The organism is Roseateles sp. AC306 (assembly GCF_979253795.1).
In genome coordinates this window covers 227289-282892 of record NZ_CEEDEB010000003.1, presented here as the reverse complement: position 1 = coordinate 282892, position 55604 = coordinate 227289, and the positions used below count along the sequence as shown (strand labels likewise).

At 67.4% G+C, this 55604-nt stretch carries 53 protein-coding genes and 1 other RNA gene (2 of these 54 cut by a window edge); 31 read left to right on the top strand and 23 right to left on the bottom strand.

Annotated features, from left to right (window positions below; all coding sequences use genetic code 11):
• From AC0IZJ_RS09415 to AC0IZJ_RS09405, 3 genes are all read left to right on the top strand, one after another.
• On the top strand, positions 1–384 hold the end of the coding sequence (locus AC0IZJ_RS09415; protein WP_471848926.1) for a glycoside hydrolase family 5 protein. Its footprint begins 789 nt before the window's first position; only the last 384 of its 1173 coding nucleotides appear in the window; its start codon lies off the left edge, out of view; its stop codon occupies positions 382–384.
• 95 nt (positions 385–479) lie between these two features.
• Complete coding sequence (locus AC0IZJ_RS09410; RefSeq protein WP_471848924.1) at positions 480–1970, top strand: MORN repeat-containing protein; 1491 nt, start codon at positions 480–482, stop codon at positions 1968–1970.
• Between the two features lie 89 nt (positions 1971–2059).
• Positions 2060–4603, top strand: coding sequence for a response regulator (locus AC0IZJ_RS09405; protein ID WP_471848922.1), 2544 nt, complete (start codon positions 2060–2062; stop codon positions 4601–4603).
• Here the strand turns inward: AC0IZJ_RS09405 and AC0IZJ_RS09400 are convergent.
• Positions 4600–5070: an Lrp/AsnC family transcriptional regulator gene (locus tag AC0IZJ_RS09400; RefSeq protein ID WP_471848920.1), complete on the bottom strand. Its 471-nt coding sequence runs from the start codon at positions 5068–5070 to the stop codon at positions 4600–4602. The genes AC0IZJ_RS09405 and AC0IZJ_RS09400 overlap by 4 nt on opposite strands.
• Before the next feature lie 109 nt (positions 5071–5179).
• On the opposite strand from AC0IZJ_RS09400, the gene AC0IZJ_RS09395 reads away from it, so the two are divergent.
• Positions 5180–5554 (top strand): VOC family protein, encoded by a 375-nt coding sequence (locus tag AC0IZJ_RS09395; protein ID WP_471849313.1) that lies wholly within the window; start codon positions 5180–5182, stop codon positions 5552–5554.
• Positions 5555–5559: 5 nt separating this feature from the next.
• On the opposite strand, the gene AC0IZJ_RS09390 is transcribed toward AC0IZJ_RS09395, so the two are convergent.
• A complete protein-coding gene (locus AC0IZJ_RS09390; RefSeq protein WP_471848918.1) occupies positions 5560–5913 on the bottom strand; it encodes an H-NS histone family protein in 354 nt (117 codons plus the stop codon).
• Between the two features lie 271 nt (positions 5914–6184).
• Here AC0IZJ_RS09390 and AC0IZJ_RS09385 point away from each other — a divergent pair, with 271 nt between their 5' ends.
• The 5 genes from AC0IZJ_RS09385 to AC0IZJ_RS09365 all read left to right on the top strand — a co-directional run bounded on the left by AC0IZJ_RS09385 (position 6185) and on the right by AC0IZJ_RS09365 (position 12238).
• Entirely contained in the window at positions 6185–6526 is a 342-nt protein-coding gene (locus tag AC0IZJ_RS09385; protein ID WP_471848916.1) for a PRC-barrel domain-containing protein, read from the top strand.
• A gap of 156 nt (positions 6527–6682) precedes the next feature.
• Positions 6683–7603 carry a non-homologous end joining protein Ku gene (gene ku, locus AC0IZJ_RS09380; RefSeq protein ID WP_471848914.1) on the top strand — a complete coding sequence of 307 codons (921 nt, stop codon included), beginning with the start codon at positions 6683–6685 and terminating at the stop codon, positions 7601–7603.
• 3 nt (positions 7604–7606) lie between these two features.
• Positions 7607–8410, top strand: coding sequence for a tetratricopeptide repeat protein (locus tag AC0IZJ_RS09375; protein WP_471848912.1), 804 nt, complete (start codon positions 7607–7609; stop codon positions 8408–8410).
• Between the two features lie 622 nt (positions 8411–9032).
• Positions 9033–11552 (top strand): DNA ligase D, encoded by a 2520-nt coding sequence (gene ligD, locus AC0IZJ_RS09370; RefSeq protein ID WP_471848910.1) that lies wholly within the window; start codon positions 9033–9035, stop codon positions 11550–11552.
• Between the two features lie 140 nt (positions 11553–11692).
• Positions 11693–12238 carry a hypothetical protein gene (locus tag AC0IZJ_RS09365; RefSeq protein ID WP_471848908.1) on the top strand — a complete coding sequence of 182 codons (546 nt, stop codon included), beginning with the start codon at positions 11693–11695 and terminating at the stop codon, positions 12236–12238.
• Positions 12239–12284: 46 nt separating this feature from the next.
• Here the strand turns inward: AC0IZJ_RS09365 and AC0IZJ_RS09360 are convergent, their stop codons facing one another.
• Complete coding sequence (locus tag AC0IZJ_RS09360) at positions 12285–12518, bottom strand: hypothetical protein (protein WP_471848906.1); 234 nt, start codon at positions 12516–12518, stop codon at positions 12285–12287.
• A 225-nt stretch (positions 12519–12743) separates the two neighbouring features.
• On the opposite strand from AC0IZJ_RS09360, the gene AC0IZJ_RS09355 reads away from it, so the two are divergent.
• From AC0IZJ_RS09355 to AC0IZJ_RS09320, 8 genes are all read left to right on the top strand, one after another.
• Positions 12744–13112 carry a response regulator gene (locus AC0IZJ_RS09355; protein ID WP_471848904.1) on the top strand — a complete coding sequence of 123 codons (369 nt, stop codon included), beginning with the start codon at positions 12744–12746 and terminating at the stop codon, positions 13110–13112.
• Between the two features lie 99 nt (positions 13113–13211).
• A complete protein-coding gene (locus tag AC0IZJ_RS09350; protein WP_471848902.1) occupies positions 13212–16688 on the top strand; it encodes a response regulator in 3477 nt (1158 codons plus the stop codon).
• A 3-nt stretch (positions 16689–16691) separates the two neighbouring features.
• Complete coding sequence (locus AC0IZJ_RS09345) at positions 16692–17510, top strand: CheR family methyltransferase (protein WP_471848900.1); 819 nt, start codon at positions 16692–16694, stop codon at positions 17508–17510.
• Positions 17507–18097: a chemotaxis protein CheB gene (locus AC0IZJ_RS09340; protein WP_471848898.1), complete on the top strand. Its 591-nt coding sequence runs from the start codon at positions 17507–17509 to the stop codon at positions 18095–18097. The genes AC0IZJ_RS09345 and AC0IZJ_RS09340 overlap by 4 nt, the downstream gene beginning before the upstream one ends.
• 5 nt (positions 18098–18102) lie before the next feature.
• Positions 18103–19308, top strand: coding sequence for a hybrid sensor histidine kinase/response regulator (locus AC0IZJ_RS09335; protein ID WP_471849311.1), 1206 nt, complete (start codon positions 18103–18105; stop codon positions 19306–19308).
• A 135-nt stretch (positions 19309–19443) separates the two neighbouring features.
• Positions 19444–21000, top strand: a complete 1557-nt coding sequence (locus tag AC0IZJ_RS09330; RefSeq protein WP_471848896.1) for a methyl-accepting chemotaxis protein — start codon at positions 19444–19446, stop codon at positions 20998–21000.
• 31 nt (positions 21001–21031) lie between these two features.
• Positions 21032–21622 (top strand): chalcone isomerase family protein, encoded by a 591-nt coding sequence (locus AC0IZJ_RS09325; RefSeq protein ID WP_471848894.1) that lies wholly within the window; start codon positions 21032–21034, stop codon positions 21620–21622.
• A gap of 151 nt (positions 21623–21773) precedes the next feature.
• Positions 21774–24113, top strand: coding sequence for an ATP-binding protein (locus tag AC0IZJ_RS09320; protein ID WP_471848892.1), 2340 nt, complete (start codon positions 21774–21776; stop codon positions 24111–24113).
• A 9-nt stretch (positions 24114–24122) separates the two neighbouring features.
• Here the strand turns inward: AC0IZJ_RS09320 and AC0IZJ_RS09315 are convergent, their stop codons facing one another.
• Complete coding sequence (locus AC0IZJ_RS09315; protein ID WP_471848890.1) at positions 24123–24998, bottom strand: carbonic anhydrase; 876 nt, start codon at positions 24996–24998, stop codon at positions 24123–24125.
• A 239-nt stretch (positions 24999–25237) separates the two neighbouring features.
• Between AC0IZJ_RS09315 and AC0IZJ_RS09310 the strand changes: the two genes are divergently transcribed.
• Both AC0IZJ_RS09310 and AC0IZJ_RS09305 read left to right on the top strand, forming a co-directional pair.
• Positions 25238–27646 (top strand): endo-1,4-beta-xylanase, encoded by a 2409-nt coding sequence (locus AC0IZJ_RS09310; RefSeq protein ID WP_471848888.1) that lies wholly within the window; start codon positions 25238–25240, stop codon positions 27644–27646.
• A gap of 24 nt (positions 27647–27670) precedes the next feature.
• Positions 27671–28240: a PEP-CTERM sorting domain-containing protein gene (locus tag AC0IZJ_RS09305; protein WP_471848886.1), complete on the top strand. Its 570-nt coding sequence runs from the start codon at positions 27671–27673 to the stop codon at positions 28238–28240.
• Here the strand turns inward: AC0IZJ_RS09305 and AC0IZJ_RS09300 are convergent.
• The 3 genes from AC0IZJ_RS09300 to rnpB all read right to left on the bottom strand — a co-directional run bounded on the left by AC0IZJ_RS09300 (position 28215) and on the right by rnpB (position 31788).
• Positions 28215–29426, bottom strand: a complete 1212-nt coding sequence (locus tag AC0IZJ_RS09300) for a multidrug effflux MFS transporter (protein WP_471848884.1) — start codon at positions 29424–29426, stop codon at positions 28215–28217. The genes AC0IZJ_RS09305 and AC0IZJ_RS09300 overlap by 26 nt on opposite strands.
• 82 nt (positions 29427–29508) lie before the next feature.
• Positions 29509–31092: a methyl-accepting chemotaxis protein gene (locus AC0IZJ_RS09295; RefSeq protein ID WP_471848882.1), complete on the bottom strand. Its 1584-nt coding sequence runs from the start codon at positions 31090–31092 to the stop codon at positions 29509–29511.
• A 323-nt stretch (positions 31093–31415) separates the two neighbouring features.
• An RNA gene (gene rnpB, locus AC0IZJ_RS09290) (RNase P RNA component class A) lies at positions 31416–31788 on the bottom strand.
• A gap of 62 nt (positions 31789–31850) precedes the next feature.
• Between rnpB and AC0IZJ_RS09285 the strand changes: the two genes are divergently transcribed.
• Both AC0IZJ_RS09285 and cysK read left to right on the top strand, forming a co-directional pair.
• Complete coding sequence (locus tag AC0IZJ_RS09285; RefSeq protein WP_471848880.1) at positions 31851–32921, top strand: flavodoxin family protein; 1071 nt, start codon at positions 31851–31853, stop codon at positions 32919–32921.
• A 35-nt stretch (positions 32922–32956) separates the two neighbouring features.
• The gene (gene cysK, locus AC0IZJ_RS09280; protein WP_471848878.1) at positions 32957–33877 is read left to right on the top strand and encodes a cysteine synthase A; all 921 of its coding nucleotides are present in this window, start codon (positions 32957–32959) and stop codon (positions 33875–33877) included.
• A 12-nt stretch (positions 33878–33889) separates the two neighbouring features.
• On the opposite strand, the gene AC0IZJ_RS09275 is transcribed toward cysK, so the two are convergent.
• From AC0IZJ_RS09275 to pyrC, 4 genes are all read right to left on the bottom strand, one after another.
• Entirely contained in the window at positions 33890–34909 is a 1020-nt protein-coding gene (locus AC0IZJ_RS09275; RefSeq protein WP_471848876.1) for an FHA domain-containing protein, read from the bottom strand.
• Positions 34882–36255 (bottom strand): S1 family peptidase, encoded by a 1374-nt coding sequence (locus tag AC0IZJ_RS09270; RefSeq protein WP_471848874.1) that lies wholly within the window; start codon positions 36253–36255, stop codon positions 34882–34884. The genes AC0IZJ_RS09275 and AC0IZJ_RS09270 overlap by 28 nt, the downstream gene beginning before the upstream one ends.
• Before the next feature lie 125 nt (positions 36256–36380).
• A complete protein-coding gene (locus tag AC0IZJ_RS09265; RefSeq protein WP_471848872.1) occupies positions 36381–37265 on the bottom strand; it encodes an NYN domain-containing protein in 885 nt (294 codons plus the stop codon).
• Positions 37265–38296: a dihydroorotase gene (pyrC, locus tag AC0IZJ_RS09260; RefSeq protein WP_471848870.1), complete on the bottom strand. Its 1032-nt coding sequence runs from the start codon at positions 38294–38296 to the stop codon at positions 37265–37267. Before pyrC ends, AC0IZJ_RS09265 begins: the two co-directional genes overlap by 1 nt.
• Positions 38297–38396: 100 nt before the next feature.
• Here pyrC and AC0IZJ_RS09255 point away from each other — a divergent pair, with 100 nt between their 5' ends.
• Complete coding sequence (locus AC0IZJ_RS09255) at positions 38397–39278, top strand: DUF4394 domain-containing protein (protein ID WP_471848868.1); 882 nt, start codon at positions 38397–38399, stop codon at positions 39276–39278.
• A gap of 60 nt (positions 39279–39338) precedes the next feature.
• Here AC0IZJ_RS09255 and AC0IZJ_RS09250 read toward each other — a convergent pair whose 3' ends face one another.
• The 5 genes from AC0IZJ_RS09250 to AC0IZJ_RS09230 all read right to left on the bottom strand — a co-directional run bounded on the left by AC0IZJ_RS09250 (position 39339) and on the right by AC0IZJ_RS09230 (position 43510).
• A complete protein-coding gene (locus AC0IZJ_RS09250) occupies positions 39339–40073 on the bottom strand; it encodes an amino acid ABC transporter ATP-binding protein (protein WP_471848866.1) in 735 nt (244 codons plus the stop codon).
• 18 nt (positions 40074–40091) lie between these two features.
• Complete coding sequence (locus AC0IZJ_RS09245; RefSeq protein WP_471848864.1) at positions 40092–40757, bottom strand: amino acid ABC transporter permease; 666 nt, start codon at positions 40755–40757, stop codon at positions 40092–40094.
• Entirely contained in the window at positions 40757–41500 is a 744-nt protein-coding gene (locus AC0IZJ_RS09240) for an amino acid ABC transporter permease (protein ID WP_471848862.1), read from the bottom strand. The genes AC0IZJ_RS09245 and AC0IZJ_RS09240 overlap by 1 nt, the downstream gene beginning before the upstream one ends.
• Before the next feature lie 94 nt (positions 41501–41594).
• Positions 41595–42485 (bottom strand): amino acid ABC transporter substrate-binding protein, encoded by an 891-nt coding sequence (locus AC0IZJ_RS09235; RefSeq protein WP_471848860.1) that lies wholly within the window; start codon positions 42483–42485, stop codon positions 41595–41597.
• Positions 42486–42592: 107 nt separating this feature from the next.
• Positions 42593–43510, bottom strand: coding sequence for a LysR substrate-binding domain-containing protein (locus AC0IZJ_RS09230; protein ID WP_471849309.1), 918 nt, complete (start codon positions 43508–43510; stop codon positions 42593–42595).
• Positions 43511–43666: 156 nt separating this feature from the next.
• On the opposite strand from AC0IZJ_RS09230, the gene AC0IZJ_RS09225 reads away from it, so the two are divergent.
• Positions 43667–44311 (top strand): hypothetical protein, encoded by a 645-nt coding sequence (locus AC0IZJ_RS09225; protein WP_471848858.1) that lies wholly within the window; start codon positions 43667–43669, stop codon positions 44309–44311.
• Between the two features lie 62 nt (positions 44312–44373).
• Here the strand turns inward: AC0IZJ_RS09225 and AC0IZJ_RS09220 are convergent, their stop codons facing one another.
• Complete coding sequence (locus AC0IZJ_RS09220) at positions 44374–44973, bottom strand: YdeI/OmpD-associated family protein (protein WP_471848856.1); 600 nt, start codon at positions 44971–44973, stop codon at positions 44374–44376.
• Positions 44974–45073: 100 nt separating this feature from the next.
• Here AC0IZJ_RS09220 and AC0IZJ_RS09215 point away from each other — a divergent pair, with 100 nt between their 5' ends.
• From AC0IZJ_RS09215 to AC0IZJ_RS09205, 3 genes are all read left to right on the top strand, one after another.
• Positions 45074–46384 carry an MFS transporter gene (locus AC0IZJ_RS09215; protein ID WP_471848854.1) on the top strand — a complete coding sequence of 437 codons (1311 nt, stop codon included), beginning with the start codon at positions 45074–45076 and terminating at the stop codon, positions 46382–46384.
• A gap of 144 nt (positions 46385–46528) precedes the next feature.
• Positions 46529–47737 carry a hypothetical protein gene (locus AC0IZJ_RS09210; RefSeq protein ID WP_471848852.1) on the top strand — a complete coding sequence of 403 codons (1209 nt, stop codon included), beginning with the start codon at positions 46529–46531 and terminating at the stop codon, positions 47735–47737.
• Between the two features lie 70 nt (positions 47738–47807).
• On the top strand, positions 47808–48206 hold the full coding sequence (locus tag AC0IZJ_RS09205; RefSeq protein ID WP_471848850.1) for a hypothetical protein: 399 nt from the start codon (positions 47808–47810) through the stop codon (positions 48204–48206).
• A 37-nt stretch (positions 48207–48243) separates the two neighbouring features.
• On the opposite strand, the gene AC0IZJ_RS09200 is transcribed toward AC0IZJ_RS09205, so the two are convergent.
• A complete protein-coding gene (locus AC0IZJ_RS09200; RefSeq protein ID WP_471848848.1) occupies positions 48244–48804 on the bottom strand; it encodes a hypothetical protein in 561 nt (186 codons plus the stop codon).
• 43 nt (positions 48805–48847) lie between these two features.
• Positions 48848–49639: an SDR family NAD(P)-dependent oxidoreductase gene (locus tag AC0IZJ_RS09195; protein WP_471848846.1), complete on the bottom strand. Its 792-nt coding sequence runs from the start codon at positions 49637–49639 to the stop codon at positions 48848–48850.
• 91 nt (positions 49640–49730) lie between these two features.
• On the opposite strand from AC0IZJ_RS09195, the gene AC0IZJ_RS09190 reads away from it, so the two are divergent.
• The 3 genes from AC0IZJ_RS09190 to xth all read left to right on the top strand — a co-directional run bounded on the left by AC0IZJ_RS09190 (position 49731) and on the right by xth (position 51706).
• Positions 49731–50309 (top strand): cysteine hydrolase family protein, encoded by a 579-nt coding sequence (locus AC0IZJ_RS09190; RefSeq protein WP_471848844.1) that lies wholly within the window; start codon positions 49731–49733, stop codon positions 50307–50309.
• Positions 50310–50311: 2 nt separating this feature from the next.
• A complete protein-coding gene (locus AC0IZJ_RS09185) occupies positions 50312–50839 on the top strand; it encodes a DUF421 domain-containing protein (protein WP_471848842.1) in 528 nt (175 codons plus the stop codon).
• 96 nt (positions 50840–50935) lie between these two features.
• Entirely contained in the window at positions 50936–51706 is a 771-nt protein-coding gene (gene xth, locus AC0IZJ_RS09180; RefSeq protein ID WP_471848840.1) for an exodeoxyribonuclease III, read from the top strand.
• An 11-nt stretch (positions 51707–51717) separates the two neighbouring features.
• Here xth and AC0IZJ_RS09175 read toward each other — a convergent pair whose 3' ends face one another.
• The 3 genes from AC0IZJ_RS09175 to AC0IZJ_RS09165 all read right to left on the bottom strand — a co-directional run bounded on the left by AC0IZJ_RS09175 (position 51718) and on the right by AC0IZJ_RS09165 (position 53155).
• On the bottom strand, positions 51718–51903 hold the full coding sequence (locus AC0IZJ_RS09175; RefSeq protein WP_471848838.1) for a DUF3606 domain-containing protein: 186 nt from the start codon (positions 51901–51903) through the stop codon (positions 51718–51720).
• A gap of 81 nt (positions 51904–51984) precedes the next feature.
• Entirely contained in the window at positions 51985–52536 is a 552-nt protein-coding gene (locus AC0IZJ_RS09170; RefSeq protein WP_471848836.1) for a hemerythrin domain-containing protein, read from the bottom strand.
• A 109-nt stretch (positions 52537–52645) separates the two neighbouring features.
• A complete protein-coding gene (locus AC0IZJ_RS09165) occupies positions 52646–53155 on the bottom strand; it encodes a DUF4142 domain-containing protein (protein WP_471848834.1) in 510 nt (169 codons plus the stop codon).
• 257 nt (positions 53156–53412) lie between these two features.
• Between AC0IZJ_RS09165 and AC0IZJ_RS09160 the strand changes: the two genes are divergently transcribed.
• The gene (locus AC0IZJ_RS09160) at positions 53413–53655 is read left to right on the top strand and encodes a hypothetical protein (protein ID WP_471848832.1); all 243 of its coding nucleotides are present in this window, start codon (positions 53413–53415) and stop codon (positions 53653–53655) included.
• Between the two features lie 45 nt (positions 53656–53700).
• On the top strand, positions 53701–55542 hold the full coding sequence (locus tag AC0IZJ_RS09155; protein ID WP_471848830.1) for a YbhB/YbcL family Raf kinase inhibitor-like protein: 1842 nt from the start codon (positions 53701–53703) through the stop codon (positions 55540–55542).
• 27 nt (positions 55543–55569) lie between these two features.
• Here AC0IZJ_RS09155 and AC0IZJ_RS09150 read toward each other — a convergent pair whose 3' ends face one another.
• A protein-coding gene (locus AC0IZJ_RS09150; protein ID WP_471848828.1) for a hypothetical protein crosses the window boundary here: on the bottom strand, positions 55570–55604 show its 3' end. It continues 211 nt past the right edge of the window; 35 of the gene's 246 nt are visible here — the last part of the coding sequence; its start codon lies beyond the right edge, outside the window; the stop codon is at positions 55570–55572.

Below are 55604 nucleotides of genomic sequence, written 5' to 3'. Positions count from 1 at the left end.
TACAACTTCACGCTCAACGACAAGAGCACGATCTGGCAATGGGGCGCTGGCGCGACCGACGCCAAGGCGCGGGAAGCCGGCTTCGACGAGGCCTGGGCCGATGCGCAGTTCCAGAAGATGAAGACGGCATTCGTCGACAAGGGCATCCCGGTCATCCTGGGCGAGTTCGGCGCCATCCGCCGCACCGAGTTCCCGGGCGCCGAAGCCTATCGCCTGGCCTGGAACAAGTACGTCGCCCGCTCGGCCTGGCTGCACGGCATGGTGCCCGTCTACTGGGACGCCGGTGCTGCCACCGAGAACCACAGCATGGGCCTGTTCAACCGCAGCACCGGCGCCCAGGTGTATCCCGATCTGATCAAGGCCCTCGTCGACGCGGCGAGCTGACCCGCGGGTCGGCAGGCGCGAGATGTAACAGTTGAGCCGCGGCGGCGGTTTTCGCTGCGTTCATTGGTGTACCCATCTGCAAAGAGGACGCACCCATGAACACCCCAAGATCCCTCCGCTGCGCCGTCGCCCTGGCCCTGCTGGCCGCGTTGACGGCCCACGCCCAGTACGGCGACGCGTATCACGCGCCCGACCGCCTGAAGCTGCAACAGATGGCCGGCCAGCGCGCCCGCCAGCAGGCCGACGAGCACCGGGCGCGCATCAGCGCCGCCGGCAGCCGGCCGGCGCCCGCGCCGCTGATCAACTTCGGCGCGAGCAGTTCAAGCTGGGCGGATACCAGCCGCATGGAAGCCCAGGGCCAAGCCGCAGCGCGCATCGACGCGCGTGAGCAGGCATTCCAGGCCAAGCTCAAGCGCATGGACGCCTTGATTGCCCAGCGCGGCCTGCAGCGGCGCGCGGAGGACTACGACGGGCTCATCGCCGCTGCGATCGACGCGGGCCACGATGCCTACTGGGCGAGCCGCACCTTCGGCAACAGCCGCGCAGACTACGCCGAGCGCCTGGCTCGCGAGCAGCAGAAAGCGGCTGCCGGCGCCTTCAGCGGCAGCACGCGCGCCAGTTGCCAGGACGGCTGCAGCGAGACGCTGCGCGTGGCCGGCGGCCACCGCTACGAGGGCCAGACACTGAACGGCCTGCCGCATGGCAGCGGCACGCTGGCCTACGCCGACGGATCCCGGCTGCAGGCGCAGTGGAGCGCCGGCCGCGCCAGCGGCACCATCCGCCTGCAGTACGCCAGTGGCGATGTCTACGAAGGCGGCTTCGACGGCACGCACTTCAGCGGCACCGGTCGGCTCACCTACAAGAACGGCAGCGTCGACAGCGGGCAGTACGCGGGCGGCCAACTGGACGGCCCCGCCGAACGTCTGTTCATCAGCAGCGCGGGTGCGCGCGAACTGCGCCGAGGCCGCTACAAGGCCGGCGTGCCGGTCGGCGTACACCACACAAGCTTCGAGAACAGCAAGCGCAAGCGCATCGTCGAGGACTTCGACAACCCTGCAGCCAGTCGCGCCGAATGGGTCGACGGCAAGGTCTTCGTCGGCGTGATGGACGACGGCGTGCCCGTCAGCGGCACGCTCACCTACACCAGCGGCGGGACCTTCGCCGGCGTCTTCCACCCCAACGGCGCACCCCGGGCCGGCCTGTTCAGCGGTGCCAACGGCGCCTCGCAGTTCGGCAATTTCAACGACGCAACCAAGCGTCACGGCTATGTCGCGTTGACCTACGCCGACGGCAGCACCGCGGAGATCATGCACAACCAGAACGCCTGGGCCGGTCCCATCCTGCGCACCCAGCCGAACGGCGACGTGCTGACAGGCACCACCGCGCGGGCCGGTTTCATGGCCTGGGGCGTGCTCCGCGCCAGCGGCACCGACGCCGCCGCGGCGCGGCCTGCCGGGCTGACCGAGAAGGGTGAACTCGTCATGCTGCCCGAGGCCGACCATGCCGCAGCGCGGGAAGCTGCTCTGGCCGCCGCGCAGATCATCTCGGCCGAGCGCGAGAAACTGCGCAAGCTGCTGGGCACCTGAAGACGCAGGATCTTCGCCGGCCGAGCCACAGCGCACATCGACTATCCTGTTAGCAGCCCGCCAGCGAGGGGGCGCTACAGGGAGCCGACTTGGACGCAAGCAGCCAGTCCCGGGTGTTGGGGACGCCTTCTGAAGTGCCGCCGGAGCAAGCCCGGCCCGCTTTTCTGCTGGACCAGCCGGCCGGCCCGCGCGAGCGCCGGCATGCGCTGATCGTGGCGCTGGTGTCGGTGGCGGTGTTTGCCGCCCTGCTGCCCTTTGCCAAGGTGAAGCTGCCGGCCGTGCCGGCCTTCATCCCCATCTACCAGTCGGCCCTGGTGCTGACCGACCTGATCACCGCCGTGCTGCTGTTCGGCCAGTACCGCATCCTGCGCTCGAGGGCCCTGCTGCTGCTGGGCTGCGGCTACCTGTTCACGGCCGTGCTGACGACGGCACACACGCTGACCTTCCCCGGGCTGTTCAGCACCACCGGCCTGCTCGGCGCAACGACGCAGACCACCGTCTGGCTCTACATGCTGTGGCACGGCGGCTTCCCGCTCTTCGTGCTGGGCTACATCGCCCTGAGGAACAGGCCGCCTGCCACCGCACCGGCGCTGGCCTGGCCGGCCGCCACACTCGCCGGCGCAGCGGCCTGCGTGGCGCTGGCGACGCTGGGCACCGGCTGGCTGCCCGACCTGCTCGTCGGCGGCCGCTATTCCACGGCCTTCCTGCTCACGGTCGGCGCGGTCTGGCTGTTCAGCCTCGCGGCGCTGGCAAGGCTGTGGCGGCAGCGGCCGCACACGGTGCTGGACCTGTGGCTGATGGTCGTCAGCCTGACCTGGCTGTTCGACATCGCGCTCTCCGCCATGCTGAATGCGGCGCGCTTCGACCTGGGCTTCTACGCCGGCCGCATCTTCGGCCTGCTGGCCTGCTCGGTCGTGCTGATGGAGCTGCTGCTGGAGAACAGCACGCTGTATGCACGCCTCTTCAAGGCCTACGAAGCCGACCACAGGCTGAACGATGAGCTGGCCGCCGCGCGCGACGAGGCCCAGGCCGCCAACGCGGCCAAGAGCCTCTTCCTGGCCAGCATGAGCCACGAGATCCGCACGCCGATGAACGCCGTCATCGGCCTGACCAACCTGGTGCTGGAGACGCGGCTCGACAGCCGCCAGCGCGACTACCTCGGCAAGGTGCAGACCTCATCGAAGGCCCTGCTGAGCCTGCTCAACGACATCCTCGACTACTCCAAGATCGAGGCCGGCAAGATCACGCTGGAAGCCGAGGAGTTCAGCCCCGAGGAGCTGATCGAGAACGTCGGCCACCTGTTCTCCGCGCGGCTGGAGGAGTCGGGGCTGGACCTGCTGTTCGAGTTCGACGAACACATGCCCGACCGCTTGCTTGGCGACGCGCTGCGACTGACCCAGGTGCTGAACAACCTCGTCGGCAACGCCATCAAGTTCACGCCCAGGGGCGAGATCATCGTGCGCACCGAGGTGCTGGGCGAGGACGGCAACAAAGGCACGCAAGGCGAGCGCCTGCGCCTGCGCATCAGCGTGCGCGACACCGGCATCGGCATGACGCCCGAGCAGGTCGGTGGCCTGTTCGAGCTTTTCAGCCAGGCCGATGCATCGACCGCGCGCCGCTACGGCGGCACCGGCCTGGGCCTGGCCATCTGCAAGCGCCTGGTGGAGCTGATGGGCGGCAGCTTCGAGGTCGACAGCGAGCCCGGCAAGGGCAGCAGCTTCGCCTTCACCTGCAGCTTCGGCAAGGCCAGGCCCGGCGCCGGGCGCATCGACCCGCACCGCATCCGCGGCATGCGCACCCTCATCGTCGACGCGCAGCCCACCGAGCGCCTCATCCTGCAACAGATGCTGCAGAGCTGGCGCTTCCAGGTCGCCGTGGCGTCCTTCGGCGACGAGGCCCTGTACCGGCTGCGCCACGCCGACCCGCAGCACCCCTACGAGTTGCTGCTGATCGACTGGAAGACCACCGGCGCCAGCTTCGTCGAAGACGCCCGGCGCATCGCCACACAGCGCGGCATGGCGCCGCCGCAGGTCATCGCGCTCAGCAGCCTGCACGCCAGCCTGAGCCTGGTTGAAGCGCTGCAGGGCCAGGCTGCCACGCAGGTGCTGGTCAAGCCCGTCACGCCGTCACGGCTGTTCGACGCCGTCATGCAGCTGCAGACCTCGGAGGCGCCGCCCGCACCCGCGCAGGTCGGCAGCAGCCTGGCCGACCTGGCCGAGGCGATGCGGTCCCTGCACGGCGCGCGGGTGCTGCTCGTCGAGGACAACCCAGTCAACCAGCAGGTCGCCTGCGCCTTCCTGTCGATGATGAAGCTGGAGGTCGAGGTGGCGCAGAACGGCGTGGAAGCCGTCGAGCGCGTCAAGGCCGAGGCCTTCGCTGCGGTGCTGATGGACATGCAGATGCCCGAGCTGGACGGCGTCAGCGCGACGCGGCTGATCCGCGCCATGCCCCAACACGCCGCACTGCCCATCATTGCCATGACGGCCGGCGCGATGGAGGGCGACGTCCAGGCCTGCCTGGCGGCCGGCATGAATGCCCACGTCAGCAAGCCCATCGACGCCAGGCAGCTGGTGCGTACGCTGCTGGCCTGGGTGCCACCGCAGGCCGGCGAGGGCAGCCAGCAGCAGGGCTAGCCGCCCGGTATGGGCAAGGCCAGCCCGCGCTTGAGAACGCCCATCGCCACCTGCGTCGTGTAGCGGCGCACATTGGGGTTGGCGGCCAGCAGCCGCTGCATCAGCGCTTCGTAGCTCGCCGCATCGGGTGCCGTCACGACGAGCACAAAGTCCGCCTCGCCGGTCACGTAGAAGGCCTGCTGCACCGCCGCTTCAGCTTCAAGCCAGGCGCGCAGCGCGGCCATGGGCTCGGGCCGCTCGCTGTCGACCTGCAGGCCGGCAATGAAGGTCGTCGGCCGGCCGACGTGGGCGGCATCGACAACGGCGATCTGGCGCTGGATGACGCCTTGCTCGCGCAGCCGCTTGAGCCGGCGCTGAATGGCCGATGGCGACAGGCTGACCCGCTCCGCCATCTGCTCGGCGGTCAAGGCGGCATCCTGCTGCACGAGGGTCAGCAGTTGGCGGTCGAAACGGTCCAGGTCAGTCATTGAAAGCAGTGCGCACATTGCGGCCAGACCGCGCTGCGGCGGCGCATCTTGCCGCAATTCGGCGCCAGCCCGCCGCTAGCATTTCCGATTCAGAAACGAGGACTTGCCGATGATCGATCATGTCTCCCTGGGCACCACGCGCTACGCCGACGCGGTGGCGTTCTACCGCCGTGTGCTGGCGCCGCTGGGAATGGAGCTGCTGCGCGACACCGGCGCAGAAGCCGCCTTTGGCACTGCCACGCAGTGGCGCATTTTTCTGTATCCGGTGCCCGAAGGCGAGCCGGTCACGGCGCGCGGCACGCATCTCGCGCTGGGTGCCGCCGGCCGCGCCGCGGTCTCGGCGTCGCATGAGGCCGCAATGGCGGCGGCGGCGAAAGACATCTTCACCCCGCGCACGCGGCCGGACATCAGCGAGACCTACTTCGGGGCGATGTTTCATGACCTCGACGGCCATCGCATCGAAGTCCTGACCAACGCCCCCTGAACGACTCAGCGCGAGACCAGCAGTTCCTCGGCCGTCTTGCCGGCGGCCAGCGCGTCCTTGAACCAGTTGGGGCGCTTGCCAACGCCCGACCAGGTGCGGCCGGCGCCGTCGGTGTACTTGGCCACGCCGCCCGCCTTCCTGGCCGCTGGCTTGCGAGTCTTGCCTGCGGCCTTTGCCGCGCTCTTGCGCGCCGCCTTCGCCGGCGATCCGCCGAACAGTTCATCGGCCGTGATGCCGTAATGGGCAATGGCTTCCTTGATTCGGTCGACCACTTCCGTCTTCTCGCGCGAACGCAATGCGTCGGCCTGCTTCTGCAATTGCGCGATCTGCTTCAGAAGGGTGTTCAGCGTTTTGGCCATTGATGGTGTCTCCAGCGACATCGTTGTTTTGGACGCCGCATTCAATCACAAATGGGAGTGGGATCCGAATGACCAATGGAATGCTCAGTCGAATCGCCTCATTGGCGGCGAGTCCTGCGGTTCGTCGGCCAATGCCTACATGCAGATGGCCCCGCCCCCGACCCCTGGCGCCGGCCGCATGTCGCAAATTGGGGGCTGGTGCATGCACCCAAGGTGGCGGTCCGTAAAGCCGCCGCCGACGTCACGCTCAACCCCCTAAAGGAGCCACACCATGTCCTATCCCACCATCTCTTCCTCCAAGGTCGAAGGCACCAACGTCTACAACCTGCAAGGCGAGAAGCTCGGGTCCATCGACGACCTCGTCATCGACAAGCGCAGCGGCCAGGTGCGCTATGCCGCGCTGGAGTTCGGCGGCTTCCTGGGTGTCGGCACCGACCGCTATCCGCTGCCCTGGAACATGTTGAAGTACGACACCGACAAGGACGGCTATGTCGTCAATGTCGACAAGAGCCAGCTGGACAGCGCGCCGCGCTACACCGAGGACGAAGCGCCGAACTATTCGGATGACTACGGCCGCAAGGTGTATGACTACTACGGCTTCCCCTGGCTTTGATGTGAGCCCCTCGCCTGGCCTCGCCGCGCTGAACGCGGGCGAGTCCAGTCGGTCCCCCTAGGGGACGGCGATGCATGCGGCATTGAGCCGCATGCACATCGCCAGACGGGCCGGCTTGGGAGCGGCCCGGCGCTCGGCCCGAATACGGAGACCGTCATGGCCACCAACGCCCGTTCCATCGCCTCGCTATCGCTCAGCTTCGGCCTCGTGCATGTGCCGGTGAAGCTCTATTCCGCCACGGAGTCGGGCTCAGAGATCCGCTTCAACCTGCTGGACAAGGACGGCTCGCGGCTCAAGCAGCAGTACGTCAACGAGCGCACGAAGCAAGTCGTCGAACGCAAGGACATGGTGAAGGGCTACGAAGTCGAGGACAACCGCTTCGTGCTGTTCACGCCCGAGGAGCTGAAGGCGCTCGAGGAAGGCAGCAGCCACGTCATCGAGATCGTCAGCTTCGTGCCGCTGGCCTCCATCGACCCGCTGTACTACGACAAGAGCTACCTGCTGGCGCCCGACAAGCGCGGCGAGAAGCCGTATGCGCTGCTGGCCGAGGCCCTGCGCCAGTCGGGCCGCTGCGCCCTGGCGAAGTGGGCGTGGAAGGCCAAGCAATACGTCGCGCAGATCCGCGCCAACGAGGACGGCCTCATCCTGCAGCAGCTGCGCTACGCCGAGGAGGTCCGGTCGCTGGCCGGGCTGGACATTCCCAAGTCGGAGGTGTCCAGGTCGGAGCTGCAGCTGGCCCTTCAGCTGGTGGAGCAGATCGCCGCTGACGAGTTCGACCCGGGCGCCTTCCAGGACGAGGAGAAGGGTCGCGTGCTGGCCGCCATCGAGGAAAAGGTGAAGGGCAAGCAGATCGTCGCTTCTTCGCACGAGGAAGACGGCCCGGCCGGCAGTGGCCAGGTCATCGACCTGATGGATGCGCTGCGCGCCAGCCTCGGCGGGGCCGCGAAGAAGCCCGCCAAGGAGTCCAAGCCCTCCAATGTGACCGCGCTGAAGGCGGCGCCGGCCGCACGCAAGGCTGCGAAGCGCGTCACCGCCGAACCCGAGGCCGCGCCTGCCCGCAAACGCGCCAGCAAGTAAGGCATGGTGGCCGACGCCCCCTACCCGCTGCGGCAGGCGCTGCGCCTGACCGGCCTGCCCAGGCGCTTTCTCGACAGCCTCGTCGAGCAGGGTCTGCTGGGCTCGGCGGACGGGCAGCGCTTCAGCCACCAGGACGTCGTCGTCGGCCGCACCGCCAAGGCCTTGCGCGATGCCGGTGTGCCGCCGCGCAAGGTGCTGCAGGCGCTACGCAACGTGAAGCACTCGCTGGCGGACGGCCCGCTGTCCGGCGTGCGCTTGCGCCCGCAAGGCGGTTCCGTGGAACTGCACACCGCAGACCAGCGGCTGGACGCCCACACCGGCCAGGCCCTGCTCCCTTTCGACGGCGACGACCGGAATGCTGCCGGCGTTGAGCCGCTGGCGACCGAACCCGAGCGCGACGCCGGTGACTGGCTGCGCGAGGCCATGCGGCTGGAAGCCAGCGACAGCGCAGCGGCCGAAGCGGCCTACCGGCGTGTGCTGGCGATGGACGTCTGCTGTGCGCCGGCCTACATCAACCTCGGTGCCCTGCTCTGTGAGGCGCAGCGCTGCGAGGAGGCGGTGGCGCTGTACGAGCAGGCGCTGGACCGCTGTGAGCCGACGGCGCTGGTGCACTTCAACCGCGCGACGGCGCTGGAGGACGTCGGCCGGCCGCATCAGGCCGTGGCGGCGTATGAGCGCGCACTGGCTTTGGAGCCGGGGCTGGCGGATGCGCACTACAACCTGAGCGTGCTGCTGGAGAGGCTGGGAGACCAGTCGGGGGCGTTGCGGCATATGAGTGCGTATCGGCGTGCTGGGGGGGTGTCGTGATTCCGTGTTTTGGCGTTGTGGGAAGGCCCAGCGGGGATTTCGCCCCCGCGGGCGACCTACTTTTTGCGCCGCCAAAAAGTAGGCAAAAAGCTCTCCCCTACGAAACCGGCCCTGCGGGCTCCCCTGCGATGCTCGAAGCCCAGGGCCGCGCCCAACTCACTTCGCTCACTGCGTTCGCTGCGTTCAAACAAAGGGGCGCGAAGTTAGAAGTTGAAGCGCGCTTCGCGCGCGCCCTGGGCTTCTGCGCTTCTCGGCGGTTTAGAAGGGGAGGCCCCGGAACAGCCGAACAGCCAACAGCCACACCCGAAGTCCGGGTGGTGGACGTATTTCTGTATGCCCCCTTTAGCCCCGCCGAGCAGCGGAAGGCCTTGAAGCCGCGAGCGAAGCTCGCATCAAGAACTGACTCCGCGCGGTTGTTTGACCGCAGCGTAGCGAAGGGAGTTCTGCGCGGGGCTTCAAGGACTGAGCAGCGCAGGGCACCCCGAAGCAAAGCGCAGGGGCGGGGCGGTCGGGGGGAGCTCTTTGGTTACTTTCTGGCGGCCCAGAAAGTGACTCGCCCGCCGGGGCGAAATCCCGGCATGGGCCTTGCCAACAACCCACAGAAACGGCGAAGCCAAACACCATGAAAGCGGACGCCCCCCTCTCCCGCTACAACGCCAAACGCGACTTCACCGCCACCCCGGAGCCCGCCGGCAAGCCCGCCCGTCGCAAGGCGAAGGACCTCGTCTTCGTCATCCAGAAGCACTGGGCCTCGCACCTGCACTACGACTTCCGGCTGGAGCTGGATGGCGTCATGCTCAGCTGGGCCGTGCCCAAGGGTCCGAGCTTCGACCCGGCCACCAAGGCCATGGCCATTCATGTCGAGGACCATCCGGTCAGCTACAACAGCTTCGAGGGGACCATCCCCAAAGGCCACTACGGCGCTGGCACCGTCATCATCTGGGACCGCGGCACCTGGACGCCCGTGGGCGACCCACGCGAGGGGCTGGAGAAGGGCAAGCTGATCTTCCAGCTGCATGGCCAGAAGCTCGCCGGCCTGTGGGAGCTGGTGCGCATCTCCAAGCCGGGCCAGTTCAAGCAGGATCACTGGCTGCTGCTGAAGAAACGCGGCGACGCCTGGGCGCGGTCGAAGAGCGACTACGACGTGATTACCGCGCTGCCGGACAGCGTCGTCGAAAAGCCGCTGGGCCTGGTGGAGGAACGCGAGCCGCGCGGTCAGCCTGCTGAAGCCGTCGAAGCACCAGCCGATCTGTCATGCGCCGTCAAGGCCGCGCTGCCCGCCACGCTCTCGCCCCAGCTCGCCACGCTGGCCGCCTCTGCGCCGTCCGGCGACTGGGTCATCGAGAACAAGTTCGACGGCTACCGGCTGCTGGCGCGCATCTCGTCCGGCAAGGTGCGCCTGTTCACGCGCCAGGGCAATGACTGGACCGACCGGCTCAAGCCCGTTGCCGAGGCGCTGCAGGCGCTCAAGCTCGGGGCCGCCTGGCTGGACGGCGAGATCACCGTGTTGAACGAACACGGCGTGCCCGACTTCAACCGTCTGCAGAACGCCATCGACAACGCGCGCGCCCAGGACATCGTCTTCTTCCTGTTCGACCTGCCCTTCAGCGCCGGGCGCGACTTGCGCGCCGTGCCGCTGCGCAGCCGCCGGGCAGCGCTGAAGGCCTTGCTCGACGGCAAGACCAACGAGCGCATCCGCTTCAGCGACGAACTCCCCGCCTCTCCCGCCGAGGTGCTGGCCGCCGCCTGCCAGCTGGGGCTGGAGGGCGTGATCCTGAAACGCGCCGACTCGCCCTATGTCTCGCGCCGCAGCGACGACTGGCTGAAGCTGAAGTGCCAGCGCCGCCAGGAGTTCGTCGTCATCGGCTTCACGGACCGCACGAACGCGCCCGGCGAGGTGGGCGCGCTGATGCTGGGCTATCACGAGAACGGTCGCCTGCGCTCGGCCGGCTCGGTCGGCACGGGCTGGGGCAACGCGCAGGGGCGCGAGCTGCACCGCCAGCTGGTGCCGCTGGAGACCAAGCAGCCGCCCCTGGACCCCGCCGAGCTGGAGCCCGGCCGCTGGTCAAAGCGCAAGCGCGGCAGCGAGCGCTGGGTGAAGCCGGAGCTGGTGGTGGAGGTGGCCTTTGGCGAATGGACGCCGGACGGCCACATCCGCCACGCAAGCTTTCGCGGTGTGCGCACCGACAAGCCGGCCAAGGCCATCACACGCGAGCAGGCCGAAGCGCCAACCAAGCCGACCCAAGCCAAGGCCAAGCCCATGAGCAAGCACGTCATCACCCACCCCGACCGCGTCATTGACCCCTCCACCGGCCTGCGCAAGATCGACCTCGTGCACTACTACGAGAGCGTGGCCGAGTGGATGCTGCCCCACCTTCGCCAGCGGCCGGTGTCGCTCGTGCGGGCGCCGCAGGGCATCAGCGGCCAGCTGTTCTTCCAGAAGCACTCCGAGGCGAAGATGCCCGGCGTCGTCGACCTGGACGCCGCGCTGTGGCCGGACCACGCGCCGCTGCTCGAGATCCACAGCCTGGAAGGCCTGATCAGCGCCGCACAGATGAACGTCGTCGAGTTCCATACCTGGAACTCCACCGTGAAGAAGATCGACCAGCCCGACCGCGTCATCTTCGACCTCGACCCCGGCGAAGGCGTCACGTGGCCCCAGCTGCAGGAGGCCGCGGTGCTCATGCGCACGCTGCTCGAGGAACTGGGCCTCAAGACCTGGCTCAAGACCAGCGGCGGCAAGGGCCTGCACGTCGTCGTGCCGCTGGCGCCCAAGCTGGATGCCGACGCGGTGAAGGCTTTTTCCAAGGGCGCTGTCGAGCACATGGCGCGCACGATCCCGCAGCGCTTCGTGGCCAAGAGCGGCGGTGCGCGGCGCGTCGGCAAGATCTTCATCGACTACCTGCGCAATGGCCATGGCCAGACGACGGCAGCGGCCTTCACGGCGCGTGCACGGCCCGGCATGGGCGTGTCGATGCCGGTGGCCTGGGAGCAGCTGGCGTCGTTGAAGAGCGGCGCGAACTGGACGGTGCAGACGGCGCGTGAGTACCTGTCCTTCAGGGGCGGCAATGATCCCTGGGCCGACTACGGCAAGTCGCGGCAGACGCTCACCAAAGCGATCAAGCGGCTGGATGCAGAGTGACAGGCGCGGCCTTGTCTGACGGCCGAGTCGCACAGGCGCCGACAGGGCGCAGGGCCCGGGCTTCCTAAGCTTCGGTACGGAGCAACGGGCATGCCCATGAGCTGTCTGCCACCCCGACCATCAACCCGAAGGAGACCTCGATGACCCGATACAACGCCCCCCGCCTTCTCTGTGCCCTGATCCTGACCGGCCTGGCCGGTGCGGCCTCGGCCAACCTGACCCAGCCCGTCTACTCGACCGCCAAGGACGAAGTGAAGGCGATGTTCAAGGCCGAGCGCGACGCCTGCGACAAGCAGTCGGGCAATATGAAGGACGTGTGCGTCGAGCGCGCCAAGGGCCAGGAGAAGGTCGCCCTCGCCCACCTTGAATACCAATACACGGGCAACACCAAGGACCGCAACGACTACCTGGAAGCCCGCTACGAGGCCAAGTACAAGATCGCCAAGGAGGCTTGCGACAGCCAGTCCGGCAACGCCAAGGATGTCTGCGTGGCCGACGCCAAGGCGATGCACGACAAGGCCAAGGCCGACCTGAAGGCGAACAAGAAGATTGCCGACGCCCAGAACGACCAGATGGAAACCAAGCTCAAGGCCGACTACAAGGCCGCCAATGAGCGCTGCGATTCGCTGTCCGGCAACGCCAAGGACAGCTGCCAGGCCAGCGCCAAGGCACGCTACTTCCAGTAAGACTCAAGGCGGGCCTCCCGGCCCGCCTCGATCACAACGGCCCGCATCAACGCAGCTTGAGCTGCTCGACGCGGGCCGTTGTTGCGTCGGCCACCGCAGCGAATGCGGGCCGCTTGGCTGCCACAACCTGCGCCTGGCGCATCTCGTTGCCATGGCGCAGGTGTTCGCGCAGCGTGTCGACGAAAGCGACCAACAAAGCCGCCGCCACCACCGCCGCCACGGCTGAGGTCAACCACATCGGTGGTGCGCTAGCGGCCAGCTTGTCAGTCCAGGCTTTCATCACAAACTCCATGTCGGCCACCGCGGCCGGGTGAGCAGGACTTTGCGGCTGCGCCGGCGAGCGCCGTGCACGCCGCAACCGCGAGGCGGCGTAGGACAAGCGACCACACCGTTGAAGGCCCGCCACGCGCAGGCATGGGAGTTGCTCCTACTTCCCCGTTACAAGCGGTGTTCCAGCCGCGAGCGGGAACGCCTGGCCTCGTCAAGCCGGGTGCGAGGAGCATTCATGTCAAGCGAGGACATTCGCGTCGTGCTGGTCGACGACGACGCCGACACCTGTGAAACGTTGAGCAGCCTGCTGCAGTTCGACGGCTACAGCGTGCGCGTGGCGCGCACGGCGCAGGACGCCATCATTGCCGTCAACGAGTACCAGCCCGTCTGCGCCCTCGTCGACCTCGGTCTGCCCGATTTCGACGGCTGCGAGCTGAGCAAGCGGCTGCGCGCCGCGCATGGCTCGGACCTCGTGCTGATTGCCGTGACCGGCCGCAGCGGCGACAAGGCGCACAACGAGGCCATGGCTGCGGGGGTGGATCACGTGCTGTGCAAGCCCCTGTCCCAGGAAAGCCTGCGGCGGTTTTTTCCGCCGCGCACCTGATTTACAGGCAATTTTTACCGGCTCGCGCCTCTGCGAGCCTGAGCCTGGCGACGCCCCACCTCCTGAAGAAGTGCAGGGCGTGACAACAAGGACGAGCCAATGACAGAGCCTCGCCGGGAGGACTCGACACAATTCCGCCGCATCCTGACCCGTAACCTTGCCCTGCCCCTGGGCATGGGCCTGGGCAGCGTGGTCATCTTCGTCGTGCTGCTGTGGAAGCTGGTGGGCTTGCTGGAGTGGGTGGACCACACCCACCGCGCCATCGCCAAGGGGCAGGAGCTGTCGACCCTGCTGGCCGACGAGGAAAGCGGCGTGCGCGGCTTCCTGCTCAGCGGCCAGGAGTCGTTTCTGGCGCCGTATTCCCTGGCTGCGGCCAAGTTCGACAGCGAGCTGAAGGCCGCCCAGGACCTGACCCTCGACAACAACGCCCAGCAGGACCGGCTGCGCCGCGTGGCCGCATTGGTGGTGCGCTGGAACCAATACGCCAGCGACGTCATTGCCATGCGCCGCCGCAACGAGCCGGTGGAGGCGGTGGTGCGCTCCGAGCGCGGCAAGCAACTCTTCGACGAAGTTCGCCGTGAGCTGCGCGCCTTCATGGACAGCGAGTCCCGCCTGCTGCGCGACCGGCGCGAGGACGCGCAGAACACCACCTGGCTGTTCGTGGGCAGCTATGTCGCGCTGCTGCTGACCGTGAGCGGGCTGATCGCCTGGGGCGGCCGCCGCGACATCACCAATCTGTCGAGCGAGTACGGCGGCGCGATGTCTCGCATGCGTGAAAGCGCTCGCGAAAGCGAGGAGCGCGCCTGGCTGCGCGGCGCCCAGCTGGAGCTGGCCAACCAGCTCGCGGGCGAGCTGGCCGCACGGGGCATTGCCGAACGCACCCTGGCTTTCCTGGCCGAGCGCGTGGGCGCCATCGTCTCGGCCGCCTTTGTGCGCGGCGACGACGGCCGGCCGCAGCGCGTGGCCTCCCACGGCCTGCGCAACGAAGGCGAAGGCAGCGACGGGTCGGATGCCGAGCAAGGCTTGGTGGGCCAGGTCTGGCGCGACGGCACGATGCTGCGCCTGCCCGGCCTGCAGACCGGTTTCCTGAAGATCGCGACTCATCTCGGCGACACCTCGCCGCAGGAGGTGGTGCTTCTGCCCGCCCTGCACGAGGGCCAGGTCAACGGCGTGCTGGAGCTGGGCTTCACGCAGCCGCCCGATGTGCGCACGCTGGCCCTGCTCGACCAGTTGCAAGGCCTGCTGGGCGCGCTGCTGGAGGCCGCCAGCTACCGCCAGCGCCTGCAGCGCTCGCTGGAGGAAACCCGCCAGCTCAACGAGGAACTGCAGGTGCAGCAGGAAGAGCTGCGCACCGCCAACGAGGAGCTGGGCGAGCAGTCGCGCGTGCTGTCGGAATCGCAGCTCCAGCTGGAAGAACAGCGCGCCGAGCTGGAGCAGACGAATGTTCAGCTGGGTGAACAGTCCGAGACGCTGAGCCGGCGCAATGCGGCGCTCAACCAGGTCCAGGCCGAGCTGCAGGACCGCGCCGACGAGCTGGCGCGCGCCAGCCGCTACAAGAGCGAGTTCCTGGCCAATATGTCGCACGAGCTGCGCACGCCGCTGAACAGCTCGCTGATCCTGTCCAAGCTGCTGGCCGACAACAAGCCGGGCAACCTCAGCGAGGAGCAGCTGCGCTTTGCCAACACCATCCATGCCGCGGGCAAGGACCTGCTGACGCTGATCAACGACATCCTGGACCTCTCCAAGGTCGAGGCCGGCAAGCTCGAAATCACGGCCCGCCCGGTACCGCTGCGCGCACTGGCCGAAGGTATGCGCCGCATCTTCGAGCCGCTGGCGCAGGAGAAGCGCTTGGCCTTCCACATCCATCTCGACCCCGCCCTGCCCCACGCCGTGGTGACCGACGCTCAGCGTGTCGAGCAGATCCTGCGCAACCTGCTGTCCAACGCCATCAAGTTCACCGAGCAGGGCGCGGTGACGCTGCATGTCGAGCCGCGGCCCAGTGGCGTCGCCTTCATCGTCAAGGACACCGGCATCGGCATCCCGGCAAGCCAGCAACTGCGCGTCTTCGAGGCCTTCCACCAGGGCGACGGCGCGCTGAACCGGCGCTACGGCGGCACGGGCCTGGGCCTGTCGATCTCGCGCCAGCTCGCCGGCCTGCTCGGCGGCGACATCGAGCTCAGCAGCGTCGAAGGCAAGGGCAGCGAGTTCACCTTGCTGCTGCCCCTGCAGACACCCACCGCGCTCGCGCCGCCCGCCGAGCAGCAGCAGCCGCCAGCGCCTTTACCACCGCCGTCACCGCTGCCGCCATCCGTGCGTGAAAGCGCTCCGCCCGCCTTCGCCGACGACCGCGCCGAACTCGGCAACACCATCGGCGCGGAGACGCCGCCGCGACGCCTGGCCCTCGTCGTCGAGGACGACCCGGGCTTCGCATCCATCCTCTACGACCTGGCCCACGAGATGCAGTACCGCTGCATCGTGGCCACCCAGGCCCGCGAAGCGCTGGAACTGGCGTCGGCCCACCTGCCCCAGGCCATCCTGCTGGACGTGCGCCTGCCGGACGGCTCGGGCCTGGCCGTGCTGCAACGGCTCAAGGAAGACCCGCGCACTCGCCACATCCCGGTCCACGTCATCGCCGGCGAGGACTTCCGCGACGTGGCGCTGCCGCTCGGCGCCGTGGGCACGGCCATCAAGCCGACGACGCGCGAGGAGCTGATCGACATCTTCCGCAAGCTCGAGCGCCACGGCGCCGACGAAGTGCGCCGCCTGCTGCTGGTGGAAGACGACGCGCGACAGCGCGACAGCATCGCCCAGCTGATCGGCGACGACGGCGTCGAGGTCGTCGCGGTCGGGCTGGGCAAGGAGGCACTGGCGCTGCTGGACGAGCAGGCCTTCGACTGCATGATCATCGACCTCAAGCTGCCCGACATGGACGGCACGGAGCTGCTCGCCCGCATGGCCGAGCGCGCTCCCGATGCAGCGACGCCGCCCGTCATCGTCTACACCGGCCGCAACCTCAGCCGCGATGAAGAGGCCGAGCTGAATCGCTACTCGCGCACCATCATCATCAAGGGCGCGCGATCGCCGGAGCGGCTGCTGGACGAGGTGACGCTGTTCCTGCACCGCGTCGAGTCCCGCATGAGCGGCGAGCGCCGCGACATGCTGCGCACGGCGCGCAACCGCGAGCAGATCTTCGAGGGCCGCAAGGTGCTGCTGGTGGATGACGACATGCGCAACGTCTTCGCGATGACCAGCCTGCTGGAGCAGCGAGGCCTGGCTGTGGAGCCGGCGCGCAACGGCGTCGAGGCGCTGGAGAAGCTGGAAGCGCACACCGACATCGACCTCGTGCTGATGGACGTGATGATGCCCGTCATGGACGGCCTGGAAGCCACGCGCCGCATCCGCGCCGACCCGCGCTGGCAGAAGCTGCCCGTCATCGCCATCACCGCCAAGGCCATGCGCGATGACCAGGAGCAATGCCGCAAGGCCGGCTGCAACGACTACCTGGCCAAGCCGATTGAACTTGACCGGCTGATGTCATTGCTGCGCGTCTGGTTGCCGGGTCTCGATCGAGCCTGATCCATGCCGCAGGCTTTGCTTGATCTTGAAGTGCGCCTGCTGATGGAGGCCATCTACGCGCGCTACAACCAGGACTTCCGCGAGTACTCGTTCGCCTCGCAGAAGCGGCGCGTGCAACATGCGGTGCAGCAGCTGGAATGCGAGTCGGTGTCGGCACTGCAGGCCCTGGTGCTGCACGACCCGCGCGCCTTTGCGCAGCTGCTGCAGATCCTGACCGTGCCGTTCACGGAGATGTTCCGCGAGCCGGAGTTCTTCCTGGCGCTGCGCCGGCAGGTCGTGCCGCTGCTGCACACCTACCCGTCGCTGAAGATCTGGGTGGCCGGGTGTGCCAGCGGCGAGGAGGTCTATTCGCTGGCCATCCTGCTGCACGAGGAAGGGCTGCTCGAACGCAGCATCATTTACGCGACCGACATCAACCCCGCTGTGCTGGACAAGGCGCGCCAGGGTATCTTTGCGTTGGCCGACCTCCAGCAGTACACGCGCAACTACCAGGCCGCCGGCGGCAGCAGCGGCTTCTCGGACTACTACACCGCCGCCTACGGCGCGGCCCGCTTCGACCCCGAGCTGCGTCGCCGCATCACCTTCGCCGACCACAGCCTCGCCACCGATCACGTCTTCTCCGAGACCCACCTCATTTGCTGCCGCAACGTGCTGATTTACTTCAACCGCCAGCTGCAGGACCGCGCCATCGGCCTGTTCGCGCAGTCGCTGTGCCACCGCGGTTTTCTCGGCCTGGGCAGCAAGGAGACGCTGGATTTCAGCGTCCACGGCAAGCAGTTCGAGCCCGTGGCCGCCCGCGAACGCCTCTACAGAAAACGATGAAGCCCCGCCCGCCCATCGAGCTCATCGTCATCGGCGCCTCTGCAGGTGGTGTGTCCGCGCTGCTGGCGCTGCTCTCGCCGCTGCCGGCCAGCTACGCCCTGCCCATCGTCGCGCTGCTGCACCTGCTGCCCCGCCACGACAGCCAGCTTGCCCATGTGCTGTCCCACCGCCTCGCCCTGCCCGTCAGGGAGCCGCAGGACAAGGAGCCCGTGCGGGCCGGCCATGTCTACGTGGCCAGCGCCAACTATCACCTGCTCATCGAGGCCGACCGCTGCTTCGCCTACAGCAACGAGCCGCCGGTGAGCTTTGCCCGGCCGTCCATCGACGTGCTGATGTCGGCCGCCGCAGACGCCTACGGCCCGACGCTGGTGGGCGTGTTGCTGACTGGCGCCAACATGGACGGTGCCGAGGGCATGGCCGCCATCCACGCCTGCGGCGGCCTCACCATCGTCCAGGACCCGCAGGATGCCGACGTGCCCACCATGCCCGAGGCGGCGATCGCACGCAGCCAGCCCGACCACATCCTGCCGCTGGGCGACATCGCGCCCATGCTGCTGCAACTGGCCGCCAGAAGGAACGCCGCGTGAGTGAAATGGCTGAAGTGGCGGGTGTGGCATCACCCGACGTCATCAACGTCCTGGTCGTCGACGACCTGCCCGAGAACCTGCTGACGCTGCAGGCGCTGCTGCGCGACGAGCCGCTGCGCGTGATCCCGGCCGCGTCGGGCGAAGAGGCGCTGTCGCTGCTGCTGGAGCACGAGTTCGCGCTGGCCCTGCTGGACGTGAAGATGCCCGGCATGTCGGGCTTCGAGCTGGCCGAGCTGATCCGCGGCAGCTCGCGCACCCGCCACCTGCCCATCGTCTTCGTCAGCGCGGCGGACCGCGAGCCGGCCTACACCTTCCGCGGCTACGAGCACGGCGCAGTGGACTTCCTCTACAAGCCGCTGGACGCCCACGCCGTGAAGAGCAAGGTGCGCGTTTTCACCGAGCTGCACGCCAAGAGCCGCGAGCTGCGCCGCCAGCTCGTCGAGCTGGAGACCGCGCGCGCTGCGCAGGAACGCCTGCTGGCCGAGCTTCAGCGCACCCAGGACGACCTGAAGCGCGCGCTGAAGCTGCGTGACGAATTCATGTCCATGGTCACGCACGAGCTGCGCACACCGCTGGGCGTGATGGCGCTGGAAGTCATCGTGCGCCAGCAGCGGCTGGACAAGGGCGACCTCGCCTATTTCAGCCCCGAGCGCCTGCAGGCCATGCTGCAGAAGGACGGCCGCCAGGTGCGCAGCATGACCCGCCTCATCGAGGACATGCTCGACATCTCGCGCCTGCAGCACGGCATGCTGTCCATCCGCCGCCAGCGCACCGATCTCGCCGATCTTGCACGCCGCGTGGTGGCCGACTTCGAGGCCCAGTATCAGCAGGTGCCGCTGAGCCTGGTGGCCCTGCCCGGCATCGTCGGTCACTGGGACGACAGCCGCATCACCCAGGTGCTCGTCAACCTGCTCAGCAACGCGCTGCGCTATGGCGAGGGCAAGCCGGTACACGTCGAGGTCGACCTCACCGATGACGGCATGGCCCGCCTGGCTGTCACCGACCAGGGTCCCGGCATCCCGGCCGACGACCAGCAGCGCATCTTCCAGCAGTTCGAGCGTCTGCCGCCAGCGGGCAAGGGGCCGGGCATGGGCCTGGGCCTGTACATCAGCCAGCAATTCGTCCAGGCGCATGGCGGCTACATCACCGTGCACAGTGAGCCCGGCCAGGGCGCGTGCTTCGAGGTGCTGCTGCCGTTGATGCCAGGCTGAGCGCCTTTAGCAGCCCAACGTCTGTAGGGGTTTTGCCCCACAAATCACGGCAGCCCGGCCGCGCGGCGCCGCTCAGAATGTCTTGCGCCCTGCATTTCTGATGAAATTTCAGCCAGTTACATCAAGGCTGCCTCCATGAAGTTTTTGTCGAACATGCGCATCGGTCAGCGCCTCACGGCGGGCTTTGCCGTCGTGATCGTCTGCCTGATGGCCATGGCCGGTCTGGGCTATTTCGCCATCCAGACGCTGAACGCCGAGATCAGCCAGCTCATCAGCAGCGACTACAAGGCCGTGGCCCTGGCCAACCGCGCCAAGGCCGAGGTCGGCGACGCCACGCGCAGCATGATGACGACGCTCATCATGACCGGCGAAGAACAGATCAAGAAGGAGCTGGACAGCGTCGCCACGCTGATGGCCGCTCACGAGAAGACCATGGCCGAGCTCGAGCCGATGCTGACTGACGAGGCCAGCCAGGAGCAGCTCAAGGCGGTGAAGGAGGCTCACGCCAAGTTCATGCCGGCCCAGGCCGCCTTCGTGAAGACGGTGGCCTCGGGTGACACCGAGGGCGCGCCGCTGAAGTTCCAGTTCTCCGTGCGCCCCACCCAGGGCAAGTACATGGCGGCGCTGAGCAAGCTGGTCGACACGCGCAACGCCGCCATGGAAGAGGCCGGCCGCAAGTCCAACCGCGTCGCCGGCAAGACGGCACTCATGCTGGGCCTGCTGGCGGCAGCGGCCATCGTCGCCAGCGTGCTGACCGGCGTGCTGATCACGCGCGGCATCGTCGTGCCGCTGCGCGGCGCGGTGGCCGTGGCGCGCAAGGTCGCCTCCGGCAACCTGACCAGCGAGATCGAGGTGCGCAGCCGCGACGAGACCGGCGAGCTGCTGCAGGCGCTGTCGGACATGAACGAAAGCCTCAAGGGCATCGTCGGCCGCGTGCGCGAGGGCACGGAGTCCATCGCGTCCGCGTCCAGCGAGATCGCCAGCGGCAACATGGACCTCTCGGTGCGCACCGAGGCGCAGGCTGCCTCTCTTGAACAGACGCTGTCGGCGATGAAGACGCTGACCGACGCCGTGCAGCAGAACGCCCAGAACGCGCAGCAGGCCAACCAGCTGGCACAGGCGGCATCCACGGTGGCCGGCGAAGGCGGCGCCGTGGTGGCCAAGGTCGTGACGACGATGAGCAGCATCGACGCATCGAGCAAGAAGATCGTCGACATCATCAGCGTCATCGACGGCATCGCCTTCCAGACCAACATCCTGGCGCTGAACGCGGCGGTGGAAGCCGCACGTGCCGGCGAGCAGGGCCGCGGCTTCGCGGTTGTCGCCAGCGAAGTGCGCTCGCTGGCCGGCCGCAGTGCCGACGCCGCCAAGGAGATCAAGCGCCTCATCGGCGACTCGGTCGAGAAGGTGGCCCTTGGCAACGAGCTGGTCGCCAAGGCCGGCAGCACCATGCAGGGTGTGGTGGCGAGCGTGCAACGGATGACCGACATCATGGGCGAGATCACCCACGCCAGCGCCGAACAGAGCACCGGCATCGAGCGCGTCACGCATACCATCCACGACATGGACAAGAGCACGCAGCAGAACGCCGCGCTGGTGGAAGAAGCCGCTGCCGCCGCCGACTCGCTGCGCGCCCAGGCCAAAGGTCTCGAGGAAGTCGTCAGCCTCTTCAAGCTCGAGGCGGCACGCTGATACTGGTTTACCCATAAAAGCAGGAGACACCATGAGGACGCATCCAGTCATCCGCTGCATTGCCGGCCTGGGCCTCGCGCTCGGCATGGCTGGCGCGGCACAGGCCATCGACGTCGGCGGCCTGAAGTTCGACGACACCGTCAAGGTCGCCGGCAAGGAACTGAAGGTCAATGGCGCAGGCATCCGTACACGCGTCATCATCAAGGTCTACGCGCTGGTGCTCTACCTGCCCGAAAAAAAGGACACCACCGCCGGCGTGCTCGGCAGCCCCGGCCCGCGCCGCTTCAGCCTGGGCCTGCTGCGCGAGGTGACCGGCGACGAGCTGGGCCAGGCCTTCATTGCCGGCATCACCGCCAACACCGACAAGGCCGAGCGCTCCAAGTTCGTCAACCAGCTGACCCAGTTTGGCGAGGCCTTTGTCAACATCCCGCAGGGCAAGAAGGGCGACGTCATCACCGTCGACTGGGTGCCCGATACCGGCACCGTCATGTTCCTCAACGGCAAGCCCATCGGCGAGCCGATGAAGGACATCGCTTTCTACAACGCGGTGCTGAAGATCTGGCTGGGCGACAAGCCGGTCGACTCCTCGCTCAAGCCGCAACTGCTGGGCGGCAAGGGCTGATGAGTCGCGCCGGGCCGAGCGCCGGGCCGCTCCCAAGCCGGCCCGTCTGGCGATGTGCAAGCGGCTCAATGCCGCTTGCATCGCCGTCCCCTCGGGGGACCGGCCAGACTTGCCGGCGTTCAGCGAGGCAAGATTGGACGAGGGGCTCGCCTTGACCCGCAAGCCCTCGTCCTCCCTCTTCGCCGCACTGGCGCTTGGCGCCAGCGTCGGCCTGCTCGTGCCGGCCCTCATCGTCGGCGGGCTCTTCATCGGCCTGCGCGAGTCCAAGGTGACGGAGCAGGCGCTGCAGCGCGACATCGACGCCAAGCTCGATGTGCTGGCCAGCAGCCTGCCCGAGTTGCTCTGGAACCTCGACGCGGTGGCCGCACGCGAGGTCGTGTCCGCCATCGTCAAGTCGCCCGAGGTCGTGCGCGTCAGCGTCAGCGATGCGTCGCAGGGCCTGCCCTTCATCGAGAACCACCTGCCCGAGCGGCGGCTGGGCAAGACGCTGATCGGCGAGCGCGACATCATGCGCGGCGCCACCCGCATCGGCCACATCCAGATCGAGATCGACGACCACCTCAGCACCGCCGCGCTGCTGCGCCAGCGCTGGCTCTACGGCGCCACCGTGGGCGGCCAGCTGCTGGTGTCGCTGGCACTGGTGCTGTGGCTGCTGAACTCGCGGCTGTTCCGCCCGCTGCGCGTCTTGGGCGGCTTTGCCAACGACCTGGCGCAAGGCCGCTTCAACGCCAAGCTGGAGCACACCCGCCAGGACGAGATCGGCCTGCTCGGCGGCCACCTGGAGCACATGCGCGATGCGCTGCAGCAGCAGTTCGACGCCCAGCGCGCTCTCATCGAGCGGCTGCGCGGCATGGCCGAGACGGTGCCCGGCGTCGTCTTCCAGCTGCGCCTGGCGGTGAACGGCGAGTTCGCCTTCGCCTATGTCAGCGAGGCCGTGCGCGAGTACTTCCCGGTCGGCACGGCCGAGCTGAGCCGCAGCGCCGCGCCGTGGTTCGAGCGCATCCACCCCGACGACCGCGCCGCCGTGCGCGAGAGCCTGCTGGCCTCGGCGCGCACCCAGAGCCCCTGGCAGCAGGAGTTCCGCACGCCCCAGGCCGACGGCGCCGAACGATGGATCTACGGCAACGCCATTCCGCAGCGCGAGGCCGATGGCGGCATGCTGTGGCACGGCTTCCTGACCGACATCTCGCGCCAGCGCCGCGATGCGCTGGAGCTGGAGCGCTACCGCCATCACCTGGAAGAACTCGTCGAGGCGCGCACCGCCGAGCTGGCCGAGGCCTCGCAGGCGGCGCAGGCTGCGAGCCTGGCCAAGAGCGCCTTCCTCGCCAACATGAGCCACGAGATCCGCACGCCGATGAACGCCATCATCGGCCTGACCTACCTGGCCCAGAGCGACGCCGTCGAGCCTGTGCAGCAGCAGCGCCTGCAGAAAGTGGCCAACGCGGCGGAGCACCTGCTCAGCGTCATCAACAACGTGCTCGACTTCTCCAAGATCGAGGCCGGCAAGGTGCAGCTGGAGCAGCGGCCGTTCACGGTCGACGAGGTGCTGGACAACATTGCCAACATGACGACGCAGGCCGCCGCCGCCAAGCGCCTGCGCGTGGAGACCGACATCGCACCGGCGCTCTCGGGCCGCGTGCTGCTGGGCGACCCGCAGCGCATCGCCGAGCTGCTGCTCAACTTTGCCGGCAATGCCGTCAAGTTCACCGAGACCGGCTTCGTGCGGCTGGCCGTGCGGCTGGACGGCGAGGCCATCAGCACCGATACGGGCATGCGGCTGCCGGTGCGCTTCGAGGTACAGGACAGCGGCATCGGCATCGCCACCGAGGCGCAGCCGCGGTTGTTCCGCGACTTCGAACAGGCCGACAGCTCCACCACACGCCGCTACGGCGGCACGGGCCTGGGGCTGGCCATCTGTCGCCGCCTGGCTGAGCTGATGGGCGGCCGCGTGGGCGTGGACAGCGATCTCGGTCGCGGCAGCCGTTTCTGGTTTTCATTGACCGTCGAAGCCACCGGCCAGGCGCCGGCCGCACCGGCCGTCACGCCGCGGCCGCATTCCGTGCGCGAACGCCTGGCCGAGCTGGCCCGCAGCCAGTCGCTGCGCATCCTGCTGGCCGAGGACAACGCCGTGAACCAGGAAGTCGCCGTCGCACTGATCGGCAGCGCCGGGCTGCCGGTGGATGTCGCGGCGGACGGACAGCAGGCCATCGACATGGTCAAGGCCGGCGGCTACGCGCTGGTGTTGATGGATGTGCAGATGCCCGTCATGGACGGCCTGGACGCGACCCGCGCCATCCGCCGCCTGCCCGAGGGTGCGACGCTGCCCATCCTGGCCATGACGGCCAACGCCTTCGACGAGGAGCGCCAGCGCTGCCTGGACGCGGGCATGGACGACCACGTCGCCAAGCCCGTCGTGGCCGAGCAGCTCTTCGCAACGCTCTACGACTGGTTGTCGGGAACGCGCACCACGGCCAAAGGCCACGACGCCTGAGCCTCCGGCTTACTGAGATTCCTTGATCAAGCGACCTGAGCCTGCCTGCAACGGCCGCGCATTCATCGGGTAAAGCCGCGAGAAGACGCCGATCTGCTGGGCCGTCAGCGGCACCGGCTGGCGCAGCACCATCCACAGCACCCCCTCGCTGCAGGGCGGCGTCGTCATGGAGCCCATGTAGGTGGCGTAGCCGCGCTCGGCGGGCAGCAGCTGGTTCAGGTCGATCTGCGCCTGGGCCTGCAGGGGCTCGCCCTTTTCAAGCGGCAGGTTGGCCCAGACGGTCTGCAGCAGTGGCTGGGCCTTGTTGTCCGCGCCGCGCTCCAGCAGCACGGCGACGATGGCCTGGCGGCCCTGCGCATCCTTGTGCACGAGGTGGGCCGACATGTCGAACTGCCTGCCGTTGAGGCGTTCCTCGCTCGGTCGGTGGAAGTGGAACTCCACCAACTCGTAGCGCTTGCCCATGACCGTGATGCCGTTGCCGGGCGCGACGTTCACCTGCACCGTGTGGCCATCGTCCAGCACCGAGAAGCTGCTGGCTCGGTAGTCGAAGGAGATCGGCTCCAGGTTGACGGCGATCGTGTCGCGGATGTCGATGGGGCTCTGGCGCGTGCCCACGCCGCAGGTCTTGTTCTCCGGCGCCAGGCTGGCCCAGTGCTCGGGGCCGAGGTCGCCCGCGTAGCCCCAGTGCACGGGCTTCCTGACTTCGGTCTTGACCGGCCTGGCGGCAGCCTTGGCGGTGGTCGTCTTGGCCGTGGCAGCGCCCTCGCCCTTGGTGGCAAGGCGCTCGGCAAGCCGCTGGCGCAGCAGCTCCACCGGCTCTTTGCCGTCCTGCGCCTGTGCGGCCAGCGCGAGCAGGCAGGCCGCCAGGATCAGATGCTTCTTCATGGTCATCCTGGTGATTTCGGCCAACACCGGCGCAGCTTGAGCGAGCCCTGCAGCCAGCGGCGGGATACCGCTACCAACGCCAGACAACGTTAGCAAGCGATGGCTGCGCCTATGCGCGTAAACCAGGCTTCAGCAAGCGTCCCGTCTTCAGTACATTGAAATGGTTGCGCTATCAGTCACAACGAATCACCAGACCGCCGGCCTCGACGCTGCGGTCGAACCACAAGAAGGATGGAGACATGCTCGGCTTGATCAAGTCATGGCGCGCTGCGGGCGCGCTGCTCATCGGCCTCAGTGGCCTCTGCGGCTTTGCCGCTCAGGCCCAGGTGGTTCAGTCAACCTGGGAAGACGGCACGGCGCAGGGCTGGAGCCCGTTCGGCAACGTCACGCTGACCAACAGCACGGCCGCCGCCCGAACGGGTTCGCGAAGCCTGCTGACCACCGGGCGCACGGCGGGCTACATGGGCCCGAGCCTGAACCTCACGAACAGGCTGGCACCGGGGTCTTCCTATGTGATCACGGCCTGGGTGCGCCTGGCAGCCGGCACGCCGGCGACCCAGGTCAAACTGTCCATGCAGCGCACGGCGGGTGGCTCCACCAGCTACGACAGCGTCGCCTCCAGCACGGCCACAGGCGTCACCGATGGCGCCTGGACCGAGATCACCGGCCTCTACGCCCTGCCTGAGCCGGCGCCGAGCAGCCTCGTGCTCTACATCGAATCAAGCAGCGCGACGGCATCCTTCCACGTCGACGATGCCTTGGTCACCCTGGTCTCGGGCACACCCGGCCTGCCGCCCAACACGACCGGCCTGTCGTCCACCTTCGAGGGCAGCACCCAGGGCTGGTTCGGCCGCGGCGCCACCGTTGCCACCACGTCCGAGAGCGCCCACGGCGGCAGCCAGTCGCTGCTGGCCACCAGCCGCCAGGGCACCTGGGCGGGCCCGGCCTACGACGTCACCAACGTGATGTTCAACGGCTCGACCTACAAGGTCAGCGCCTGGGCCAAGCTGCCCGCCAGCGCCGGCGCGGCGACCTCGCAGGTCAAGATCAGCCTGCAGCGCGACGCCGGCTCGATCACGACCTATCACACGGTCATCAACAGCACGGCCGTCGGCTCGTCCGCCTGGGTGCGCCTCAACGGCACCTATTCGGTCGCCGCGGCCAATACCAAGCTGACGCTCTATGTCGAGTCGGCCGACACCAACCCCATCCTCATCGACGACGTGCAGGTCAGCTACGTGCCGCCGCCCAGCATCGAGACGGGCCTGCCCTCGGTGGCGCAGAGCCAGCTGGCCTACTTCCCCGTTGGCACCATCCTCTACGGCGCCGGCATCAGCGGCGTGCAGGCCGACCTCGTCACCAAGCACTTCAACAGCGTGGTGGCCGAGAACGACATGAAGTGGAGCGCCCTCCAGGCCCAGCCAGGCGTGTTCACGTACGCCAATGCCGACGCCCAGGTCGCTTTCGCCAAGGCCAAGGGCCTGAAGCTGCGCGGCCACACGCTGGCCTGGCATGAGCAGGTGCCGGCCTGGGTCTTCCAGGACGCCAACGGCCAGCCGCTGACACCGTCGCCGGCGTCCAAGGCCCTGGTGCTGCAACGCGAGGTGGACCACATCACGAATGTGCTCAACCACTTCGCACCCAGCGTCGCCAGCTTCTACGCCTGGGACGTGGCCAACGAGGTCATCGACGCCTCGCAGGCTGATTGCATGCGCAAGAGCCCCTGGTATCTGCTGACCGGCACCGACTTCATCGACACCGCCTTCCGCACCGCCCGCGCGCTGCTGCCGGCCCACGTCAAGCTCTACTACAACGACTACAGCACGACGGATGCGCCCAAGCTCGCCTGCATCCACAAGCTGGTGGCCGGCCTGAAGGCGCGCGGCGTGCCCATCGACGGCGTCGGCCACCAGATGCATATCTCGCTGGGCTACCCCTCGCCGGCCGCTGTCGGCAACATGGTGCGCTCGCTGGCCACAGCCTTCCCCGGCCTGTCGCAGCAGGTCACCGAGATGGACATCAAGGTCAGCGACAACGGCCCGTTCTACGCCACGTATGAGGACATCCCGGCGTCGGTCCATGCCCAGCTTGGCTACGCCTGGCGCAACTACTTCAACACCTTCCGCCAGCTCAACGGCCTCATCGACTCGGTCACCATCTGGGGCCAGGCCGACAACCACACCTGGCTGACCACAGGCTCGCGGGCCGAGGCGCCCGTGCTGTTCGACCAGTCCCTCAAGGCCAAGCCGGCCTACTGGGGCATCGTCGACGCCTCGCAGCTGCCGGGTGCCAACCTGAGCGGCAGCATCGCCAGCAAGGCCGGCACGGCGGACGCGCGCGTGTGGAAATTGAGCTTCAGCAACGCCGGCCCGGGCACGGCATACGGCGTGCGCCTGGCCGGCTTCACGCTGCGCCAGACCGGTGGCGCGGCCTGCACGCCCGTCGTCAGGACCAGCCTGCCCGTCAACCTGGGCGACATCGCGGCCGGCACCACGGCCAGCACCGGCGTCACCATCGACTTCACCGGCTGCGCGGCCCTGGCCGCCTTCGCGGTGGACGCGCCCTTCAACGCCGCCAACGGCTGGCACGGCGACCCCGCCAAGGGCTCCCCCGCGCTGACCATCAGCCGCAGCAACCAGTTCCGCTGAAGCCAACCCGACCCCAAGAACATCATGAAAAACAACTTCAAACTGATCTGCGCGGCTGCGGCCACGCTGCTCGCCACCGCTGCCCACGCGGCCGTGCTCACCCTGTCGCCCGCGGCCATCAGTGCCTATCCGGGCGAGACGACCGGCTGGGGCTTCTCGCTGTTCAACGACGACGCCGACAACTACCTGCTCGTCACTGGCAGCGAGTTCACGCTGGCCGCGCCCTCTGCTTTCGGCAGCTACGCCGACCTGCTCGGCACGCGCGCCGACTGGGTCATCCTGGCGCCGATGGCCACGCTGACAGAGGCCTATGACGCGCTGCTGCGCACCGGCATCGGCGAATTCAGCTTCGCGCCCTCGGCCGACGGCCGGCTGAGCGGTGAGGTGCTGCTGCACTACGCGTTGTTCTCGGCAGACCCGAACGGCATCGGCTTCGACCCCGATCAAAGCCTCGTCGACCCTGACGCCTCGGCATCCGCCCGCGCCAGCGCCACGGCCCTGCCCGAGCCCGGCACTTGGTCGCTGATCGGCATTGCAGGCCTGCTGGCGCTGCGCAGCCGCCGAAAGATCAGGTCGGCGCGATCGACCGCCTGACGCCGTACCAGGCCAGCAATCCCACCAGCATCATCCCGGCCGAAGCCACGGCCAGGGCGATGGTGGAGTGCATGACCAGCGGCACCACCACGCCGGCCACCAGGCCGTTGGCCGCCGAGCCTATGCAGGCCTGCAGCGACGAGGCCATGCCACGCCGCTCGGGCACCTGGTCCAGCACCAGCAGCGTGACGACCGGCACCATCAGCGCCCAGCCGAACGAGAACAGCCCGATCAACGGCAACGCCCACCAGGCGCTCAGCGGCACGAACAGGTTGCAGGCGACGTTGACCACCGACACCGCCACCATGATGCGGAAGCCCCGCATGATCTGGCGCTGCGGCGACATCTTGCCCGCCAACCGGCCACTGAACGCCGCGCCCACCATGATGCCGCCGATGGTGCACAGGAAGAACCAGAAGAACTGCGTCGGCGCGAAGTGCAGGTGCTCACCCAGGAACACCGGCGTGGCCAGCACGTAAAGGAACATGCCGTTGAACGGGATGCCGCTGGCCAGCACCAGCATCAGGAACTTGGGGCTGCTGCACAGCCGCCGGTACTCGCGCATCAGCGCCGGCACATTGAAGGGCTGCACCATGTCCGCGTGCAGCGTCTCGGGCAGCAGGCGCCAGTTGGCGACGAACAGCACCGCGCCGACGAAGGTCAGGAACCAGAAGATCGAGTGCCAGTCGGCGTGCACGAACAGGAAGCCGCCGACCATGGGCGCGATGGCCGGCGCGACGCCGAAGAACAGCGTCACCTGAGACATGACACGCTGGGCGTCTGCCGGCGGGAACATGTCGCGGATGATGGCCCGCGACACGACGATGCCGGCGCCGGCCGACATGCCCTGCACCGTGCGCCAGAAGACGAGCTGGCCGACGGAGCCGGCGAGCGCACAGCCGACGCTGGCCGCGGTGAACGCCGCCAGGCCGATCAGCACGACGGGCCGGCGCCCGAAGCAGTCCGACAGCGCGCCGTGGAAGAGGTTCATGACGGCGAAGCCGAACAGATAGGCCGACAGCGTCTGCTGCATCTGCACCGGCGTCGCATCCAGCGCCGCCGCGATGCCGGCAAACGCCGGCAGATACGTGTCGATGGAGAAGGGGCCGATCATCCCCAAACCGGCCAACAGCACGGACAGGGCCCAGCGGGGCGCGCGCCAGAGGCGGCTGGCTTCAGGATTCATCGGGGGCAGTCGGTAGACGAGCGGGCAGCCACTGGGTTGCGGCAGCTGGCCAGTGTATCGACCGGTCTCCCGGCAGGGCGCCTCAGGCCACGAAACCCCTGCGCGGCTGGGCCGTCTTGAACTGCGCGATGACGTCCAGCAGCCCGGCCGCCTGCTGCTGCAGGCTCTCGGCCGCCGCCGCGCTCTGCTCGACGAGGGCGGCGTTCTGCTGCGTGCCCTGGTCGATGGACGCGACCGACTGGTTGACCTGGCCGATGCCGCTGCTCTGCTCGTTGGCCGAGGCGTTGATCTCGGCCATCAGGTCCGTCATGCGGCTGACCTGACTGACGATGTCGCCCATGGTCGCGCCGGCCTCGCCGACGAGCTGGCTGCCGGCCGCCACCTTCTCGACGCTGGCGCCGATCAGGCTCTTGATCTCGCGCGCCGCCTGGGCGCTGCGCTGGGCCAGCGCCCGCACCTCGCCGGCCACGACCGCGAAGCCGCGCCCCTGCTCGCCGGCCCGCGCCGCCTCGACGGCCGCGTTCAGCGCCAGGATGTTGGTCTGAAAGGCAATGCCGTCGATGGTGCCGATGATGTCGGCGATCCTGCGGCTGGAGTCGCTGATCTCGCCCATGGTCGTGACGACGCGCTGCACCACATCGCCGCCGCGGCCGGCCACCTCGGTGGCCGCGCTGGCGAGCTGGCTGGCCTGGCGCGAACTCTCGGCCGTCTGCTGCACGGTCGACGTCATCTGCTGCATGGACGCCGCCGTCTCCTGCAAGGCGCTGGCCTGCTGCTCGGTGCGGCTGGACAGATCCTGGTTGCCGCTGGCGATCTCCTGCGAGGCCGTGGCAATGCTGTCGGCCGACTGGCGCACGCGGCCCACCATGTCGACGAGGCCGTCGTTCATGCGCTTGAGCGCAGTCAGCAACTGGCCGGTCTCGTCGTTGCTGTCGATGACGATGTCGGAACTCAGGTCGCCCGAGGCCACCGCCTCGGCCAGGTTCACGGCGCGCTGCAGCGGCCTCGTGACGGCGTTGCTCAAGGTCCAGCCCAGCAGCACGGCGGCAGCCACCGCGACGGCGCAGACCAGCAGCAGCACGATGCGGTCACTGCCGTAACCCTGCTCCGCCAGCTGCACGCGCTCACGGCCCTGCTGCTCCTCATTGGTGATGAATTCGTTGGTCGACTTCAACAGCGCAGCCAGCAGCGGTCGGCATTCCTTGTTCATCTTGGCGATGGCCTCTTCGCGCTTGCCGGCCAGCGCCATGCCGACGATGGCCTCCGCCACCGGGCCGTACTGGGCCTCGATTCGCTCGATCTCTGCGAACACGGCCTTGTCCCGCTCCGTCAGGTCCGTCGCTTTCGCCATGGCGGCCTTGAGCGTGGCCAATGATTTCTGCGTGTCTTCGTGAGCCTTCGCGACCGCTGCCTTTTCGAGCTCCCGGTCGGCTTGCTCGGTGACCAGCACCAGGTTGCGTGCCGCAATCGCACGCCGTGTGGCAAAGCCGCGCAGCTCGGTCGCCAGTCGCTCGCGATGGCCGACGCTGGTCAGGTAGTCGGCAAAGCGGTCATTCGACCGGCTCAATGAGTTGAGCGCCAGACCGGAGACCAGCAGCACGACGGCCGCCAGCAATGCAAAACCAAGCATCAGCTTGGATCGCAGGCGCAGATTCTTCAAATTCATGACAGCTTCCCTGGTTGGCCCAACGCAGTGCGACATCACGATCGCAGCTCTGGAGCTCATTCAATCTCGGCGATGCCTCGGCCAATCTCAAGCACGCCCGCAGCAGGTGGCGTGACTTAGGGCCGCAATGGTCGACAAGCCGTCGCAGGGCGGCCGCCGGAGTCCACGCGTCACCTCCGGAGCACCGCCGTTGGCGCCGGGCGCAACTGCCGGGTCTTTGCCCGGTCAACCCGAATGTCGGCGCAACGGCGCTTTTGCGCCAGGGCGCTAACGTCACGTCAACGTGAAATCCAGCGCATGTCGCCTGGCTGAAATGCAAAAAAGAGTGAAGCAAGCCGATAGGCCGGATTCTGTGCACCGCCCTCACCTTGCGGTTTGTGCGATGTGACCGCCATTCCTCTGGGCCGGGCATCACTGCCCGGCTCGGTGCCACCTACCCGCCAGCTCTGCGAGCCGCATCAACGCTGGCCTACTTGGTGTTGCTGCGCGTAGAGATTGCCCGTTGCACCCAACCCCGCAGGCTGCGCCTGCGGTCCCGCAAGGCTTGCGCCCTGCACGTTTGGTTGACTCGTCTCTGTTGCTCTGATCCTCGGCTTTCGCCGGGCAGCCGTTAGCTGCTACGCCGCTCTATGCAGTCCGGACCTTCCTCCAGGGCCATGTTTCCATGGTTGCCCCAGCGACGGTCTGGCTTGCTTCACGGGCGGCATTATCGCTGCGGGCATCCGGCTTGCCTGAAGGCCGCCAACGAGGAGCCGGCAATGACTTCACCCGTAAGAACAGGCCAGGCACGGACGATGGAGCGACAGGAGTTCGGCGAGCACTTCCGCCAGCGCTTCGTCGACCCCGCGTTTGATGCCGAACGCGATGCGCTGAATCGGCTGGAGCAGATCGCCTGGGAGGCCTTCCACGAGGGCCGCAAGGCGCCGATCACCGTCAAGGCCGGGGCCGGCTTCGCCGACCCTGACTACGACCTTTCAAGCGAGTGGCGAGACACGCATCTGCGTCTGAAGCAATGCCAGGCGCAGTGGGCCGACGCATCAACGCCGTCGCGCGTGCTCATCATCAACGCCTCGCCGCGCAACGACGGCACCTGCCCAGGCGAGATGTCAAAGACATGGCGCATGACGCAGATGGCCCGCACCACCTGCGAAGCCGAAGGGATGACGGTGGACGTGCTGGACCTGAGTCGTCTCACATCCGACTACGACCGCCACATCCACCCCTGCAAGGGCTGCGTGTCCACCGCCATGCCGCTGTGCCACTGGCCCTGCAGCTGCTACCCCAACCATGCGAGTGGCCAGACGAACGACTGGATGGCCGAGATCTACGAACAGTGGGTGCGCGCCCACGGCGTGCTGTTGCTGACGCCGGTGCATTGGTACCAGGTCACCAGCCCCTTGAAGCTGATGATGGACCGCCTCGTCTGCGCCGATGGCGGCAACCCGGACCCGACGTCCACCCAAGGCAAGAAGGCCGAGATGGCGCGCGCAATTGAGCTGAAGGGCTGGAGCTACCCGCAGCACCTGGCCGGACGCGTCTACGGCGTCGTCGTGCACGGCGACGTGGCGGGCATCGAGGGCACGCGGCGCGCGCTGTCGGACTGGCTGGACTGGATGGGCCTGCTGGACGCCGGCTTCGGCGCCCGGCTGGACCGCTACATCGGCTACTACGAGCCCTATGCCACCAGCCATGAAGCACTCGACAAGGACACCGATGTCCAGCAGGAGGTGCGGCGCGCCGCCCGCGCGGTGGCCATCGGCATCGGGCGGATGCGCGACGGCCTGCTGAAGCCGGGCGACGCGGGCCTGCCCGAACCCCGCAAGAAATAGGCACACTGGGCGGCAACGAACCACCGGAGCCCCTGATGAAAGCCGCCAGCATCCTCGACACCATCGGCAACACGCCCCACATCCGCCTGCAGCGCCTGTTTGCGGGCCATGAGGTCTGGGTCAAGTCCGAGCGCAGCAACCCGGGCGGATCGATCAAGGACCGCATCGCGCTGGCCATGATCGAGGACGCCGAGGCGCAGGGACTGCTCAAACCCGGCGGCACCATCGTCGAGCCAACCTCCGGCAACACCGGCGTCGGCCTGGCGATGGTGGCAGCGGTGAAGGGCTACAAGCTCATCCTCGTCATGCCCGACAGCATGAGCGTGGAGCGCCGGCGCCTGATGCTGGCCTATGGCGCGAGCTTTGACCTGACGCCGCGCGAGAAGGGCATGAAGGGCGCCATCGCCCGCGCCCGCGAGCTGCTGGAGCAGCACCCTGGCTCCTGGATGCCGCAGCAGTTCGAGAACGGCGCCAACCCGGCCGTGCATGCGAAGACGACGGCGCAGGAGATCCTGCGCGACTTTCCCGATGGCCTGGACGCGCTGATCACGGGCGTGGGCACCGGCGGCCACATCACCGGCTGCGCGCAGGTGCTGAAGGCCGCGTGGCCGCAGCTCAAGGTCTATGCGGTGGAGCCGACCGCGTCGCCGGTCATCAGCGGCGGCCAGCCCAGCCCGCACCCCATCCAGGGCATCGGCGCGGGCTTCATCCCGGCGGTGCTGGACACGGCGGCGCTGGACGGCGTCATCCTCGTCGAGGCCGAGGCGGCGCGTGAGTACGCTCGCCGCAGCGCCCGCGAGGAAGGGCTGCTCGTGGGCATCTCCAGCGGCGCGACGCTGGCAGCCATCGCGCAGAAACTGCCCGAGCTGGCCGCCAACGCCCGTGTGCTCGGCTTCAACTACGACACGGGCGAGCGCTACCTGTCCGTCGACGGCTTCCTGCCCCAGGCCGCCTGAGGCAGCTGAGGCCTACTCGCCAGCCTCTTCCGCGTCGGCACCCTCGTTGTCCTTGCGGGCCTGCCTCGCGAGTTCGGCCTTCAGCGGCTTCAGCGCCTCGATGAGGTCTTCCGGCGGCTTGGGCGACGCCAGGCGCAGCGCCGGGGGCGGCAGGCTGGCCAGATAGGGCGGGCCGAAGACGTGCTGCTGCTCCTGGCGGCCGCCAATCTGCAGGCCCAGGCCCAGCAACACCAGGGCGGCGATGCCGATGTTCAGCGTGCGCCGTGCACCCGGCCAGACGAGGCGGGCATGCCAGGCGATCAGCGCCGCGCTGGCCAGCGGCAGGGCCAGGCCGTCGAGTGCCAGCAATCTCGGCAATGACAGCGAATAGGCCACGGCGGGCAGCGCCCAATCCAGCAGCTGCAGCGCGACGGTGACCAGCAGCACGCGGCGCAGATGGGTCGTGAACGGGAAGCGGTGCTGGAAGATCTGGCTCGCCAGCGACCACAGCCCCGCCCAGCCGAGCACGAAGGCCAGCGGCCCAAGCAGCGGGGCAGCGTAGTCCACCCAGCGCGCATCAGGGTCGGATTCGCTCCAGCGGTCCACCCACTGGAAGAACAGCATGGCGAGGATCAGCGCCGGCAGCAGCGCCCAGTGGCGCACCGGGTGCACGACGAGGGTCTGCTCGGGCGCGAGTTCATCGGCGCTGGTGCGCAGGCGAAGCGAGCAGCCGGCGAGCTGGAAGGCGCCCCCGGCGGGCAGCAACGCCTCTTCGCCGGCGCCGAGTCGTTTGCCGTCAACCGCGCCACCGTTGCGCGTGTCCAGCAGTTTCAGCACCGTGCGGCCATCGGCACTGGCGTGCAGCTCGGCATGCTGGGCGGCGACGTGGGCGTCGTCGAGCACGATGTCGCAGGCCGGCGAGCGGCCGATGCGCACCGGCCAATGCGACACGCGCTGCACGAGGGCAACGCGGCCGTCGCGGCCCAGCAGCTCGACGACGGCGGCGACTGGCGTGGCGGTGGGCATCACTTGGCCTTCGAGCTGTTCGTCCACGCGAAGCCCTCCAGGTAATGCGCCGCGAGCTTGAGCGCGTTGTCGAAGCTGACGCCACGGGCGTCGAAGCGGCCCAGGGCGCCCTGCGTGGAAGCGTCCACCGTCGTCACGAGGACGCTGAGGTCGTGCAGGCCGTCCAGCTTGCGGTAGGCGCGCAGGCAGACGACGGCGCGCAGCGGCAGGCCGTTGCGGTCGACGAACTGCTCCTTGCAATGGGCCGCAGTGCGCGATTTGTCCGAGCCACCCAGCCGTTCGTTGCGGAAGCTCTTGGAGTACTGGCGCGCGAAGCGCAGCGCGCCGAGCTTGGTGCCGTCGTAGGCCTCGTGGGACATGTCCAGCCAGCCGGTCTGCAGATTGCCGCCGACGAAGAGGGCGTGGTCCATGCGGCATTGCGAGCGCTCGTACTCCAGGCCTTTGGTGTCGGCCGCCGTGCTGCTGCCCCAGCAGCGCATGAAGTCCTGCCTGGGTACCGGCAGGCGGTAGCGGGCGTGGTTGGCGCTCTCCCAGGGCAGGGCCAGGAAGCGGGTGACGAGCTCGTCCTGGTAGCGCGTGAGCTGGTCGCGCAGCCGGCTCCAGGCCGCGGTGCGGATGGGCTTGGCGGCGAGGCTGCGCTTGACGATGGCCTCCGCGAACTGGCCCGGCACGAGGAAGCTGACCTGTTGCGCGAACAGCATCGTCGACACGTTGACACCGACGACCAGGCCGTCTTCGTCCAGCACAGGGCCGCCGCTCATGCCGGGGTTGATGCCAGCGGCGTAGTAGATGAGCGGGTCGAAGCTGCGTTCCACCAGGCCGTTGTAGTTGCCCTCGACGACGGCGAAGGCGACGTCGTGCGGGTTGCCCATCGAGTAGATGCGCTCGCCCTTGGCCAGCGGCTGGGTCTGCGGCCGGAACGCGAGCGCGCCGCGGCCCTTCAGGCCAGCGCCCTTGCCGTCGTCCACGGCGCGCAGCAGCGCCAGGTCACGGCGGGCGTCGAAGTCCAGCAGCTCCAGCGCGCCGCTCTGGCCGTCGGTCGTCGCGTAGCGCAGCCGGTAGCTGTCGGGCTCGAGCGCGAACTGGCTGATCACGTGGTAGTTGGTGACGACATGGCCGTCGTCGCTGACGAGAAATCCCGAGCCGACCGAAGCCTGGCTGTCCTGCGTCTTGAGCAGCGTGCGGATCTGCAGCAGCTGGCCCTTGCTGCGCTCGTACAGGCGCCGGGCGCTGGCCGAGACGGTCGCCGGCGCGGCCGGCTGTGCCTGTGCCTGTGCCGCACTCGCAGGCGCCGAGGCGGGCGGCGGCGGTACGGATTGCGCGCCGGCCACACAGGCCAAGCCAGCGACGGCGAGGCCCAACAAGGGCTTCAAACAGAACTTCATCAACAAACGGCACCTCCCGGGGTGGGCGCCGATGCTAGCCGCTTTGGGCGCCACGCCCGGTCGTCAGCCCCGGAGCCCGTGTGAACCAATCGCCGGCGCACAGCCGGTCGCACTCACCCGTGCCCGAAACGCACCTGGTTCGGCGTCTTCTCGGGCTGCATCTGGAAGGCCTGCGGATGCTTGCGGAACAGCTTGGTCGACGGCGCCGTCTTGGGCAGCAGGCCGGCTTCCTTGAGCGCCTTGGCGGCGGCGCCGAGGTCGTGCCACTGGCCATCGGCCAGCTTGGGCAGCAGGGCCAGGATGGCGTTGATCTCCCTGGCGGCTGCCACGTTGGCGTCGACCGGTGCCGGCGGGGTGGCAGCGCGCTTCGGCGCAGGCGCGGGTTTCGGCACCGGTGCCGGCACGGCCGCCGGCAGTGGGCTCGGCGCCGGGGTTGCGATTGGCGTTGGCGTCGGAGCCGCACTCACAGTCGCCTTAGGCACCGGAGCTGCGGCCTTGGCTGGCACAGCCTTCCTCGCAGCGGTCCGTGCGGGCCGGGCGGCCTTGCGCGCCGGCTCGCGCTTGGCAGTCGAAGACCTGCCGCTGTCATGGGCCAGTTCGTTGAACTGGTCGTAGATCTGGATGACGCCGTCGCCCGTCTTGCCCTGCTGGCCAAAGCCGCGCAGCCAGGCGCCCTTCTCGCGCAACCTCAGCACCAGCGGCGCGAAGTCGCTGTCAGACGACACCAGCACGATGACGTCGGGCTTCTCGGTGATGGCCAGGTCCATCGCGTCGACGGCCATGGCGATGTCGGTCGAGTTCTTGCCGATGGCCAGGTTGACGATGGCGCGCAGGCCCAGGCGCTTCAGGAAGCCCTGGTGGTTCTGCGCCTGCTCGGCATTGCAGTAGGCGCGGCGGATGTGGACGGCTTCGTAGTCCTTGAAGGCCATCTGCAGGGCCTGTTCGATGACGTCGGTGGCGACGTTGTCGAAGTCGACGAGGAAGGCAACTTTCTTCATCAGATCAGTTTCCAGTTCAAAGTTTCGCCGCCGCGCAGGGGCTTGAGTTGTGCCTCGCCGAAGGGCACGGCGCTGGGCAGTGTCCAGGGCTCGCGCTTGAGCGTGACGGTGCCGGTGTTGCGCGGCAGGCCGTAGAAGTCAGGGCCGTGGTGGCCGGCAAAGGCGTCCAGCTTGTCCAGCGCGCCGATGCCCTCGAAGGCATCGGCATAAAGCTCCAGCGCCGAGATGGCCGTGAAGCAGCCGGCGCCGCAGACCGAGTTCTCCTTCAGCTGGGCGGCGTGCGGGGCGCTGTCGGTACCCAGGAAGAACTTGGGGCTGCCCGACGCGACGGCCTTCAGCAGCGCCTGGCGATGCTCCTCGCGCTTGAGCACAGGCAGGCAGTAGTAGTGAGGTCGCAGCCCGCCGGTGAAGATGGCGTTGCGGTTGTAGAGCAGATGCTGCGGCGTGATGGTGGCGGCGGTGAAGCGGTCGGCGGCGGTCACGTACTGCGCGGCCTCCTTGGTCGTGATGTGCTCGAACACCACCTTCAGCTCGGGCATGGCCGCGCGCAGCGGCTGCATGACACGCTCGACGAACACGGCCTCGCGGTCGAAGACGTCGATGTCGCCGTCGGTCACCTCGCCGTGCACCAGCAGCAGCAGGCCCTCGCGCTGCATGGCCTCCAGCGTCGCGTAGGTCTTGCGGATGTCGGTGACGCCGGCATCGCTGTTGGTCGTGGCGCCGGCCGGATACAGCTTGAGCGCGACGACGCCAGCATCCCGGGCGCGCTTGATCTCGTCGACCGGCGTGTTGTCGGTGAGATAGAGCGTCATCAGCGGCTGGAAGTCCAGGCCCTCGGGAAGGGCGGCCAGGATGCGCTCGCGGTAGGCCACGGCCTGTGCAGCGGTCGTCACCGGCGGGCGCAGGTTGGGCATGACGATGGCCCGCGCGAACTGGCGCGCCGTGTAGGGCAGGACGCTGGCCAGCGCGGCTTCGTCGCGCAGGTGCAGATGCCAGTCGTCCGGCCGGGTGAGGGTGAGGATGTCGGTCATGGGGCGCGATTGTCGTTCGCTCCATGGCTGAGCAGGGTCATGCATCCACGCGCCGGGGTCGGCGCGTATAAGGCGACCGCCCCCAACCCCTGGAGATGCCATGGTCCGCTCTGCCCTCACGCTCGCCACCACCGCCGCCGCTGCCGCACTGCTTGCTGCCTGCGCTACCGAACCGACCGAACCCATGGGCCCGCTGGCCAAGGAGACGATCTACGCGGTGACGACGACGAACCAGCTCGTGCAGTTCAACGCGGGCCAGCCGCAGAAGACGCTGTCCACCAGGGCGCTGACGGGTCTGGCCGCCGGCGACACCTTGCTGGGCATCGACTACCGCGTCGCCAAGGGCCAGCTCTTCGGCCTGGGCGCCAGCGGCCAGCTCTACCGCATCGACACGAAAACCGGGGCTGCCAGCGCCATCGGCACGGCCGTCGCCCTGCCCAAGGAGGGCGCAAACGAATGGGGCGTCGACTTCAACCCCACCGTGGACCGCATCCGCGTCGTCAACGATGCCGGCTTCAATCTGCGCCTGCACCCTGATACCGGTGCCCTCGTCGACGGCAACGCCAACGAGCCGGGCGTGCAGTTCGACGGCCGCCTGGCCTATGACGCGGCTGACGTGAACGCCGGCAAGTCTGCCGCCGTCGTCGCGGCCGGCTACACCTACAACAAGGAGAACGAAAAGATCACGACCAACTACGCGCTGGACGGCCGCCAGGGCGTGCTGGTGCACCAGGGAACCAAGGAAGGGGTGCAGCCGCCCGTGTCGCCGAACACCGGCCGGTTGTGGACGGTGGGTTCCCTCGGCATCGGTTCGTTCGAAAAGGCCACGCTGGACATCTCGGACGTGTCCAACGCGGCCTATTCGGCTATCACCACCGGCGGCAAGTCGGTCTGGTATCGCGTCGACCTCGCCTCGGGCAAGGCGACACGCATCGGTGCCGTCGCGGCCGGTGCAGTGGTCGGTGCAGCCATCGAGCCCTGAGCACGCACTCTGAAACGAAAACGGCGGCCTGGTGGCCGCCGTTTTCCATTGCTGCCGCGCTCAGTGCTGCAGGATCTTGGCGAGGAAATCCTTGGCCCGCGGCGACCGGTCTTCCGGCTTGTTGAAGAAGTCCGAACTGCTGCAGTCCTCGATGATCTTGCCCGCATCCATGAAGATGACGCGGTTGCTGACGCGCTTGGCGAAGCCCATCTCGTGCGTCACGCACATCATGGTCATGCCCTCTTGCGCCAGCTGCACCATCACGTCCAGCACTTCGCCGACCATCTCGGGGTCCAGCGCCGAGGTCGGCTCGTCGAACAGCATGACGATGGGGTCCATCGACAGCGCCCGAGCGATGGCCACGCGCTGCTGCTGGCCGCCGGACAGCTGACCGGGGAACTTGTCCTTGTGGACCGTCAGGCCCACGCGATCCAGCATCTTCAGGCCGCGGGTCTTGGCGTCTTCCGCCGAGCGGCCAAGCACCTTGATTTGGGCGATGGTCAGGTTCTCGGTCACCGACAGATGCGGAAAGAGTTCGAAGTGCTGGAACACCATGCCCACGCGCGAACGCAGCTTGGGCAGGTTGGTCTTGGGGTCGGCGATGGAGATGCCGTCGACGACGATGTCTCCCTTCTGGAAGGGCTCCAGCGCGTTGACGGTCTTGATCAGCGTCGACTTGCCCGAGCCCGAGGGCCCGCAGACGACGACGACTTCGCCCTTCTTGATGGTGGTCGTGCAGTCGGTCAGCACCTGGAAGGCGCCGTACCACTTGGAGATGTTCTTGATGTCGATCATGGCGTGATGCTCGCGTGCTCAGCGAATGATGGCGATCTTCTTCTGCAGCCTGCGCACCAATTGCGACAGCCCGAAGCAGATGACGAAATAGACGACGGCGGCGACCAGGTAGGTTTCAACCGGGCGGTTGAAGTTCTTGCCCGCGACCTCGAAGCCTTTCAGCAGGTCGTACTCGCCGACCGCGTAGACCAGCGAGGTGTCCTGGAACAGGATGATGGTCTGCGTCAGCAGCACCGGCAGCATGTTGCGGAAGGCCTGCGGCAGCACGACGAGCTTCATCGTCTGGCCGTAGGTCATGCCGACGGCATAGCCGGCATTGACCTGACCCTTGGACACCGACTGGATGCCGGCGCGCATGATTTCGGAGAAGTAGGTCGCCTCGAACAGTGTGAAGGTGATGAAGGCCGACATCTGCCCGCCCAGCGGCCCGAGCAGCTTGGGGATGAGCAGGAAGAACCACAGGATCACCATCACCAGCGGGATGGAGCGCAGCGTGTCGACGTAGAGCGCCGCCGGCACCGACAGCCAGCGGTGGCTGGACAGTCGCATCATCGCCAGCAGCGTGCCGAGGATGATGCCGCCGACCATGGACACCAACGTCAGCTGGATGGAGAACCAGAAACCCTTGGCGACGAAGCTCTGGATGACGGCCCAATTCAGGAAGGAGTAGTCGAGATTGAGCATCACTTGGCTCCTGCCTGGCCAGGGATGCGCACACGCGCCTCGATGAACTTGGCGATGCGGTTGATCGCAAACGCCGAGATGAAATAGAGCGCCGTGACCGGGATGAAGATCTCCTCAAAACGAGACGTTTCCTCGGAGGCCTGCTGCGCGAACTGCGCCAACTCCGGGATGCTGACCGCGAAGGCCACCGCCGAGTTCTTGACGATGTTCATGCTCTCGCTCGTCAGCGGCGGGATGACGATGCGGAACGCCATCGGCAGCAGCACGAAACGGTAGGTCTGCGGCAGCGTCATGCCGACGGCCTGGCCGGCATAGCGCTGGCCGGTCGGCAGAGTCTTGATGCCGGCCTTCACTTGCTCGCCGATGCGCGCGCTGGTGAAGAAGCCCAACGCGAAGACGATCAGCACCGACGGCGACACGGCCTCGCGCAAGGACGGGAACAGCGACGGCAGCACGTGGTACCAGAGGAAGACCTGCACCAGCAGCGGGATGTTGCGGAACAACTCCGTCCACGCTTCGCCGAAGCGGACCAGCCATTTGTTCGGCGCGGTTCGGATGATGCCGATCAGGGAACCGACAACGAGCGCCAGCACCAGGGCCAGCAGGGAGACGCTCAGCGTCCAGCCCCAGGCGCCCAACATCCATTGCAGATAAGTCTGCTCTTGTCCCCCGGGGCCGAAGCAGCCGGCGACGGCCTCTCCGGTGGCGGTGTCATTGCAGTAGAACTGCCAGTCCCAACTCATGGCCTCTCCTCAGCGCTTCGTTATGGTTCTATGGAGAACAAAGCAAAGCGGGTGCCAAGCACCCGCTTTGCGGTGGTTCAGGTCAACGGGCGAATCACTTCTTCGCGGCGTAGTCTTCCATCGGCTTGTCGTTGGGGTTGTCCCAGGCGTTCTTGGTCGCGGGGGACAGCGGCAGGCCGATCTTGGTGTTGGTCGGCGGGATGGGCTGCATGAACCACTTGTCGTAGGTCTTGGCCAGCTCGCCGGACTTGATCTGCGCCTTGATGCTGTCGTCCAGCGCCTTCTTGAAGGCCGGGTCGTCCTTGCGGATCATGATGGCGATGGGCTCGACGTTCAGCACCTCGCCGACGATCTTGAAGTCCGCCGGGTTCTTGGAGGTGGCGATGTTCTTGGCGAGGATGGAGCCGTCCATCACGAAGGCATCGGCGCGGCCCGAGTCCAGCAGCAGGAAGCTGTCGGCGTGGTCCTTGCCGTAGACCTCCTTGAAGTCGACGTTGGTGGCGCGCTCGTTCTTGCGCAGCGTCTGCACCGAGGTGGTGCCGGTCGTCGTGGCTACTGTCTTGCCGTTGAGCTGACCGATCGCGGTGATGCCCGAGCTGGCCTTCACGGCGATGCGCACTTCCTCGACATAGGTCGTCACGCCGAAAGCCACGTCCTTCTGGCGCGCGGCGTTGTTCGTCGTCGAGCCGCATTCCAGGTCGATCGTGCCGTTGACCGTCAGCGGAATGCGGTTGGCTGACGTGACAGGCTGGTACTTGGTTTCAAGCTTGCGGCCCAGTTGCTTTTCCAGGTCGGCGATGAAACGGGTGCAGACATCGATGTGATAGCCGACGTACTTGCCGTCACCGATGGTGTACGAGAGGCCCGAGGACTCGCGAACACCCATCGTGATGACGCCGCTGTCCTTGATCTTCTTCAGCGTGTCTTCGGCATGCACGGCGGTAGCGCCGGCCAGCAGGGCAGCGACGAGCAGAACTTTCTTCATGGAGACTCCAACAACAGGTAGTGAAATCGATAGCAGCCCTGAGCAGACCACGCCGCGCTCTCAGCCCGAATACGGGTTTTCACGATCCATGCAAAGCGGCAATGACCTCATGCCGCCGACGCAAGGTAGTCCCACAGCGCCTGCGCCGCCGGCTTCTGCCGGCGCGACGCCTCGGGCCGCTCGCGGTAGATGCGCAGTTCCATGCTGACGCTGAACGCCCCCGGCGCTGCAGCCGGCACCAGGCGGCCGCCCGCCAGTTCCTTCTGCACCGAGCTGGCCGGCAGGAAAGCCAGCCCATGCCCTTCGACCGCCATCGCCTTCAGGCCTTCGGCCATGTCGGTCTCGTAGATCGCATCCAGGTTCAGCGCGCAGTCGGCCTGCTTGACGATGAGCTCGACGATGCGGCCCAGGTAGGCGCCGGCGGCATAGCTCAGGAAGGGAATCTTCTGCCCCGGCCGCCCGGGCAGCCGGAACATCGGCTCGCCCTGGGCGTCTGCCCGGGCATAGGGCGAGAGGGTCTCGTTGCCGAGCGAGACCGTCTGGTAGCGCTCGGGGTCGAGCTGCAGAGGCTGGCTGGCGTGGTGGTAGACCAGCAGCAGGTCGCAATTGCCTTCGCTGAGCTGCAGCATCGCGTCATGCACGTTGGCCGCATTCAGGCGGCATTTGATGGCCCCGAAACCGCGGCGCAAGCTCATCAGCCAGTGCGGGAAGAAGCTGAAGGCCAGGGAATGGGGCACGGCGAACTCGATCATGTCCTGGTCGGCCGTCTGATGGCTGCGCAGCATGTTGCGCGTCGCCTGCAGATTGCCCAGCAGATCCACGGCCTGGGCCAGCAGCGTCGCGCCGGCGGCCGTCAGGCGGGTCGGGTAGGACGAGCGATCCACCAGGTCGACCCCGGCCCAGGCCTCCAGCGCCTGGATGCGGCGCGAAAACGCCGGCTGGGTCACATGACGCAACTGCGCGGAGCGGGAGAAGCTGCGCGTCTCGGCCAAGCTGACGAAGTCTTCAAGCCATTTGGTTTCCACCCAGGGCAGTGTAGCCACGGCGATAGCCCCCCCTAAGCCAGGCCCCCGAAGGCATTTGCCCCCTTAACTGAAGGGGCGCCGCACCGCGCAGGAAGGAAGGGCTTGTTTACAGTCCAGATCACAAACCCAACTCGAAATCCACAGACGGAGAACGCCATGCGCGCAACGAGCAAACTTTTGGCCCTGGCCTTGACGGCAGCGCTGCAACCGGCCGTCGCCGGCACCGTTCCGCTGACCTTTGAAGATTTCAAGGCCACCGAAGAAAACGAGGGCTATCTCCAGCTGACGGATCAATACATCAAGGACGGTATCGGATTCACCGGGGCCGCCTGGGCTCAAGTCACGTTGGCCGGCGGCTGCGGCGGTGAATCGAAGTTCGTCCCTCACGACGGCGGCTGCGTTGCCCTGGCATTGAACGGCGGCAACAGCCTCACGCTCAAATTCACGCAAGGCTTCATTGCTGGCACGTCGCTGTTTTACTCAACGCTCAATAGTCTCGCAGCGATCACTCTTTACTCGGGCGAAAACCTCACCGGAGAGTTGGCGTCCTTTGCCCTGCCACTGACAGGCTGCACCGGCGGTGCCCGCTTCTGCAATTGGGATTCGCTGAACATGAGCTTTTCTGGTGTCGCACGCTACATGGTCGTCACCGGTGTCGATCAGTCCCTGATGCTGGACGATTTCAGCTTCGTCCAGGCCGGGCCGACCCTGCCCGGCCGCCTGCCGGAACCCGCCAGCCTCGTGCTCGCCTTCAGCGCCCTCGGCGCACTGGGCTGGGCCCGCAAGCGCGCCGCTCGCTGAACCGAGCAGGTCTTTGCCTGTTGAAAACGACCGCCCCCGGCGGTCGTTTTTCATTGCGCGGGCTATTTCTTCTTCTGCGGATAGATGGTCTCGCCGCGCTTGAGCATCTCGACAAAGGTCTCGATCTTGCGCTGGCGACCGGCTGGCGTCTTCATGTTGTGGACGCGAAAGGCCAGCGCGAAGCGGTTCTGTTCGGTCAGCCCGGCGAGCATCTTGCGCGCCTTGGGCTCGGCATCGATGGCGGCCTGCAGGTCATCGGGAATCTTCATGCTCTTGCCGCTGCCATAGGCGCGCGCCCAGCGCCCGTCGGCCTTGGCGGCCTCGACTTCCCGCAGGCCGTGCGGCGTCATGCGGCCTTCTTTGATCAGCCGTTCGACATTGGCGATGTTGATCTGGCTCCAAATGCTGCGGCTGCGGCGTGGGGTGTAGCGCTGCAGGAAGCTGGTCTCGTCCAGCCCCTTGCGAATGCCGTCTATCCAGCCCCAGCACAGCACCACGTCTATGCCCTGCTTGGCCGTGATCGACGCCAGCCCCGAGCCGACCTTGTGGATCTTGACCCACACCTCGTCCCGCTGGTCATGATGCGCCGCCAGCCAGTCGTGGAAAGCCTGCTCGTCACGAAACTCGTGCACGCTGTCCGGGTTGATCACGGTCGGGGCCAAGGGCTTCCTTTCATGCGCAAAGAGGTCGGCGCCAGTCTACTCAGCCTGCGGTGCGCAAGAGCTGGCGGACTCTGCGCCTCAGGTTTTTAAACTCGCCTCGATGAATATCTCGGACGTCATACCGGGCACCCCTGCCCGCCTGCGCAACCAGCGCGACTACGTGCGCCTGCTCGGTGCCCGCGTGACGGGTGGCGCGGCCAACCAGATGCTGATGGTGGCGCTGGGCTGGCAGATGTATGACCTGACCGCCAGCGCCTGGGACCTGGGGCTGGTGGGCCTCGCGCAATTCCTGCCCGCGCTGCTGTTGACACTGCCGGCCGGCCACCTTGTCGACCAGCGCGACCGCCGCCTGCTGCTGGTCGCCAGCCTCAGCCTGCAGCTGCTGACGGCCGCCAGCCTGGCCTTCGCCAGCGCCGGTGGCTGGGTGGGGTCCAGCCTCATCCTGATGCTGTCCGTGCTGCTGGGCTGCGCCCGCGCGCTGCAGATGCCGGCCCAGCAGGCGCTGATGCCCTCGCTGGTGGCGCCGGCCCTGTTGCCGCGCGCCGTCGCCGCCGCCAGCTCGACCATGCAGGCCGCCATCATTGCCGGCCCGGCGCTGGGCGGCGCCCTCTACGCCCTCGGCCCCTTGGCGGCCGGCCGTATCGCGCACAGCACGTCGGCCAGCGCCGCCGCGCACTGGGGCGCAGCCATCGTCTACGGCGTGTCGATGCTGCTGCTGGCCGCCGCCGTCGCAGCCGTGCTGACCATCCGCCACCGTCCCGTGCAAGCACGTCGCGTGGCGCCCGGCCTGGCGCAATTGACCGCCGGCATCCGCTTCATCTGGCAGCGCCCCGTCGTGCTGGGCGCCATCTCGCTGGACCTGTTCGCCGTGCTGCTGGGCGGCGCAACGGCGCTGCTGCCCATCTTCGCGCGGGACATCCTGCATACGGGGCCCGAAGGCCTTGGGCTTTTACGCTCCGCGCCCGCACTGGGCGCCGTCGTCGTCGGCCTGTGGCTGGCCCGCCACCCGATCGCGCGCCGCGCCGGCCACTGGCTACTGGGCGCCGTGGCGGTGTTCGGCATGGCGATGATCGGCTTCGCGCTGACGACGTCCTTCCTGGTCGCCTTCATCGTGCTGGCCGTCAGCGGCGCGGCCGACATGGTCAGCGTCGTCATCCGCCAGTCGCTCGTGCAGCTGGAAACGCCGGATGACATGCGCGGCCGCGTCGGTGCCGTCAACTCGGTCTTCATCGGCGCGAGCAACCAGCTCGGCGAGTTCGAGTCCGGTGCCACGGCCGCGCTCATCGGCCCGGTGGGCTCGGTGCTGCTGGGCGGCGTCGGCGTGCTGGCCATCGTCGCGTTGTGGTGGCGGCTGTTCCCGGCGCTGGCCCAGCGTGACGGCCTGCAGCCGCCAGCGCCCGGATCGGCCTGACCACGCAGCCGGCCCAGGGGAATCCTCACCGCCAGCCGTCCTTCTTCTGCATGAAAACTCGCTGACGTGGGGCTATGAATCCAGCGTGCAGCGGCCTACTGTCCCGAGGCAACAAGCGCCCGCCACGGGCATATGGAGACAGCTATGGCCACCAGTCGCTACCCCGAAGCCCAGCTCATGATCGCCCGCGAGGAGCTCGTTGAGCATGCCCTCGTCGGCGTGCTCAAGAACGCGACGGCGGGCATTCCCGTGCTGCGGGACTGGGTGGCTGGCACCGTCCGCAAGACGCCGCTCCTCATCCACGACATCAACGGCCAACCGCTGTTCTACGACTTCGAGGTCGGCAAGACCGGCCAGGTCTTCGGCAATGTGCGCGTGGCGGCCAGCCAGGTGCTGGGCACGGGGGTCATCTCTTCCGAGATCGGCGAGCGCACCTGGAACTTCGACGGGGCAGTGAAGAAGCTCACGCCCATCGTCAAGCGCGAGTTCAGGGGCGCCAGGATCGCCGAGCCCAAACTGGTCTGCTACAGCTACCCCAAGCTCGGCGTGATGTTCGAGATGGACGGACCGCAAGGGCCTGCCCGGGCGATCTACGACGTGGCCTCCTTCGCCCGTGTGCCCGAGCGCAAGGACGACGGCCGCGAGGGCTTCCATGCCTGGTCGGTCTACGACGCCATTCCCGACGCCGAGCGCAGGCAGCGTGTCGCCCGTTTCAAGAAGATCGAGGCCGAGCGCGTCAGCATCAAGCCCGCGCTGCGCAAAGAGATCACCGCGGCCCGCGTGCTCACGCCGGTGGTGGGCAAGCTGGGCTGGACGGTGGCGCAGAACGTCACCCACCTGCTGGAGTTCTGCAACCACTACGGCCACACCCATGCGCGCTCGCACCACTGCTTCGCGCTGCATGGCCAGCAGGTCAACGACTACTGCTCCGTCGCCACCTGCCAGATGATTCTGTGTTTCTACCGCTACTACTACACGCAGGACCAGATCGCCCCGGCCCTGGGCTATACCGCCGGTGATGGCTGCCCCCGCGACGTCAGTGCCGGCTACAAGTCGCTGACCTGCAACCATCTAGATGCCAGCTTCGACGAAGACGCCACCTGGGAAAAGGCACGCGACCAGATCAACCTGCACCGGCCCTTCAAGAGCGGGATCAACGGACACGCACGCGCCTGCGCCGGCTACTCGCATGCACGCTGGTCCATCGCCGGCAGCACGACGGACAAAAAGCTCTACATCTACGACCCCTGGCCATGGAACGCCGACTACGCCCTCGGCGGCGCCATCACCTGGGAAGATTGGGACGCCGTGACCCACACCAACTATGTCTACGCCAACATCGACTGCGCCTGACGAGCCTGAAAAGCTTCGCCAGGCCGTCGCCAACGCTGTAGGCGCCGAACCTGTCGCCAGCGACCCGGGCATGGCGGCCTTGCGTCATGCAGAGGTCGGTACGCCCCTGCTGGCCGGTGACGCCGACGGCGCGCCCGCGTTCTGGCTGGTGCCCCTGCTGCAAGGAGATCGTGCCTGCGGCTATGCGCGCGTTGACCTTGGCGGTCGCGTGGCGCAGGTCAGCGCCTTCGGGGCCGGGCCTGGCGACATGGCAGCGTGGCTGCCGGCGCAGTATTTCAGCGGGCCGCCCCAGCTGCTCGTTGACGAAGTGAAGGCCCGGCACCCGGGCGCCCCGCTGGCGGCCGCAAGGTTTTCCTTCGACAGCAGCCCCGCCCGCTGGGCCTGGCGCATCGACATCGGCGAGCCGGCAGACAGCGTCGTCTTCCTGGCCCACGACAGCTGGTACGAGAAGCCGGCGCGACGGCGCTGAGGGACGGGAAACGGCAAGCCCATTGGCTTGACGGGCCCTACTGACGCTCCACATCCTCGATGACGTCCACACGGTCCCCCGCCAGCAGCAGCTGGGGCACCTGCAGGAATGTCCACCCGCCGCCATCGCGCCGGATGGACCACGTCAGGTCGAACCGATCCTCTGGCCAGGTCTGGGGCACATCGCCGCCACCCAGGATCGTGCGTGCCAGCGCCGGCAGATGGTCGTGCCGCCAGCAGACGAGCACCGGCATGTCGCTGTTCCTGAGGGTCTCGGCGAATGCCTCCATCGAGTCTTCGTCCGACCAGTGCCTGTCGACTGACAGGCCCAGCACGTCCGCCAAGGGCTGGACGGTGTCCTGTGGGCGCGTGGATGGATGCAGCGACGTCTCTCGCGCAGCAAAGATGTGCTCCGGCCTGCAGACCAGCCTGCCATTCACCCGCTCGGCGAGCGAAGCAAAGTACGGCACCAGCGCGCCGGCGCGCCGCCAGCCCGCCACGCTCAGCGAGCGTTCGTCCGGCTTTCCCGCATCGTCAACGCCGTCATGGCCCGGGTCGGGCTTCTCCGCGTGACGAATCAGCATGATGCACTTGGACATCTTCTTCAGACTTCCAGGTTCATCACCGATCACCGATCACCGATCACCGCTCGGCCGACCCCGGCTCCGTGACCTTGCGATGCTTCTCCGCGAGCACGGGCGCCGGCGTCACATTGGCAAGAATGGCCTGCAACTTGTTCTTCCAGCCTGCCACCACATCGGCGTCGCCGTCCAGCATGGCTTCGTAGCCCGCGCGGGCCACATCGGCCGGGTCGGCCTTCTTGCCGGTGCCCACCTTGGTGTCCATCAGGTCCGCCCGCTCGAAGAACTCGGTGTCGGTGACACCCGGCATCAGGCAGGTCACGGTCACGCCGGAATCCTTCAGTTCGTTGCGCAGTGCGTAGCAGAAGGAATCGATGAAGGCCTTGGTGCCGTTGTAGACGGCCTGGAAGCTGCCCGGCATCAGGCCGGCAATGGAGCCCGTCACCAGAATGCGCCCGGAACCCCGCTCGACCATGCCGCGCCCGATCTGCTGGATCAGGTCGATGGTGCCGGTGATGTTGGTATCCACCACATGGCGAACCTGCTGAAAATCCTGCTGCAGGAATGCATGGCCCAGGCCGTGGCCGGCATTGGCCATCAGCACCTGCACGGGCCGCTGGCCGATGGCGGCCACCAGTCGCGCCACGCCGTCGGCCGTGGCGAGATCGGCCTGCACCGCCTCGACATGGCCGCCATGCGTTCGCATGTGGGCGGCGACTTCCTCCAGCGGCCCCTGGTCGGCCGCCAGAAAGAGGTCGTAGCCATCCTTGGCAAGCAGGTGGGTCAGTTCACGGCCAATACCGGAAGACGCGCCGGTCACGACGGCGATGGGGCGGTGGGGAACGGTTGACATGCTGTCTCCTGTTGTTGGTCCAAAAGGGCAAACGCCATGCCACTCCGATCGGCACGGGAACGTTGCTTGCCTAAGGTCGCCAGGTGACCGCATGAGCAGAATCAGGACCGATGACCTTCAACCGAGCAAGACCGTCTTGCTGCTGGTGGACTTCGTGAACCCTTTGACCTTCGACGGTGCGGCCGAACTGGCGCCATCGGCGCTGGAGGCCGCAAAGCAGGCCGCCAAACTGCGGCGGCGCCTGTCGGCCGAGGGCGTGCGCACCGTGTACGCGAACGACAACTACGGTCAATGGACGTCTGACTTCAAGGCGCTCTGGCGCCACTGCCGCGCCCTGCCCGGCACGGCCGGAAAAATTGCCAGGCTGATGACGCCACGGCGCGACGACTTTGCGCTGTTGAAGCCGCGCCACTCGGCCTTCTACGCCACGCCGCTGGACCTCCTGCTGGGCCAGCTCCACTGCAAGCGGCTCATCGTCACCGGCGTTGCTGCGGACAGCTGCGTGCTCTTCACCGCCATGGATGCCTACCTGCGCGGCTACTCGGTTCGCGTGCCGGTCGACTGCGTGGCGGCGGAGTCCGTCGACGCGAGGGACAAGGCGCTGGAGCAGATGGCGCGCGTCCTGAAGGCGGACGTCAGACCGTCCGAGGCGATCCGTTCGAGAAAGTAGACATGGACCCTGCAGAGTTGTTCGCCATCCACGTGTCGCCGCTGGAATTGATCGCGCGCGGCACGCTGATGTACTGGTTCCTGCTGCTGATCTTTCGCTTCGTGCTGCGCCGCGACCCCGGGTCGCTCGGCATGGCGGACATCCTCCTCGTCGTCATCATTGCCGACGCCTCTCAGAACGGCATGTCAGGCGACTACCAGACCGTGGGAGAAGGCTTCATCCTCATCGGCACGCTGGTGTTCTGGAACTACGCGCTCGACTGGGCCGCTTTTCGGTGGGAGATCTTCCACAAACTGACCGAGCCCGACCCGCTGCAGCTCGTGAAGGATGGACAGATGCTGATGCGCAACCTGCGCAAGGAATTCCTGACCCGCGAAGACGTGGAGGCGCAGCTCCGGCAGGCGGGCGTCGAGGACGTGGGCACGGTGCGGGCGGCCTACCTGGAGGGCGACGGGAAACTGTCCGTCCTGAAATTTGACGGCAGCGACGCCCAACGCCAGGACAAGGACGAAGGGCCGGCCGGGGCATAGGCAGATCTGGCTGAACGGAGCACCCCTGCGGTAGATTGCCGATGGGTTTGCAAGCCACTGCGGACCATGCCGCCTGAACTTTTCTGAACCTCATCCATGCGCATCGCCACCTACAACATCAACGGCCTGAACGCACGACTTCCCGTCTTGCTGCGCTGGCTTGAGCAGACCCAACCCGACGTCGCCTGCCTGCAGGAATTGAAGTCGCCGCAGGACCGCTTTCCTGTCGACGAGTTGAAGGCGCTCGGCTACGAGGCCGTCTGGCACGGCCAGAAGAGCTGGAACGGCGTGGCCGTGCTCGTGCGAGGACAGGCGCCCATCGAGGTCCGCAGAGGTCTGCCTGACGACCCCGACGAGACCCAGAGCCGCTACCTGGAGGTCGATGTCGGAGGCCTCAAGGTGGTGTGCCTGTACCTGCCGAACGGCAACCCGGCCCCGGGCCCGAAGTTCGACTACAAGCTGCGCTGGATGGAGCAATTCATCCTTCACGCCGCAACGCTGATCGACGGCGACATGCCGGTGGTGCTGGCCGGTGACTACAACGTCATTCCGACGCCGCGCGACGTGTACAAGCCCGAGCGCTGGGTCGATGACGCGCTGTTTCGCACCGAGACGCGTGAGGCGTTCGAGCGGCTGGTCTCACAGGGCTGGACCGACGCGATTCGGGCCCTGCATCCCGATGCCACCGTCTACACCTACTTCGATTACTTCAGAAACGCCTTTCAACGCAACGCCGGCTTGCGCATCGATCACCTGCTGCTGAACCCGGCGCTGGCGCCGAGGCTGCGCGCAGCGGGCGTTGACCTCGATGTGCGCGGCAGGGAGAGGTCCAGCGACCATGCGCCGGTGTGGATAGAGCTGGACTGACGCGTCGCGGGTCAGCCCCGCTTGCCCTTCAGGTGTTGCTCCACGCTGGTGGCTCGGTCGCCCACCTCGGCAACGGCCTGCCTGAGTTGCTCGGTGCTGACGCCGAACTTGGCGGCCCAGTCGCGCAGCTCGTAGTCCTCGTTGACATTGATGCGTTGACGGTCCTGGCCGCCGCTCTGTGACTTGTTGTCTGGCATGTTCGTGCTCGGGCTTGTAGGGTCGATGAATGGGCAAGGCCCGGGATGGCCAGGCCTTGCCAAGTCGCGAGTCGCAGGTCTTCAGTGCATTTCGCCGTCTTCGCCCATCAGTTCGGCCTTGCGTGCCGAGATCTCCTCGCCGAGCGCATCCAGGTCGAGGTCGGACTTGCGGATCTTGGGAAACATCTCGCCCTCCTCTTCCTTGACGTGGTGGTCGATGTACTCGCCCAGGACCTTGACCTTGGCGTCGTACAGCGGATCGTCCGGCGAGCCGGATTCGATCTGGGCGATCAGTTCCTTGGCGCTGGCGTGCTCGACGTCGGCCTCGTCGACCAGGTCCTCGTCTTCGCCCAGCACCTCGCGGGCACGCGGGTAGAAGAGTTCCTCTTCTGCGGTCGCATGGGCTGTCAGCATCACGCAGATCTGCGCGGCGACGACCTGCTTCTCGCCGGCGTCGGCTTCGGCCTTGACGAGCTTGTCGTAAGCCTTGAAGAGCGCCTTCACCTCGCGGTGGTCGGCGGTCAACAGATCAATCGCGTCGGGCGCTTCGTCGCTGCGGGCCTTGGACCGCGAGGCAGGCTTGGTGGATGCGCCCTTGGACGCCTTGGCTGAGGTTTTCGTTGCGGTTGGCATGTGATTTCCTACTGGCTGGTGGCAGAACGCGCCGCCCGATGCAGTGGGCGGCACGAACACCAGTGGCAAACGCCGTGCCTTGAAATGGCGACTGAGCCGCCCGACCGCATTACTTCTTCGGTGCCGCGCTCAATGCCTGTGCCATTTCAAGGTGGTGGCGCAGGCCCGGCAGCGTCTTCTCTGCCCAGGCCTTCACTTCAGGGTCCTTGGCGTCCCTGGCGCCCTCCTCGAACAGCTTGATCGTGTCCTTGTGGGCATTCACACCAAAGTGCTTGGCGTAGCGTTCGTCGAACTTGTCGTTGTCGCCGGCGTCAATCAGCTTGAGTTCCGCCTTCTGCGCGACCGAAGGGCCGTCGGGAAGCTTGACATTCTTCTTGGCGGCCAATGCCTTCAGTTCGTTGGCAACCTTGGTGTGGTCGGCAATCATGGCGTCGGCAAACGACTTCACGTCTGCGCTCTTTGCCTTCGACTGAGCGAGCTTGCTTGCCTCGATCTCCGCAGCGCCCGCCTGAGCGGCATCCTTCATGAACGATTCGTCAGACCTAGCCTGGGCAGGCAATGCCACCAGCGCGGTGGCGGAGACAAGAGCAATAGACAGCAGAAGCTTGATACGAAGCATGGAAACCTCCTTCGTTGACAAAAGACGCGCAGCACGCGCAAGCGACTTTCAGCAAACGACGTTCCCAATGAAGAGTTGAATGGCTCATTGGAAAAGTGGTCGAGTCCTACAGAGCATGGTTGCTGAGCTGGCCGATGCTGCGCCCCGCATCGAGTGCACCGGCACTCAAGTGATCACTCATCAAACCTCGCGCAAACCCCGCCAAGACGGCCGGGCGCACGAATTGCCCCTGCATCCCGCGCATACGAAGGACGGTCATGAACGAAAGCATCATCGACGTGCACAACGGCATCCGTTTCAAGGCCGAGGCCTTTCCGAAAGGCGACCTTTTTGTCGGCGTCTTCACGATCCTGGACCCAGCCCCCGTTGAGCAGGTCGGCGCGGATGACAGCTATCGACCCACCATGGACAACGCCTGGGCCACCCCCACCGAGGCCTTGACCTATGCGACCGAGGCCGCCCATCACGCCATTGAAGGCATTCCGCCGTTCACTGAATAGCAGCCGCAACAGGCGGAAATGAGCATCCTCTGCAAAGGAAGCGAGATGACCCGTTTCGCGACACGCAAATCCAATGGACGCGCGAAGCGCGTCGCCAAGGTCCTTTGTGGTCTCTCGATCTGTTCGAGCCTGGCCGCAGTCGCCAACTTCGCCCATGCCCAGCAGGGCGACGGCACCGACGTGCCGATCAGGACCCACGTCTTCAAGCCCGACAAGGTGCCCGCAACGGACGAGCGCATCGCGCAGCTGAAGGCGCCGGCAGGCTTCAAGGTGTCGGTGTTCGCGCGTGACCTGAAGAACGCCCGCATCCTGGCCGTGGCACCGGACGGCCGCATCTACGTCAGCCGCCGCGACACCGGCGACGTGCTGATGCTTGAAGACAAGGACGGCGACGGCCGTGCCGACGCCGCACCGGTCAAGGTGCTGGACCGCGCCGGTGCGCACGGCCTGGCCATCAAGGACGGCCAGTTGTACGTGGCAACCGTCAAGGAGGTCTTCGTCGCGCCGCTGCAGCCCGACGGCAGGGTCGGCGAACCCAGGCTCATCATGGGCGACCTGCCAGACGCCGGCCAGCATCCCAACCGCACGCTGGCGTTCGGCCCCGACGGCATGCTCTACATCAGCGCCGGCTCTACCTGCAATGCCTGCAACGAGAGCAACCCGGAGAACGCCACATTGCTGCGCGCGTCGCCCGACGGCAAGAGCCGCGTCATCGTCGCCAGCGGCCTGCGCAACACCATCGGCTTCGACTGGCATCCGATGACCGGCGAGCTCTGGGGCATGGACCATGGCATCGACTTCCTCGGCGATGAAGTCCAGCCCGAGGAGCTGAACAAGATCGAGCAGGGCAAGCGCTACGGCTGGCCGCACTGGTGGGGCGATGGCCAGGAGAACCCGCAGAGCACACCACCTGGCGAGGTGACCAAGGCGCAATGGAAGGCGGTCAGCGTGCCGATGACGCTGGGCTACAAGGCGCACGCTGCACCCATGCAACTGGTGTTCGCCCGGGGCGGCGGCAGCTTTCCGGCTGAGTACGCAGGCGACGCCTTCGTGACGATGCGCGGCTCCTGGAACCGCCAGGTGGCCGCCGGCTACGAGATCGTGCGAGTGCGCTTCGCCAACGGCCAGCCCCAGCGCATCGAGCCCTTCGTCACCGGCTTCCTCACCGACCGTGGCCGCACCCACATCGCCCGGCCCGTGGGGCTGGCCTGGGCGAGGGATGGCGCGTTGCTGATGGCCGACGATGCCAACGGCGTGATCTACCGCGTCGCCTACCAGGCCAATGCCAAGCCCGCAGCGGCGATGCAGGCGCCCGCCGACGAAATGAAGCGCCAGGCCGCGCGGGGCATCGGCGTGCCGCTGGCCAAGGACAGGCCCGAGACGGCGGCGTCCAGCGCCACGGCCATCCAGGTTTCGTCGCCGTCTTTCGGCGCGGGAGAGGCGATTCCGGCCAAGCACAGCGAGTACGCCGACGGCGTGTCGCCGAAGCTGAGCTGGAGCGCCGTGCCCAATGCGAAGAGCTATGTGCTGATCGCCGAGGACCCCGACGCCAGGCCCATCACGCCCTTCGTGCACTGGGTGGCCTGGAATATCCCCGGCAGCGTCACCACACTGCCCGAAGGCCTGCAGGAGCAGGACCGGCTGACCGAACCGGCGGGCCTGATGCAAGGCGCGACCAGCCGCGGCTCCGTGGGCTACTACGGTCCGCGCCCGCCGGTGGGCGACCCGCCGCACCGCTACCACTTCCAGATCCTGGCCCTGGACACGACGCTGCAGCTGCCTTTGGGAGCCAGCCGCGACGACGTGCTGGCCGCAGCGAAGAGCCATGTCATCGCTAAAGGCGAGTTGATGGGCACCTATCGCCAGGAGATCAAGCCCCCGAAGTGATGTGCCGGTCACGACGGCCGCCGCGTCTCATTCGCGCTTCTTCTCCCTGGCGGCCTTCCATG

Coding starts and splice junctions, on each gene's coding strand:
- AC0IZJ_RS09340 (WP_471848898.1), top strand. CDS start 17,507: ATGAAGCCCCGCCCGCCCATCGAGCTCATCGTCATCGGCGCCTCTGCA.
- ku (WP_471848914.1), top strand. CDS start 6,683: ATGGCCACCAACGCCCGTTCCATCGCCTCGCTATCGCTCAGCTTCGGC.
- AC0IZJ_RS09165 (WP_471848834.1), bottom strand. CDS start 53,155: ATGCTTCGTATCAAGCTTCTGCTGTCTATTGCTCTTGTCTCCGCCACC.
- AC0IZJ_RS09360 (WP_471848906.1), bottom strand. CDS start 12,518: ATGAAAGCCTGGACTGACAAGCTGGCCGCTAGCGCACCACCGATGTGG.
- AC0IZJ_RS09400 (WP_471848920.1), bottom strand. CDS start 5,070: ATGACTGACCTGGACCGTTTCGACCGCCAACTGCTGACCCTCGTGCAG.
- AC0IZJ_RS09390 (WP_471848918.1), bottom strand. CDS start 5,913: ATGGCCAAAACGCTGAACACCCTTCTGAAGCAGATCGCGCAATTGCAG.
- AC0IZJ_RS09190 (WP_471848844.1), top strand. CDS start 49,731: ATGAGCAGAATCAGGACCGATGACCTTCAACCGAGCAAGACCGTCTTG.
- xth (WP_471848840.1), top strand. CDS start 50,936: ATGCGCATCGCCACCTACAACATCAACGGCCTGAACGCACGACTTCCC.
- AC0IZJ_RS09335 (WP_471849311.1), top strand. CDS start 18,103: ATGGCTGAAGTGGCGGGTGTGGCATCACCCGACGTCATCAACGTCCTG.
- AC0IZJ_RS09395 (WP_471849313.1), top strand. CDS start 5,180: ATGATCGATCATGTCTCCCTGGGCACCACGCGCTACGCCGACGCGGTG.
- AC0IZJ_RS09200 (WP_471848848.1), bottom strand. CDS start 48,804: ATGTCCAAGTGCATCATGCTGATTCGTCACGCGGAGAAGCCCGACCCG.
- AC0IZJ_RS09350 (WP_471848902.1), top strand. CDS start 13,212: ATGACAGAGCCTCGCCGGGAGGACTCGACACAATTCCGCCGCATCCTG.
- AC0IZJ_RS09295 (WP_471848882.1), bottom strand. CDS start 31,092: ATGAATTTGAAGAATCTGCGCCTGCGATCCAAGCTGATGCTTGGTTTT.
- AC0IZJ_RS09345 (WP_471848900.1), top strand. CDS start 16,692: ATGCCGCAGGCTTTGCTTGATCTTGAAGTGCGCCTGCTGATGGAGGCC.
- cysK (WP_471848878.1), top strand. CDS start 32,957: ATGAAAGCCGCCAGCATCCTCGACACCATCGGCAACACGCCCCACATC.
- AC0IZJ_RS09315 (WP_471848890.1), bottom strand. CDS start 24,998: ATGAAGAAGCATCTGATCCTGGCGGCCTGCCTGCTCGCGCTGGCCGCA.
- AC0IZJ_RS09285 (WP_471848880.1), top strand. CDS start 31,851: ATGACTTCACCCGTAAGAACAGGCCAGGCACGGACGATGGAGCGACAG.
- AC0IZJ_RS09365 (WP_471848908.1), top strand. CDS start 11,693: ATGACCCGATACAACGCCCCCCGCCTTCTCTGTGCCCTGATCCTGACC.
- AC0IZJ_RS09385 (WP_471848916.1), top strand. CDS start 6,185: ATGTCCTATCCCACCATCTCTTCCTCCAAGGTCGAAGGCACCAACGTC.
- AC0IZJ_RS09310 (WP_471848888.1), top strand. CDS start 25,238: ATGCTCGGCTTGATCAAGTCATGGCGCGCTGCGGGCGCGCTGCTCATC.
- AC0IZJ_RS09410 (WP_471848924.1), top strand. CDS start 480: ATGAACACCCCAAGATCCCTCCGCTGCGCCGTCGCCCTGGCCCTGCTG.
- AC0IZJ_RS09300 (WP_471848884.1), bottom strand. CDS start 29,426: ATGAATCCTGAAGCCAGCCGCCTCTGGCGCGCGCCCCGCTGGGCCCTG.
- AC0IZJ_RS09325 (WP_471848894.1), top strand. CDS start 21,032: ATGAGGACGCATCCAGTCATCCGCTGCATTGCCGGCCTGGGCCTCGCG.
- AC0IZJ_RS09235 (WP_471848860.1), bottom strand. CDS start 42,485: ATGAAGAAAGTTCTGCTCGTCGCTGCCCTGCTGGCCGGCGCTACCGCC.
- pyrC (WP_471848870.1), bottom strand. CDS start 38,296: ATGACCGACATCCTCACCCTCACCCGGCCGGACGACTGGCATCTGCAC.
- AC0IZJ_RS09225 (WP_471848858.1), top strand. CDS start 43,667: ATGCGCGCAACGAGCAAACTTTTGGCCCTGGCCTTGACGGCAGCGCTG.
- AC0IZJ_RS09250 (WP_471848866.1), bottom strand. CDS start 40,073: ATGATCGACATCAAGAACATCTCCAAGTGGTACGGCGCCTTCCAGGTG.
- AC0IZJ_RS09255 (WP_471848868.1), top strand. CDS start 38,397: ATGGTCCGCTCTGCCCTCACGCTCGCCACCACCGCCGCCGCTGCCGCA.
- AC0IZJ_RS09215 (WP_471848854.1), top strand. CDS start 45,074: ATGAATATCTCGGACGTCATACCGGGCACCCCTGCCCGCCTGCGCAAC.
- AC0IZJ_RS09375 (WP_471848912.1), top strand. CDS start 7,607: ATGGTGGCCGACGCCCCCTACCCGCTGCGGCAGGCGCTGCGCCTGACC.
- AC0IZJ_RS09160 (WP_471848832.1), top strand. CDS start 53,413: ATGAACGAAAGCATCATCGACGTGCACAACGGCATCCGTTTCAAGGCC.
- AC0IZJ_RS09205 (WP_471848850.1), top strand. CDS start 47,808: ATGGCGGCCTTGCGTCATGCAGAGGTCGGTACGCCCCTGCTGGCCGGT.
- AC0IZJ_RS09245 (WP_471848864.1), bottom strand. CDS start 40,757: ATGCTCAATCTCGACTACTCCTTCCTGAATTGGGCCGTCATCCAGAGC.
- ligD (WP_471848910.1), top strand. CDS start 9,033: ATGAAAGCGGACGCCCCCCTCTCCCGCTACAACGCCAAACGCGACTTC.
- AC0IZJ_RS09240 (WP_471848862.1), bottom strand. CDS start 41,500: ATGAGTTGGGACTGGCAGTTCTACTGCAATGACACCGCCACCGGAGAG.
- AC0IZJ_RS09330 (WP_471848896.1), top strand. CDS start 19,444: ATGAAGTTTTTGTCGAACATGCGCATCGGTCAGCGCCTCACGGCGGGC.
- AC0IZJ_RS09265 (WP_471848872.1), bottom strand. CDS start 37,265: ATGAAGAAAGTTGCCTTCCTCGTCGACTTCGACAACGTCGCCACCGAC.
- AC0IZJ_RS09155 (WP_471848830.1), top strand. CDS start 53,701: ATGACCCGTTTCGCGACACGCAAATCCAATGGACGCGCGAAGCGCGTC.
- AC0IZJ_RS09355 (WP_471848904.1), top strand. CDS start 12,744: ATGTCAAGCGAGGACATTCGCGTCGTGCTGGTCGACGACGACGCCGAC.
- AC0IZJ_RS09185 (WP_471848842.1), top strand. CDS start 50,312: ATGGACCCTGCAGAGTTGTTCGCCATCCACGTGTCGCCGCTGGAATTG.
- AC0IZJ_RS09170 (WP_471848836.1), bottom strand. CDS start 52,536: ATGCCAACCGCAACGAAAACCTCAGCCAAGGCGTCCAAGGGCGCATCC.
- AC0IZJ_RS09305 (WP_471848886.1), top strand. CDS start 27,671: ATGAAAAACAACTTCAAACTGATCTGCGCGGCTGCGGCCACGCTGCTC.
- AC0IZJ_RS09195 (WP_471848846.1), bottom strand. CDS start 49,639: ATGTCAACCGTTCCCCACCGCCCCATCGCCGTCGTGACCGGCGCGTCT.
- AC0IZJ_RS09210 (WP_471848852.1), top strand. CDS start 46,529: ATGGCCACCAGTCGCTACCCCGAAGCCCAGCTCATGATCGCCCGCGAG.
- AC0IZJ_RS09175 (WP_471848838.1), bottom strand. CDS start 51,903: ATGCCAGACAACAAGTCACAGAGCGGCGGCCAGGACCGTCAACGCATC.